The organism is Bacteroides sp. NGMCC 1.200775, assembly GCF_040798045.1.
Classification (GTDB): domain Bacteria; phylum Bacteroidota; class Bacteroidia; order Bacteroidales; family Bacteroidaceae; genus Bacteroides; species Bacteroides hominis.
Genome location: NZ_JASCQK010000002.1, coordinates 288357 through 346027 on the forward strand (window position 1 = coordinate 288357; position 57671 = coordinate 346027).

Annotated in this window: 52 protein-coding genes and 1 pseudogene (2 of these 53 cut by a window edge); 31 read left to right on the forward strand and 22 right to left on the reverse strand. The window is 43.8% G+C overall.

Going from position 1 to position 57671, the window contains the following annotated elements; all coding sequences use genetic code 11:
• Positions 1-140 carry the 3' portion of a hypothetical protein gene (locus tag QK890_RS07600; protein WP_032539594.1) on the forward strand. Its footprint begins 121 nt before the window's first position, so the window shows 140 of its 261 coding nt (coding positions 122-261); the start codon falls outside the window, past its left edge; it ends in the stop codon at positions 138-140.
• Between the two features lie 54 nt (positions 141-194).
• Here the strand turns inward: QK890_RS07600 and QK890_RS07605 are convergent, their stop codons facing one another.
• The 4 genes from QK890_RS07605 to QK890_RS07620 all read right to left on the reverse strand — a co-directional run bounded on the left by QK890_RS07605 (position 195) and on the right by QK890_RS07620 (position 7507).
• Positions 195-2861: a kelch repeat-containing protein gene (locus tag QK890_RS07605; protein WP_032539595.1), complete on the reverse strand. Its 2667-nt coding sequence runs from the start codon at positions 2859-2861 to the stop codon at positions 195-197.
• 40 nt (positions 2862-2901) lie between these two features.
• Positions 2902-5187, reverse strand: coding sequence for a GH92 family glycosyl hydrolase (locus QK890_RS07610; RefSeq protein ID WP_005810519.1), 2286 nt, complete (start codon positions 5185-5187; stop codon positions 2902-2904).
• 138 nt (positions 5188-5325) lie between these two features.
• The gene (locus QK890_RS07615) at positions 5326-6498 is read right to left on the reverse strand and encodes a hypothetical protein (RefSeq protein ID WP_032536928.1); all 1173 of its coding nucleotides are present in this window, start codon (positions 6496-6498) and stop codon (positions 5326-5328) included.
• A 7-nt stretch (positions 6499-6505) separates the two neighbouring features.
• Positions 6506-7507 carry a M28 family metallopeptidase gene (locus tag QK890_RS07620; RefSeq protein WP_005775424.1) on the reverse strand — a complete coding sequence of 334 codons (1002 nt, stop codon included), beginning with the start codon at positions 7505-7507 and terminating at the stop codon, positions 6506-6508.
• A 102-nt stretch (positions 7508-7609) separates the two neighbouring features.
• Between QK890_RS07620 and QK890_RS07625 the strand changes: the two genes are divergently transcribed.
• From QK890_RS07625 to QK890_RS07640, 4 genes are read left to right on the forward strand one after another with little or no spacing between them, the layout of a single operon-like run.
• Positions 7610-8032 (forward strand): hypothetical protein, encoded by a 423-nt coding sequence (locus QK890_RS07625; RefSeq protein ID WP_005775423.1) that lies wholly within the window; start codon positions 7610-7612, stop codon positions 8030-8032.
• Positions 8033-8070: 38 nt separating this feature from the next.
• Entirely contained in the window at positions 8071-8880 is an 810-nt protein-coding gene (locus QK890_RS07630) for a metal ABC transporter permease (RefSeq protein WP_005810522.1), read from the forward strand.
• A gap of 15 nt (positions 8881-8895) precedes the next feature.
• Positions 8896-9315, forward strand: a complete 420-nt coding sequence (gene tsaE, locus QK890_RS07635) for a tRNA (adenosine(37)-N6)-threonylcarbamoyltransferase complex ATPase subunit type 1 TsaE (protein WP_005810524.1) — start codon at positions 8896-8898, stop codon at positions 9313-9315.
• 11 nt (positions 9316-9326) lie between these two features.
• On the forward strand, positions 9327-9551 hold the full coding sequence (locus QK890_RS07640; protein ID WP_005775420.1) for an immunity 17 family protein: 225 nt from the start codon (positions 9327-9329) through the stop codon (positions 9549-9551).
• Here QK890_RS07640 and QK890_RS07645 read toward each other — a convergent pair.
• From QK890_RS07645 to QK890_RS07680, 8 genes and pseudogenes are all read right to left on the reverse strand, one after another.
• Positions 9543-10853, reverse strand: a complete 1311-nt coding sequence (locus QK890_RS07645) for a DUF58 domain-containing protein (RefSeq protein WP_005810526.1) — start codon at positions 10851-10853, stop codon at positions 9543-9545. The genes QK890_RS07640 and QK890_RS07645 overlap by 9 nt on opposite strands.
• A gap of 2 nt (positions 10854-10855) precedes the next feature.
• Positions 10856-11851: a MoxR family ATPase gene (locus tag QK890_RS07650; RefSeq protein WP_005810528.1), complete on the reverse strand. Its 996-nt coding sequence runs from the start codon at positions 11849-11851 to the stop codon at positions 10856-10858.
• A 63-nt stretch (positions 11852-11914) separates the two neighbouring features.
• Positions 11915-13162, reverse strand: a complete 1248-nt coding sequence (locus QK890_RS07655; protein ID WP_367627290.1) for a DUF4350 domain-containing protein — start codon at positions 13160-13162, stop codon at positions 11915-11917.
• Positions 13159-13782 carry a DUF4129 domain-containing protein gene (locus tag QK890_RS07660; RefSeq protein ID WP_005810531.1) on the reverse strand — a complete coding sequence of 208 codons (624 nt, stop codon included), beginning with the start codon at positions 13780-13782 and terminating at the stop codon, positions 13159-13161. The genes QK890_RS07655 and QK890_RS07660 overlap by 4 nt, the downstream gene beginning before the upstream one ends.
• 13 nt (positions 13783-13795) lie before the next feature.
• A complete protein-coding gene (locus QK890_RS07665) occupies positions 13796-14728 on the reverse strand; it encodes a hypothetical protein (protein WP_005775414.1) in 933 nt (310 codons plus the stop codon).
• The gene (locus QK890_RS07670; RefSeq protein WP_032529899.1) at positions 14709-15671 is read right to left on the reverse strand and encodes a stage II sporulation protein M; all 963 of its coding nucleotides are present in this window, start codon (positions 15669-15671) and stop codon (positions 14709-14711) included. The genes QK890_RS07665 and QK890_RS07670 overlap by 20 nt, the downstream gene beginning before the upstream one ends.
• Positions 15672-15826: 155 nt before the next feature.
• On the reverse strand, positions 15827-16534 hold the full coding sequence (locus QK890_RS07675) for a response regulator transcription factor (RefSeq protein WP_005775412.1): 708 nt from the start codon (positions 16532-16534) through the stop codon (positions 15827-15829).
• Positions 16535-16537: 3 nt separating this feature from the next.
• Positions 16538-17814 (reverse strand): annotated as a pseudogene (locus tag QK890_RS07680) (sensor histidine kinase).
• Positions 17815-18953: 1139 nt separating this feature from the next.
• Between QK890_RS07680 and QK890_RS07685 the strand changes: the two are divergent.
• The 10 genes from QK890_RS07685 (at position 18954) to QK890_RS07730 (ending at position 29153) form a co-directional block, all read left to right on the forward strand.
• Positions 18954-20702, forward strand: a complete 1749-nt coding sequence (locus QK890_RS07685; protein WP_234211965.1) for a discoidin domain-containing protein — start codon at positions 18954-18956, stop codon at positions 20700-20702.
• A 20-nt stretch (positions 20703-20722) separates the two neighbouring features.
• On the forward strand, positions 20723-21406 hold the full coding sequence (locus QK890_RS07690) for a hypothetical protein (protein ID WP_234211962.1): 684 nt from the start codon (positions 20723-20725) through the stop codon (positions 21404-21406).
• A 254-nt stretch (positions 21407-21660) separates the two neighbouring features.
• Complete coding sequence (locus QK890_RS07695) at positions 21661-23187, forward strand: O-antigen ligase family protein (protein WP_234211960.1); 1527 nt, start codon at positions 21661-21663, stop codon at positions 23185-23187.
• 355 nt (positions 23188-23542) lie between these two features.
• Positions 23543-23845, forward strand: coding sequence for a hypothetical protein (locus QK890_RS07700; protein WP_050440708.1), 303 nt, complete (start codon positions 23543-23545; stop codon positions 23843-23845).
• Between the two features lie 133 nt (positions 23846-23978).
• The gene (locus tag QK890_RS07705; protein WP_186993048.1) at positions 23979-24530 is read left to right on the forward strand and encodes a DUF5673 domain-containing protein; all 552 of its coding nucleotides are present in this window, start codon (positions 23979-23981) and stop codon (positions 24528-24530) included.
• A 297-nt stretch (positions 24531-24827) separates the two neighbouring features.
• Positions 24828-25391: a stage II sporulation protein M gene (locus tag QK890_RS07710; RefSeq protein WP_234211958.1), complete on the forward strand. Its 564-nt coding sequence runs from the start codon at positions 24828-24830 to the stop codon at positions 25389-25391.
• Between the two features lie 7 nt (positions 25392-25398).
• Entirely contained in the window at positions 25399-25956 is a 558-nt protein-coding gene (locus tag QK890_RS07715; RefSeq protein WP_234211956.1) for a hypothetical protein, read from the forward strand.
• Complete coding sequence (locus QK890_RS07720; protein ID WP_186993046.1) at positions 25956-27197, forward strand: ABC transporter permease; 1242 nt, start codon at positions 25956-25958, stop codon at positions 27195-27197. Before QK890_RS07715 ends, QK890_RS07720 begins: the two co-directional genes overlap by 1 nt.
• Positions 27197-28276 (forward strand): efflux RND transporter periplasmic adaptor subunit, encoded by a 1080-nt coding sequence (locus tag QK890_RS07725; RefSeq protein WP_269096547.1) that lies wholly within the window; start codon positions 27197-27199, stop codon positions 28274-28276. The genes QK890_RS07720 and QK890_RS07725 overlap by 1 nt, the downstream gene beginning before the upstream one ends.
• Positions 28277-28421: 145 nt before the next feature.
• Positions 28422-29153: an RDD family protein gene (locus QK890_RS07730; RefSeq protein ID WP_005775397.1), complete on the forward strand. Its 732-nt coding sequence runs from the start codon at positions 28422-28424 to the stop codon at positions 29151-29153.
• 230 nt (positions 29154-29383) lie between these two features.
• Here the strand turns inward: QK890_RS07730 and QK890_RS07735 are convergent, their stop codons facing one another.
• From QK890_RS07735 to dnaE, 3 genes are read right to left on the reverse strand one after another with little or no spacing between them, the layout of a single operon-like run.
• Positions 29384-29719 (reverse strand): hypothetical protein, encoded by a 336-nt coding sequence (locus QK890_RS07735; RefSeq protein WP_005810535.1) that lies wholly within the window; start codon positions 29717-29719, stop codon positions 29384-29386.
• A gap of 26 nt (positions 29720-29745) precedes the next feature.
• The gene (gene trxA / locus QK890_RS07740) at positions 29746-30060 is read right to left on the reverse strand and encodes a thioredoxin (RefSeq protein WP_005775395.1); all 315 of its coding nucleotides are present in this window, start codon (positions 30058-30060) and stop codon (positions 29746-29748) included.
• A 59-nt stretch (positions 30061-30119) separates the two neighbouring features.
• On the reverse strand, positions 30120-33914 hold the full coding sequence (gene dnaE, locus QK890_RS07745; protein WP_032530229.1) for a DNA polymerase III subunit alpha: 3795 nt from the start codon (positions 33912-33914) through the stop codon (positions 30120-30122).
• A 163-nt stretch (positions 33915-34077) separates the two neighbouring features.
• On the opposite strand from dnaE, the gene QK890_RS07750 reads away from it, so the two are divergent.
• The 3 genes from QK890_RS07750 to QK890_RS07760 all read left to right on the forward strand — a co-directional run bounded on the left by QK890_RS07750 (position 34078) and on the right by QK890_RS07760 (position 35838).
• The gene (locus QK890_RS07750; RefSeq protein WP_005823436.1) at positions 34078-34764 is read left to right on the forward strand and encodes a phosphatidylserine decarboxylase family protein; all 687 of its coding nucleotides are present in this window, start codon (positions 34078-34080) and stop codon (positions 34762-34764) included.
• 10 nt (positions 34765-34774) lie between these two features.
• Positions 34775-35485, forward strand: coding sequence for a CDP-diacylglycerol--serine O-phosphatidyltransferase (gene pssA / locus QK890_RS07755; protein ID WP_005775392.1), 711 nt, complete (start codon positions 34775-34777; stop codon positions 35483-35485).
• A 62-nt stretch (positions 35486-35547) separates the two neighbouring features.
• On the forward strand, positions 35548-35838 hold the full coding sequence (locus QK890_RS07760) for a DUF4834 family protein (protein ID WP_005823438.1): 291 nt from the start codon (positions 35548-35550) through the stop codon (positions 35836-35838).
• Positions 35839-35850: 12 nt separating this feature from the next.
• Here the strand turns inward: QK890_RS07760 and QK890_RS07765 are convergent, their stop codons facing one another.
• Both QK890_RS07765 and QK890_RS07770 read right to left on the reverse strand, forming a co-directional pair.
• Complete coding sequence (locus QK890_RS07765) at positions 35851-36288, reverse strand: nucleoside deaminase (protein ID WP_005775390.1); 438 nt, start codon at positions 36286-36288, stop codon at positions 35851-35853.
• 4 nt (positions 36289-36292) lie between these two features.
• Positions 36293-36526 (reverse strand): hypothetical protein, encoded by a 234-nt coding sequence (locus tag QK890_RS07770; RefSeq protein WP_005775389.1) that lies wholly within the window; start codon positions 36524-36526, stop codon positions 36293-36295.
• Positions 36527-36608: 82 nt separating this feature from the next.
• Between QK890_RS07770 and QK890_RS07775 the strand changes: the two genes are divergently transcribed.
• The 4 genes from QK890_RS07775 to QK890_RS07790 all read left to right on the forward strand — a co-directional run bounded on the left by QK890_RS07775 (position 36609) and on the right by QK890_RS07790 (position 39471).
• Entirely contained in the window at positions 36609-36974 is a 366-nt protein-coding gene (locus tag QK890_RS07775; protein WP_005775388.1) for a YraN family protein, read from the forward strand.
• A 5-nt stretch (positions 36975-36979) separates the two neighbouring features.
• Entirely contained in the window at positions 36980-37336 is a 357-nt protein-coding gene (locus tag QK890_RS07780; RefSeq protein WP_005775387.1) for an MmcQ/YjbR family DNA-binding protein, read from the forward strand.
• A complete protein-coding gene (locus QK890_RS07785) occupies positions 37320-38075 on the forward strand; it encodes a biotin--[acetyl-CoA-carboxylase] ligase (RefSeq protein WP_032530230.1) in 756 nt (251 codons plus the stop codon). The genes QK890_RS07780 and QK890_RS07785 overlap by 17 nt, the downstream gene beginning before the upstream one ends.
• 70 nt (positions 38076-38145) lie before the next feature.
• Positions 38146-39471 (forward strand): zinc-dependent metalloproteinase lipoprotein, encoded by a 1326-nt coding sequence (locus tag QK890_RS07790; protein WP_032530231.1) that lies wholly within the window; start codon positions 38146-38148, stop codon positions 39469-39471.
• A gap of 23 nt (positions 39472-39494) precedes the next feature.
• Here the strand turns inward: QK890_RS07790 and QK890_RS07795 are convergent, their stop codons facing one another.
• On the reverse strand, positions 39495-40178 hold the full coding sequence (locus QK890_RS07795) for a lipopolysaccharide assembly protein LapB (RefSeq protein WP_032530245.1): 684 nt from the start codon (positions 40176-40178) through the stop codon (positions 39495-39497).
• A 137-nt stretch (positions 40179-40315) separates the two neighbouring features.
• Between QK890_RS07795 and QK890_RS07800 the strand changes: the two genes are divergently transcribed.
• The 4 genes from QK890_RS07800 (at position 40316) to rsgA (ending at position 44183) form a co-directional block, all read left to right on the forward strand.
• A complete protein-coding gene (locus QK890_RS07800) occupies positions 40316-41635 on the forward strand; it encodes an MATE family efflux transporter (protein WP_005775382.1) in 1320 nt (439 codons plus the stop codon).
• 73 nt (positions 41636-41708) lie between these two features.
• Positions 41709-42419 (forward strand): UMP kinase, encoded by a 711-nt coding sequence (pyrH, locus tag QK890_RS07805; RefSeq protein ID WP_005775381.1) that lies wholly within the window; start codon positions 41709-41711, stop codon positions 42417-42419.
• A gap of 171 nt (positions 42420-42590) precedes the next feature.
• On the forward strand, positions 42591-43151 hold the full coding sequence (gene frr / locus QK890_RS07810) for a ribosome recycling factor (protein WP_005775374.1): 561 nt from the start codon (positions 42591-42593) through the stop codon (positions 43149-43151).
• Between the two features lie 99 nt (positions 43152-43250).
• Positions 43251-44183, forward strand: a complete 933-nt coding sequence (rsgA, locus tag QK890_RS07815; protein ID WP_367627291.1) for a ribosome small subunit-dependent GTPase A — start codon at positions 43251-43253, stop codon at positions 44181-44183.
• 33 nt (positions 44184-44216) lie between these two features.
• Here rsgA and QK890_RS07820 read toward each other — a convergent pair whose 3' ends face one another.
• Positions 44217-44405 carry a hypothetical protein gene (locus QK890_RS07820; RefSeq protein WP_032530235.1) on the reverse strand — a complete coding sequence of 63 codons (189 nt, stop codon included), beginning with the start codon at positions 44403-44405 and terminating at the stop codon, positions 44217-44219.
• A gap of 513 nt (positions 44406-44918) precedes the next feature.
• On the opposite strand from QK890_RS07820, the gene QK890_RS07825 reads away from it, so the two are divergent.
• The 4 genes from QK890_RS07825 (at position 44919) to QK890_RS07840 (ending at position 52286) form a co-directional block, all read left to right on the forward strand.
• Complete coding sequence (locus QK890_RS07825) at positions 44919-46001, forward strand: efflux RND transporter periplasmic adaptor subunit (protein ID WP_005775369.1); 1083 nt, start codon at positions 44919-44921, stop codon at positions 45999-46001.
• Positions 46002-46015: 14 nt separating this feature from the next.
• Positions 46016-49051, forward strand: a complete 3036-nt coding sequence (locus QK890_RS07830) for an efflux RND transporter permease subunit (protein ID WP_005775368.1) — start codon at positions 46016-46018, stop codon at positions 49049-49051.
• Positions 49048-50373 carry a TolC family protein gene (locus QK890_RS07835; RefSeq protein ID WP_195341397.1) on the forward strand — a complete coding sequence of 442 codons (1326 nt, stop codon included), beginning with the start codon at positions 49048-49050 and terminating at the stop codon, positions 50371-50373. Before QK890_RS07830 ends, QK890_RS07835 begins: the two co-directional genes overlap by 4 nt.
• Before the next feature lie 257 nt (positions 50374-50630).
• The gene (locus QK890_RS07840; protein WP_032536919.1) at positions 50631-52286 is read left to right on the forward strand and encodes an amino acid permease; all 1656 of its coding nucleotides are present in this window, start codon (positions 50631-50633) and stop codon (positions 52284-52286) included.
• Positions 52287-52369: 83 nt separating this feature from the next.
• On the opposite strand, the gene QK890_RS07845 is transcribed toward QK890_RS07840, so the two are convergent.
• The 3 genes from QK890_RS07845 to QK890_RS07855 form a co-directional block, all read right to left on the reverse strand.
• The gene (locus QK890_RS07845; protein ID WP_235331622.1) at positions 52370-54526 is read right to left on the reverse strand and encodes an alpha-N-acetylglucosaminidase; all 2157 of its coding nucleotides are present in this window, start codon (positions 54524-54526) and stop codon (positions 52370-52372) included.
• A gap of 24 nt (positions 54527-54550) precedes the next feature.
• Positions 54551-55696 (reverse strand): acyltransferase, encoded by a 1146-nt coding sequence (locus tag QK890_RS07850; RefSeq protein WP_227560271.1) that lies wholly within the window; start codon positions 55694-55696, stop codon positions 54551-54553.
• A 132-nt stretch (positions 55697-55828) separates the two neighbouring features.
• Positions 55829-57475, reverse strand: a complete 1647-nt coding sequence (locus tag QK890_RS07855; protein ID WP_005775362.1) for a fumarate hydratase — start codon at positions 57473-57475, stop codon at positions 55829-55831.
• Between the two features lie 170 nt (positions 57476-57645).
• On the opposite strand from QK890_RS07855, the gene QK890_RS07860 reads away from it, so the two are divergent.
• On the forward strand, positions 57646-57671 hold the 5' portion of the coding sequence (locus QK890_RS07860; RefSeq protein ID WP_032541263.1) for a hypothetical protein. 172 nt of this gene lie beyond the right edge of the window; only the first 26 of its 198 coding nucleotides appear in the window; it begins with the start codon at positions 57646-57648; its stop codon lies beyond the right edge, outside the window.

Below are 57671 nucleotides of genomic sequence, written 5' to 3' on the forward strand. Positions count from 1 at the left end.
TAAGCGGACAGGAGGCACGGGAGGGCATCGCTTACGTTTCTCTACTGATTGAAAACAGGCAGAATTACTGCCGGAAAGATAAACAGATAAACGAAATGGCGGCGTTTTTTCGCCCCCGCCTTGTCCAATGGCCGAAATAACGAAAACCGGGAGGCTTTCGTTAGCATTTTGAAAAATTGGCAACGGGACAATACTTAAACTTTGATGTCGGCGAAAGCAATGCTGTATTCCTCGTTCATCATCCGCTTATAATCCTTTGTAAACGCGGCATAACGCCTGATGGCCTCTTCCGGATTATTCTGTTTCCGAAGGGCGCAAACCGTGTAGGCAAGTGCCATATCCGACAAAGGATCGGCTATGAAAAGGATGTTACAAAGACGGATGACGATACTGAACCGGGCATCTTTGTAAGCAAGTTCCAGCTGTTCGGGCAGCAGAGAATGAATCAGAGATTCCACCTTCTGTTTATAATAATCGAAGAGATCGGATTCGACAGTAGATATGAACTTGCCCCGCAGAAGTATTTCCAACCATTCGGCACGGATGGCACCGGGACTCTCCTTCTTTTTCTTTTCGGGAGAAGTAAGAGCAATCAGACGGATATAATCGCAATAGAACTCTTCGCCAAACACCAGGCAGAAGTATCCGTTGCGGAATACAAGCTCGATACCGTCTACATCCTGCAATATCTTTCTCAGATGATTCATGGCTACTCCCTTCAGGTTCTTCACGTTACTATCGGGTTTGTCCGGCCAGAATATCTTATTCATATCCGATGAAAGCACCCCTCTCTTCCCCACACTGTTCAACAGAATATATAAAAAGAGAACACGCAGCTTAGGACTGAGCATATAAGTTATATCACGCCCGGCATTGTCGAGTATGGTAAACATACCAAAAAGAAAAATCGCATTCTTATCGGGCGGCAATACAGCCGGCAACTCATCCCACTCAGAAGGTTCTTTTCCAAGTTCGGATTCCTCGATCTCAGGCAGCTCCATAACCGAAAGTTTCGGGGCACTCTGCCCTCTTTCGGGAAGAACCCCGGCAGATGTTTCCTCCGGGGATGCCGCATTCCGTTTCCGCCTGTAACGTACGATTCCCCATACACAGGCCATCAAGAGCAATACCCCGCCAACGATTCCCCCGGTCAGCCTGTTGTTCAGAGTGGTCCGCATCCGGCTGTAATATTCCACATCGGCCAGAGTCACCGGCGGAGCAGCCAGAGAATAGAGGCGGGTAGTCACCTGACCGTGCTTCTCGAACTCCTGAACAGAGCAGTAGAACTCGCCGAGTTCTTCATTGAAATAAAGATTGGCATTGGTGGCAATCTCTTCCGAAACAATGGGAATGCTGTCTCCCACCACTTCACACTCTCCGTCACGGACGGACAAACGGTATAGTTGCAAAGTGGAATTGGGCAGATATTCCGGATACCCCAACAGGAACAGGTATTTTTCATCGGCAGAGAGTATCATATTGCGGGGGACCACCCGGTTGACCGCCGGTGCTTTCACTTCCCAGAGTTTCCGTACCGAACGGGTGTCCATATCCACCCGGTACAGATCGTACAGATAGTTGCGTCCCACATTCTGATCACCGGCTTCATTGCCCATGCCTCCATAAAGGTAAACCCGTTTGTAATCGCGGCTGACGGCCATACCGGAAAAATAGCGGGGAGTTACCCGGTCGCCCGAGAAAGTCAGTGTATCCCAGCGGCAAGTTTTCAGGTCGTATGCAAGAAACGTATTGCTATACCTGCGGCTTCCGTAACCGCCAAACAGAAAGAATTTCTTTTCGGCCGGATGAAAGAATCCGCTATGATGATGGAGTTGCTGACAAAGATAATCGGTACTGGCTGAACGCCACTCGTTGGTGGAAAGATCGAGTGCCGCCACCATGGCATCACCGTGCGAGTCGGCTACTTCGTAGGTATACAGTTCGCGGGAAGCCTCATCCAGGAAGTTCATACCCAGACGAAGCTGAACCGGCAAAGGATTCTTATAAGGCACCTGCAACAATTCGTGGGTATAGAGGTTGAACGTAGACAGAGAGTCCTGATTAAAGAAAAGAATCTCCTGATGTGTTTTGTCAAAGTTCAGACCGGAGGGTGTGGAAGAGTAATCCGTAAAAAGCTCTTTCCAATAGTAGGACTGATTGATAAGCCACATGGGGTTGGTAACCCGTCCCACAACATGTCCCCGGCTGTCGTGTACATCTTCTCCGCTACTCTCGTTCAAAGGGAATATCATGATCTCTTCTCCGTCGGTAAGCGACAGGTTACGGATGGCATACGAAGCCACGTCCAGAATGTATTCACATTTACCGAAATAAATATGCGGAGAGAAGCCGCCTTTCTCCAATCCCAGATTAGAGATCTCTTTGCTTTGGCTGCCAACGGTTATCCGGGCCTGGTCTTTGTGTATGTCCAGCGCAATGGAGACGGGCAACCAACGATGGTCATAATCTTCTTTATTCAGTTCAAAAGTACAAAAGATACGTTTGCCGTCTTCGTTAAAAGAAAAAGAACAGCGGTCACCGGGTTTATGAAGATAGGTGAAGCTATAGGTCTTTCCGGCATCCCGGTCTTCCAGATAAAGGATATAACCGGGACTCTCCACATTCCGTACCAGATAGTCAAAAGAGATGCAGAAGGTGTTGGTAAAGGTACGCTGATGTTCCTCGCGCAGGACAGAATAAGTGGCACGCTCACTGATCCGCTTCTCATTTCCATAGAAAAGAAGTCCCTGCGGGAAACAATCGGCTATACAAAGCCATATCATTCCGATAGCAAACAAACATCTCAACCTTCTCATATACTGTTCTTCGATAAATGCGTCATCCGTTCCATAGTGCAACAAAAATACGAAAAATAATAGAAATGGCAAACGTATACCGGGATTAGTGCCCCCGGGAGTAAGAGTAAGGCAGATCCGTCTTCAGGGTGCCACGGCGGAGATCGGGCACACTATCCATGGATAATACCAGTTCTCCTCCGGAAATAAGTTCACGGTGAGTCAGGAAATTACGGGTAAACTCGCTGCCATTGAGCAAGGCTTTTCCGATATAGCAGTTTGCGGGACTGTTTCCCTCTGCCTTCACAATGAAATTTTTTCCATGGGGCAAGTGCAGCGTCAGTTTCGGGAAAAGCGGACTCCCCATCGCATATTCCGGCACACCGGGACAAACAGGATAGAATCCCATGGCCGAGAAGACATACCAGGCAGAAGTCTGTCCGTTATCCTCATCACCACAGTAGCCTTTGCTGCCGGAGTTATAGAGTTTCCCCATCACTTCTCGAACATGTTGCTGGGTCTTCCAGGGCCTGCCGATATAATCGTATAAATAGATGGCATGTTGCACCGGCTGGTTGCCATGTGCATATTGTCCCATATCAAGGGCTACCATCTCGGCTATCTCGTGGATAACAAAACCATAGGTGCCGTAATTGTAGGTGTTGGGAGCTGTAAACATGGAATCGAGACGGGCTGCCATCGATGCGTGCCCTCCCATCAGTTGCGACAGCCCTTCGGGATCGTGAAGAACGCTCCAGGTCCAGTGCCAGGAACTTCCTTCTGTGAAGGGACCTCCCCATTCTGTTGCATCAAAGCGGTCCCTCCACCGCCCTTGGGCATCTTTCGCCCACATAAAGCCATGTTCGGGATAATAAAGATTCCGGTAATTCAAGGACTTGCGATAATAACTGTCGGCAATCTCCTTCTTCCCGATGGAAGCGGCAAAGCGCGCTACACACCAGTCGGCATACGCATATTCAAGGGTTTTAGCGGTAGCCTCATGCACTTCGGGATAAGGAACATAGCCTAAACGATCATAATATTCAAATCCGTCACGGCCCACCGAACTGATCTCCGGATGCACGGCTCCAGTCTGATGGATCATCGCTTCAAGAGCTTTCTCCGGATTAATGGTACGAATCCCTTTTGCCCAAGCGTCTGTCAACAAAGAGATGGAGTTATTGCCAATCATACATCCACGGTGGCCGGGACTTGCCCACTCGGGCATAAAGCCACTTTCATCGTAAGCATTGAGAATGGACTGGGTAACCCTTTCGGAAACCTCCGGATATAATAAGGTGAACAAGGGATGGACTGCACGGAACGTATCCCAAAAGCCATTGTCGGTATACATGTAGCCATCGTGTATTTTTCCGTTATAAGGACTGTAATAAACCGGTTTCCCCTGAGCATCGAACTCATAGAACTCACGGGGGAAGAGCAATGTCCGGTAAAGACAGGAATAGAAGGTGCGTAGCTGCTCTTCACTGCCGCCTTCCGCTTCAATTCGTCCCAGATAGCTGTTCCACTGTTTTCGTGCTTCTTCCTTCACCTGGGCAAGGCTCTTTCCTCCCACTTCCCGGCTGAAGTTGATAAGTGCCTGTGAGGGACTTATAAAAGAAGATGCCGTACGGACGGTCAGCCTTTCCCCCGCCGGAACGTTAAACTTGAGGTAAGCACAGGTATAATCACCCTCTACCGTCTGTTGGTGATGCATCAGCGTATCCCCGTCGTATACTCCTTCTTCTGTAATGGGATGGCTGAACTCTATCCGGAAATAGTTGGCAAAATTATCGGGTACTCCGCCATTATGATTACGTGCCACACCGGTTACACACCGATTCTCCTTGTCAATCGCCAGAGCACTTCCACCATCATAAGCATCTACCACAATATATTGGTCGGACTTCTCCGGGAAAGAAACTTCAAATACCGCTCCGCGCGAAGTCGCGGAAAGTTCCGTCCGGGTACCATCCGCAAACGTGACACCATAACTATAAGGAGTCGCTTTCTCCTGAGTGTGTGAGAAAGGCACGGCCCGTTCTTTATGATTCAGCTTCAGTTCGCCGGACAACGGCATGATAGAGAAAGTTCCGTAATCGTTTATCCACGGACTGGGTTGGTGGGTCTGGCGGAATCCCCGTATCAGGCTGTCGGTGTACATATACATCCAGCCACTTCGATTCTCCCCGGTTTGCGGACTCCAGAAATTCATTCCCCAGGGAACTGCTACGGCAGGATAGGTGTTCCCATGCGAAAAGGCATAAGTAGACTCTGTCCCCATCAGGGGATTTACATAATCGACAGGGCTGAAAGGTACTTTTTGTTGTGTACACGAAGCCAGCAAAAGGGCTGCACTAACGATAAGGGTAATCGAAATATTCTTCCTCATAGCTCAGAAATTGAATTTTAAACAGGGTAAAGGCTTATTTACCCTTTGCATTTAATTTATGCTGCGAAGCTAATGAGGAAGGGTTAGAAGGAGGGTTAATTCCCGGTTAACCCTCCGGAGAAAAGTCATTAACCGGGATTATTTTCTTCTTACAACCTGCAAATTGGATTGCCGTGCATAACCGATCCGGAAATTCAGGGGCTTGGGATCGCCCAACTGATAGGCATCTCGCAACTCCGGCTGAGAATATTGCGAGAAAGCTGAGATAGGTTTATAAAAGGTACCGTACAAAGTAACCGTCCACATCTCCGGGTCGAAACAGGACAACGGGATGGAAGAGTCGTCTTGTATTACGGCAGATGATTTCCTGAGAATCGTTTCACGTATACGGGAAAAAGAAGGCTCATGCATCAGGTACGAAGCCGACTTGACGAATGTTGCGGTAGCCTCCGTATCAAAACGGTCCATAAATGCCTGTAAAGGCTTATTGGCTTGCAACCCCTCGTTACTGATATCGGTACAGAAATAATAAAGAGTCTGTAACCGGGAAGTGCCCGGACGGAAAAAACAAACTTCCATTCCCGTACAATCTCCATTCCGGATGGTATCTCCTTTCCCGACTTCAATAAGATCTCCGGCTTCTGATAACCGGACCTCCTTAATACTGACTATCTTCCTGTTTCCCCTGGCCATCAACAACGAATAGATGGGAACTACCCCGTCAATGGTATCATTGGCCAACTCTTTGTCCATATCATTAAAAAAACTCAGGTTGAGTACATCCGACACAGCGTTTTGATACAAACGGTAGGTTTCGGCAGAAGGGTGTTTCACCTTCGGCGCACTACCGGCGGGTTCCAACCCGATCAGCACATAAGTATCCATTTCAGGAAAGAATGCATTGGCAAACAGAAAGTCAGGCCCCCCAAACGGATAGAACAGTGTATGGCAACGGGCGTTGATATCTTCCAGTTCCGTCTGTGAGAAAGCTACCACGCGGGGAGCCGTCTGCTGAAAAACGTTCCATATCTGATCCATGTAACGGGCATGGTTCTTCCATTCTTTCGTCTGGGTCAGGGCATAAAGCTTCCCGCTTTCTTTATCAACCGGCAAGCCGGCAAGCACACAAGACGCGTCATTCAAGACTTTATCGGGAATCAACTTCACTGAGTCATTGGACGCAATAGCCGTTCTGGAAGTTTTTTTACCTGTATTGCCGGAAGGAGCCGTTCCTTGGCAACAAGTAAGCAAACACCCCAACATAAAAGAGAGCAATCCGATTCTTACACAATTAGTTAGTTTAGTTTTCATTTCATTCTTAATAATCCTTTTCGTTTGCCAGATTCCAGACATTAAGGAAAGAGGCTTTAGATATTTCAACCACTTTATCCCAATTCAAGCGGTCGGCATGATCGGAAGGTTGATGGTAATCGGGATGTCCATCCGTATGATACCAGATGATGGGAATACCGACTTTGGCAAACGATCCGTTGTCACTTCCTCCCACCGGTTTGTCCCAAGGACGATAATTGGGTTCCAATTGTAAACCGTACTTTTTAATGTCTTCCTTCAACCAGCGGCCGAAAGAAGGATTGGCCTCGGTATAGAAATAAACCACATGCTTAGGCTGTTGGGGATTATTGTTACGACCAATCATATCAAAATTCAGATATCCTTTTATCTGCTTGATGAACGGACACTCCTGCACAAAGTATTTCGATCCGAGGAGTCCCTTCTCCTCTCCGTCCCAAAAGGCAAAGATCACATTCCGTTCCGGCTGCTGGCCACTTGCCACAAAAGCCTTGGCTATTTGCAGTACGGCCGATACTCCGGAAGCGTTATCATCGGCACCATTGTAAATCTGGTCACCGTCCAGGGCAGGATCAATACCCAAATGGTCAAAATGCGCACCGACAATCACATACTCATCCGTCTTCTTTCCGGGAATCATACCCAATACATTATTCATTGACAGTTTCTGATGTACCACTTGTTTCAGTTTGGCTATCGAGTCCGGATGCACTTCCAGACGTCCCTTCTGCTGGCGTTCCTTGCGATAAGCATCGAACGGCTGATAGTAGCTTTCACCCAACGGGCGGACTCCCATCTCTTTCAGTAGGGAAACGATGTACCGGGCAGCCACACGCGAACCGTGGAATCCGGCTTCACGTCCCTGTAATTCATCATCGGCCAAAAAGCCGATATAAGCCTCGGCAGCCTGACGGTTAATACTTTTCAGCCCCTTTTCGACCGGGGTCTGGGCACACAAAGTAGTGGCGACACACCACATAAAGACAGTAATCAGGTGTTTTCTTTTCATGATCGGGATGTTTCTGTTTTAGTTCATTTAGCACATTGCAAGGACAAATATACGGAATAATACAAATTAATAAGTACCTTTGCGAAAATTTGATTCGTAATTATGTGGATACTTATAGTTGGTCTGGTGTTGCTCGCCATCGTGGCAATGATTGCCGGGTATATCCGCAACAAAAGGCTGCAAAAGAAAATAGATAACGGAGAACTGGACAGCTTCCCGGAAGTAAAGGAAGTCGACGTAGAGTGTTGCGGACAGCATGAAGTTTGTGAACGGGACAGTTTGCTGGCTGCCGTCAGTAAGCAAATAGAGTATTACGACGACGAAGAACTGGATACATTTATCGGCAGGGCCCCCGAAGAATATACACCGGAAGAAGCTGATAAATTCCGTGATGTCTTTTATACCATGCAAGACACCGATGTAGCCGGATGGGTACGCAGCCTGCAACTGAGAGGAATCAGCCTTCCCGATGAAATAAAAGATGAAGTCTTTCTGGTAGTAGGCGAACGGAGGATACATCCTTAACCCGCCCGTCTGCCTCACGTTCCTAACAGCTGAACCGTATGGATTTACTACAATATACCTTTTTTCAACACGCTCTCCTGGGAAGTCTTCTGGCAAGCATTGCCTGTGGCATTATCGGTACGTATATCGTCACTCGCCGCCTGGTATTTATCAGCGGAGGTATCACCCATGCCTCATTCGGCGGCATTGGACTGGGACTGTATACCGGCCTCTCTCCCATTCTTTCGGCAGCCGTCTTTTCCGTCTTATCGGCTTTCGGAGTAGAGTGGCTCAGCAAACGAAAAGACATGCGTGAAGATTCGGCCATTGCCATGTTCTGGACACTGGGTATGGCATTGGGAATCATGTTTAGTTTTCTGTCCCCGGGTTTCGCTCCCGATCTTTCGGCCTACCTGTTTGGCAATATCCTCACCATTACACAGACCGACTTGCTGATGCTGGGTATTCTTGCCATCCTGCTAATCCTGTTCTTCACCTTGTTCATCCACCCGATTATATACATCGCTTTCGACCGTGAGTTTGCCCGTTCACAAGGAATCCCGGTAGTAGTATTGGAATATATCCTGATGATGTTCATCGCCCTTACCATCGTTTCCTGTCTGCGCATGGTGGGGATTGTACTGGCTATTTCGTTGCTGACCATCCCACAGATGACGGCCAATCTGTTTACCAACAAGTTTAAACGCATCATCTGGCTGTCGATTGCCATCGGTTACCTGAGTTGCCTGGGAGGTCTGCTGATCTCTTACCGCCTGAATGTGCCTTCGGGAGCATCCATCATTTTCTTCTCTATTCTTATCTACATTGCATGTAAAATAGGAAAGAGCCTTTTCAGAAAGAAACAATAAAAACAACATATAAGTATGGAAATCAAGATTCAATCACTGGAACAGATTCACGAAGCTGCCCGCAAGTTCATCTCTGCCATGGGCGATAACACAGTCTTTGCACTCTATGGAAAGATGGGGGCAGGTAAAACGACTTTCGTCAAGGCACTTTGCGAAGAGCTTGGAGTGTCGGATGTTATCACTTCCCCAACTTTTGCCATTGTTAACGAATACCGTTCGGACGAAGGCGGAGAACTGATTTATCACTTCGACTTCTATCGGATCAAAAAGTTGAGCGAAGTATATGACATGGGGTATGAAGATTACTTCTACAGTGGTGCACTTTGTTTCATCGAATGGCCGGAACTGGTAGAAGAACTGTTGCCGGGAGACGCCGTAAAGGTTACCATCGAGGAACTTGAGGATGGAACAAGAAAAATAGTGATTAACGACTAATCATCCGAGCAATGGCCCCTCAATATTTTGTTCAGGGAATATTTGCCATCGCAGGGCTTACCGCCCTGCTGGCATCTATACTCAACTGGAACTGGTTTTTCACTGCCCAAAATGCACAACTGATTGTACGGAATGTAGGCAGAAAACGCGCCCGGCTGTTTTACGGACTGCTGGGAATCATCATGATAGGTATGGCTGTCTTCTTCTTCCTCAATACGCAACCTGTATCAGAGTAACTGACGGGATTTCATTTCCAGATATTTGTTGATCACATCAATTGACAGTTTATCAGGAGTTGTAAGCAGCGAATAAATGCCATGCTGCTTCAAAGTAGACACAATCAGTCTTTTCTCAAACGCAAACTTCTCTGCGATAACATGTTGGTAATATCCTTCGGTTGTCTCCGGTTTCCCGGCAATATATTCTTTCAGGTCGGCATCCTCAAAGAATACGACCAACACTCTGTGTTGTCTGGCCAGTTGTTGCAGGTAAACCAGTTGCCGGTTCAGGCTGGTCATGTTACTGAAATTGGTATAGAGCATCAGAAAGCTGCGTTTATTCACATGCTTCCCTAAATGCACACAAAGGGCGGAAAAGTCCGTTTCACCAAACGTTGTTTCCTGTTTATAGAGATTCTCAAGAAGAGTCTGCATTTGTCCGACTTGCTTGGAAGCAGGGACGAACGTATCAAAATGCTCGTTGAACGTCACCAACCCGGCTTTATCGTCTTTTCGCATGGCTACATACGAAAGCACCAAAGAGGCGTTGATGGCATAGTCCAGCAACGTCATACCACGAAAAGCCTGCTGCATCACACGCCCTTTATCAATCACGCTGTATATCTGCTGACTGCGCTCGTCCTGATAAACATTGACCATCAACTGATGGCGGCGTGCACTGGCCTTCCAGTTTATAGTACGGTAATCATCTCCTTTTACGTATTCTTTGATCTGTTCGAATTCCGTCTGATGTCCTGCCCGACGAATACGCTTGATGCCTAATTCGGTCAGATTATCACTTATCGCCAGCAATTCATATTGATGAAGCATCAGGTAAGAGGGGTATACTTTGACGGTTTCGGACTTACCACACGTAAACCTTCGGGATATTAATCCGATCCGGGTGGTTGAGAAGACACGAATAGATCCGAAACCGTATTCTCCCCTATGGGTCGGACGTAGTTGATATGTCACTGTCTTCCCTTCGTTAGGCTGAAGAGACAGTTCAAAATGAACGTCTCTCTGTTGAAAAATGACGGGCACTTCATCGATCACTACCAGATTCACGGGATAGGGATAACGGCTTTCGATACGTAAACTGACATCATTATCATCTCCGTTAGAGAAACGCCCGGCGCATTGACGGAAGGCCCGGATACCGTTGGTACGATACAACAGATACCCGTCGAAGGCCAGGGCGAGCAATAGCGCAACCAACCCTAACTGCCCGATGATGAACATAGAGCCGAACAGATATCCGCCACCTGACAACAGGATGACGACAAGGACGAATATGTAAAAACGTTTGGTCAGGAACATAATTATTTAGGTACTTCCACTTTATCAATCAAGCGCTGGGTTACCTTGACTGGCGAATATCCTTCCATTTCGGCTTCTGCCGTCAGAATCAAGCGATGCTGCAAAACGTAGGGAGCCACAAACTTAATGTCTTCCGGAGTCACAAAATCACGTCCCTGCAAAAGTGCATAAGCTTTGGCAGACTGCAACATAGCTACTGAAGCACGGGGAGAGGCTCCCAAATAAACAGCTTTACTGGTACGGGTCTGTTGGGCAATCAAAGCAATGTACTGAAGCAGAGTCTGATCCACGAATACCTTTCCCATCAGCCGGCGAAGAGAAAGCAGCTCCTCACTGGTAATCACCGGCTTTATCTCCTCTAATTTCACCAATGCAGCATTGGTATGGTGGCGTTCCAGAATGCTGACTTCTTCTTCAAGCGACGGATAATCCATGGTAATCTTCATCAGGAAACGGTCCAGCTGGGCCTCGGGTAACTTATAGGTTCCTTCCTGCTCCACAGGATTCTGTGTAGCCAGAATGGTATAAAGTTCTCCCATCCGGTAAGTCGTTCCGTCAATGCTGGCTTGACGTTCTTCCATTACTTCAAAAAGGGCAGACTGGGTTTTGGCAGGAGCACGATTGATTTCATCCACTAATATAACATTAGCAAAGACAGGTCCCCGATGAAAATCAAATTCATTGGTTTTCATATTGAAGACGGTCGTACCCAGAACATCACTCGGCATCAGGTCGGGAGTAAACTGTACACGGCTGAAATCAGCATCTATCAGGCGCGCAGTAAGACGGGCAAGTAAGGTCTTGGCTACTCCCGGCACTCCTTCTATCAAAACGTGACCGTTAGCAAGAATAGCCGTCAACACCAGGTCGACAGTACGTTCCTGCCCCACAATAACGGAAGCAATCTGACTTTTCAATTCCTGTATCTTCTCTGAAAAAAGAGTCAAATCGGTACGCAGAGCTTCTTCTCCATGCATATCATTCATATTTTCTTCCATATTCTTTTTATTTATCAAATTCATATTTCTTTTCTTTCCAGCTATTTTTCCTCCGCCAAAGGATCAAGATCGAGGCTTTTCTATCTCATTCATTCCATCAATCAGGTCTTTCATCAATGTCTCTCCGGCCTCCTGTTCCCCACGTACCACAGGACGAAGTTTACGGAAAAGATTTCGGACTTTCACTTCTTCATTTCCCGTCTTCCGCGCAATCCGACTGCACAAGACATCATCATTACTGTCATCTTCTACATCCACCTGTATGTTCCGCCGCAAGCTCTCGGCAAAATAAGTGAACTTTTTACGTACAAGATCTGCATGATTCTTTTTTTGATAATAAAGTATGCCAATCAACTCCGTAAACTCAAGGTTACGGTTGGCCGGCTCACGAATCACCGGAATAGCCCTTTGCCTCCTACGGGCAGTAAACACCATGAACAGCACCAATACCGACATTGTCAGATAGAGTGCCCACTTCAGAGGACGTTGGGAAAGAAAGTAGCGGAAAGGAGATTCTTCAATCTGCGCACCGGCACCATAAGCCTCGGTACGAATTACGGGCAACCCTTTCAGATGTGAAAGCAAACGGAAAAGATAGGCTGCATTATCGCCATCGAGCATCCCATAGTTAGTGAACAGCAAAGGCGTAGTGACCAAGACAATCTCTCCCCTCCCGAACGGACGGCTGATAGCCACAGGTGGAAAGCAATCCGGTAAACTGTCATTGAACATCTGCATGGAATCGATCTGGCTCGTAGCCAACGGCAGAGACAACGAATCATACTTCGTGAAATAAATACCGCATAAATGTGGATAAAAACGGAAAGTACGCTTATCATATACCGCCGAATCACCAATCCAGAACACACTGTCATGTTCCAACAGATCGGCTGCATATTCTTTTAACCGCCTCGGATTGAAATAAGCATACGAATTATTGAATCCCAATGTATCAGCCAGTAACGGACTAAAAGAGGAACTGGCTATCAATATCTTGTTCCCCCTACGGGCCAGATCGAGTAAAGCACTGACATCCGCCTTCACCAAATCCAGATGCTGGGTAACGACAAGAATACTTTTCCGGGGGCTGCTGTCAGCAGCAAACTGATAGAATGTCTTGCGCGAAAGTGAATATCCATCCGGAAGCGAAGACTTTAAAACATCATCAAATACAGCCCCTCCCAATGGCTGGTGATCATGTTGCCCGAAAGTCGGGTTCCAGACAAATTTCTTCGGCAGGTGATACTCAACCACAAACATGATCAGCAAAAAGAGAACTATCCCAATGATAAACCAGCGGCTACCTCTCATTCGATACCTCCTTTCCGTATCTCGGTTTGCAAGGACAACAATTCCTCAAACAATGGCTCGGATGCAGCAAAATTGCCATAACGCACCCTCAGGAAACCATTTGTCAAACGCCTGAAAGAGCTGCGAAGTGCTTCCTGTTTTACCTCATAAATATATTCTGTAGGAGTTTTATAGGGCTGCCAGTCTATCCGCCCCTCATCACTCAATAGTTTCAAGGTTTGCAAATAAAGCAAACGAATGGATTCCCGGTAATCTTTACGTTCCATGGCACGCTTTATCTCAGAGTCAAAATCAACCCCGTAAATAGTATCTTCATGGACACTGTAGTTCACAGGCCCCCTGCGTGAACGCATAAAAAGCTCGGGACGTTTTTTATAAACAAACCAAAGGATCAACAACAAGATCAGAATGGCAATGACAACCAGAATAATACCGGAATATTCCTCCGCAAAACGACTTCCGAAAATGGCGCGCAGTAACTTAGAAAGCTGCATACTGAGCCAGCCGAAGACATCGATCTCAGGTGTTATCAGTTCCCGGTTGTAGTCATAAGCCGGATTGGACTGCCAAAAGGCAACTCTTACGGTATCACAGACCAGAGTATCAGCTTGCAAAGTCATCCAAAGAGTTTAATCAAAGTTGCTCAAATTTATCTATCTCGCTTTCTACCGAAATACTGTCTACCACTTCACTGGCATGCCCATATTGATATACTATACCAATTAAAGAAAATATCATAGAAAGATAGGCTCCAAAAGTTTGGATAATGGCCAGCAGATAGACCATAAAACTATATCCGGCGGAAATAGTTAACTCATTCTGTGTATCGCTCAACATAAAGAAGTATTTCACAATAGTAGCAATGTACCACGGAGTCGTAGTAACGCCCTGCAATACACTGGAGATCAATCCCATGACTAAGGAAACGCCAAAAACACCTCCCCATGTGGCAAACCCCAGACGGAAAGTTTTCTGGAAAGCAGCAAAGATGCCGATCTCCTCAAATAAGTAAATTGGAGTAAACAAGGCCAAAGGCACTGCACAGGCAATCAGCAGCGGAATAGTAAGCAAAAGTGTAAATGGAGAAGCTGCAACCAGAATCCCTATAACAATACTCACTGCTATAATCAGAACTATATAAAACAGTACCATAACCAGCAGACGTTTTATATTCTTGAACAGAAAAGGCTTCAGATCGGCAAAAGTGACACCTGCCAAACGTTCTTCACGCTGATTATAAATCTGCATCAATCCGTAAACAATGGAAGTCAGTAAAATAGATCCTACCAAATAACAAAGAAACATCAATCCGTAATTGACCCAAAATTGTGCACCTATCGCTTCCAGAGGATTGGCTCCGGTCTCTTTGGCAGCTGCAAAGCCCATTGTTCCCCCCATGATTCCATTCATGCTGATAGCCTGAATCAGACATAATGGCAGAATCAAATAGGTACTGAACTTCAACATCGGCTTCCAGTTCTCTTTTATAAAGTCCATGGTGGCATTGAGTTTGTCACCAAAAGGACGCTTCACATATAAAGCAATTTTAGGTTTTTGTGATTCCATGATTTTTTCTATTTGGTAAATAAATATAGTAATAGATAATAAATGCCAGTGATAAAAGAATAATGCTCAACCGCAGAAAGTCAGGCAATTCAGTATGGCGTGTGATAAACCCCTCAATGAATCCGGCCATAACAAAGACAGGAACCGTACCCACTATAATCTTTAGTCCTTTCTTGGCTCCGCGCATAAAAGACTCTTTGCGGGAGTAAGTCCCGGGAAACAGCCATCCGTTTCCCAATGCCAATCCCGCGGCACCGGCTACGATAATAGCCCAGATTTCCAAAGTTCCATGCAGCCAGACAGCAAGCATCGATTCTCCCAACAGGCCATGCTTAAAAAAGAAGGTCTGAAAGGCCCCGAGCATTACTCCGTTATTAAAAAGTAACCATCCTGTCCCAAAGCTGGTGAGCAACCCCATTGCAAAGACATTGAAAGAAACCATGATATTATTCAAAGTAATGCCCAAAAACATAGGAACTTCATCCGAACCGTTGTATACAGCCATCGGTTCACCACGCGCTATGTTATCGAGCGTCATATCCACATAACCATTCCCCAGAATCAGACGGACGAAGTTATCATCATTCGCTGCTGAAACAATACCCACCAATACACTGGCCAAAAAGATCAGAGCCGAAATCAACAGCTCTTTACGAGCATGGTACATCGTTTGTGGAACCTCTTGTGTCCAGAAAGTAAAAATACGGGTCCATTTCTCCTTCTTATTGCGATAAAGCACATTATGGAGGGCCGAAGCCAGGTTATTCAGATAAATAGTAATGCGGGAAGACGGATAATGAGTTTGCGCAAATGCCAGATCGGCAGTAAGTTCCGTATAAGCATCGGCAAGACGGTCGGGAGTCAGTTTATCTGCCTGCTCCACCACCTTCTCTGTCTCTTTCCATTTTTCAATGTTCCGACGTATAAACGTTACCTCTTTCATTTAACTCGTTGAATTCCGGATAAGTTTTGTCCGAAACCGGAAGCAAAAGTAAGAGAATTATGATATATTTGCAACCGAAACTAAAAAATGTTTAACCAGAAATGGCAGAATCGACTATGATTGTCACACTTTAGAAGAAATCAGATTAACTCTGCTTAAAAACAGTCACTCACTCTTCTCTTCTGTTTTTCTAATTTCACAGAAAGCCTATATCCGCTCCTCGGTATCGTTTCAAGTGCGATGTCGGGATCAGCAACAAGGTATTTTCGTATCTTGGATATTAAATTATTAGTACTCTGTTCATTTCCTTCAGTATTTCCCCATAACTCCATTTCTATTTGCCTTCTGCCCACTATGTGGTTTTTATAAACAAGTAAAAGCCTTACTAACTTATATTCGGATTCACTCAATTGTTTAATAACTGTCGAGTCATCAGCAAATAAAATCCTGGTTTCGGCGTCAAGCGACAAGGAACCTATCCGAAGTTGGGACGGACGTTGTACAGCAAACCTTTCAACATACGCAATTAATTCTTCAGCGTGAAAGGGCTTTTTAAGATAAGCCATCGCACCCGCTTCCAAAGCCTGTACAACCCAATGGCTCTCCGTATGAGAAGAGATAAACAGAACAGGAACATTCGGTGCTATCACTTTTATTTCCGGAGCGACTTCAATGCCATTCTGATTTCCGATCTCCACATCAAGTACAATGATATCCGGATGAGCTTCCGTTATGCAAGCTTTGGCTCCGTTTAAAGTAGTCTGATAAAAGACTTCGTAGCCTTTTTCCTGTAAGATGATGGTACAAATACGTCCAAACGTAATATCATCATCAATAAAAAGAATTTTAATTTTCTCCTCCATACTTTATTTTTCCGGAATATAAAACGTAAATACACTTCCTTCATTCTCACGGCTCTTGAATTGGATTTTGCCACCATGCGCCCGGATAATATGCCGGACATATGCCAATCCGATACCATATCCTTTCTGCATTCGCAATGCTTCCCGGGGGACCTGATAATACTGATTGAATAGCTTTTTTGATACTTCGGGGCAATTCCCCAACCATTATCTATCACTTTAATCTGTATTCCTTGTGAGATTTTTGTTATTTCAATCTGTATTTTCACTCCATCATCGGCATATTTCAACGCATTTTCTATCAAGTTCTTCATCACGTTTTCTAAATAACCTCTGTCTGCCGGACACGTCAATCCGGGTGCTTCGTTTATAACCTCAATACTATGTGGCTTAGCTTTCAATTCAACACAGATGTCATCAATTGCCGCTTGTACTATTTCTTCCGGATTTATTTCGGTTTTGTTCAGAACAATGGGTTGCGCCGTTCCTCTGGCACAGACCAATATAGACTCGATTTGCGCCGCTTGGTGTCCGGCACGCTTTATAACTTCAGCCATCAATTCTTTCTTCCGAAGATCTGATTCCGTTTCCATAAGCCAGCCGGTTAAAGTGACAAGTGCATTCAATGGTGATTTGAGGTCATGAACAATCCCGTTCACACTCACTTCACGCCTCTCTAACAGTTCATCTTTTTGACTAATAACTCTTAACTGATGGATAAGGCATCCCACAACGACTACTATAATCAGTGTAAAAACGACAAGGGAATAAAACATCCGGGACAGGATAGCGTCATAGGGTAGTTTGAACTCTATTTGCATATAAAACAACCCTTTCGTCCCGATAACTTCCCGTATTTTGATAACTTGGCTCTTTCCCCGCAAAGAAGTATTCCCCAAAGAATCGACTATTTTTCCCTCCTTATCATATAAGGACAGGTAATGGTTGATTTTCAAACCCGATAAATCTTCCCGAAGAAGACTGTCTATAACAGGTAACTCAGGAAGCCTCCGATTGGAAAGCGACTCATCTTGTTCCAGTTGTGAAAGAAGCTCAGAAACATTGTGCACTATGCCTTTCTGTTTTAAAAGCGCAAAATCGATGGTATCACCTTTGTATCCGCCCCGATCCGCCTCCTTCTCAATGGCATGTAGAAAAGCTTCATTTATCTGTGCCGTATATTGTTCCTCATATCTTTGGTACATGCGGACTATCCAGAAAGCCTGAAGAAAGACAAAAGCGATAGAAACTAAGATTGTAAATAGAAGTTCTTTTCTCATGGGATTAAGCCTCCTTCTTTCTTTTTTGACAAATGTAAGAGAAGTTTTTAATATAACAAAGCATTCGTAATTTAAAAACCGATGAAATCTTCCTGCCCCCTTAAAGTTATCTCAGGGGTATTTTTCGTTTTTACGAATCAAGAAGAAATATAACGGCAATCATCACCGATGGAGAATATTACATTCTGATAGTTTGTATTCCGTAATGACATTTTGTATCTTTGGACGGGGCTGTATGCGTCTATTTCCGATCCATGGTTGCGGGTAGTACGAAAAAAGCCCTTATTTTACCGTCAGGCAAAACCGGAATGACAGCTATTCCATATTAATTCGATCACACAATACAGAAATTGCCACATTACATCGACATTCTGCTTGAACATTTCTCCAACCTGTATATAAAAAGACACAATATCCACATTCATCCCAAAGCACCAAATAGCATTGAAAGGTATAACTTTCCCCTCCCTTTTTTACGAAATTAGCTTCCTCCTGATAAAACAATAACTTCTTACGGACAAAAGATTAACTTCTTATGAAGAAAACATTAACTTCTTTCGGGAAAAGAAGTTAATGTTTTGATGATAAAACCGGAATACTTATCCGAAAAGGTAAGAAAATCCGTATACAAATACCCTATTTATACGTTCTGTCTCTCTATCAGAAAGATTTCGAAAACAGAGCCTGTCATTAAAAAAGGAATAAAAATATCTTTTTCACACAAAAACGCAAATAAACAGATCTATTTGCACAACTCTTTCTCTCCGCACGCCCGTGATGAGTCTTATCCATATAACCCAAAAACATGGATTTGATTATAAAAATATTAGGTCCTGATTATAAATCGTTTAAGAATCCCACACTATTTTTGCAATATCAATAAACCTGATGAAACCGATATGAAAAATATACTGAAAAAATCACAATGTATAAAGTCGCTCATACGGGGCTTATTCCTTTTGAGTACTCTTGCCCTATCCGGTTGTGCAAACCCAAACAACGGCAAGTACCCACCCAAGATTCGCGAAGTCCTCAAGTTATCTCATGACAACAGGAGAGAGATAGAGAAAGCTCTGGATTTTTTTATTAATCAAAAAGATTCATTGAAGATCAGATCCATATTCTTTTTGGTTGGGAACATGGCAGATAAATACAGCCTCATTCCGACCAATGAACAAGATCCTTTTCATTCCATTATCTTAAATAAACACATTAAAGAAACAGAAGACGCGAGGCTGCCGGGCAAATCCCGGATAGGAATGGCATTGGATTCTCTATACAAAAGCGGTGTAAACGCCCCGAAGCCCCAAAGCATAAGGGATATAGAAGTCGTAACCGGAGATTTTCTGATCAAAAATGTAGAGGCGGCATTTACCATCTGGCAGCGCTCTAAAAAGTTAACGAAATGTTCTTTTGATGATTTCTGCGAGTACATTTTGCCCTATCGCATCGAAAACGAGCCACTCAGCGACTGGAGAGAACAGGCATATCATAAATATTCATGTCTGTTGGATTCAATAGATGATCCGATAGAATTGGCAAAGGCTGTCATCCGTGTATCCGGGCTCAAGTATAACGACGGAATGAATAAATACCCCTTTCTACCGACATTTAGTGAATTAGACCATTTACATTGGGGAAGTTGCAAGCATTTAGCAACATATCTGGCTTTGTCCCTCAGGTCCATTGGCATCCCTTCCACAGTCGACGTAATACCAGCATGGGCAAATAGGAGCGGCGGGCATTCATGGAATGCCACAATGAACAAGGACGGACTATTTGAAGATGTCGGATTTAATAAAGAAGGAGACAACATCGTATTGCATAAAATAGCCAAGATATACAGGACCGTCTATTCAACCGATAAAAGCGATGCACGCCACTTGAATCCCCTTTGGAAGGACATCACAAAAGAATATGCAATGCCTGTGTCAAACCTCGTCCTATCCGAACCGGAGTCTCTCTCGAAAGATGAAATGCAGTCCTTGTGTATATTCAATAATAAGGACTGGCAACCGATAGCCATCTCAACGGAGATAAATAAAAAAAAGATTACTTTCCGAAACGTAGGAAGAGGCATTCTGTTCGGAGATAATAAAATAGCCGGATATGACAATGAAGGTAAAGGCATCATTTATCTTCCCGCATCCATACATAACGGCACATTAAACGCTTTTACAGCCCCTGTCATCTTACAGGAGAATGGCGACATCCACTCTTTGTCTCCCAATCATTCTACCCTCCGAAGCATCTCTTTAGACCGGAAGTATCCAAACTACCGACGCATGGCCATTTATACCGAAAAAATGGAAGGAAGTTGTTTTGAAGTATCTAAACGGAGTAATTTCTCCATCAAAAAAAGAATTTATACCATTACAGAAACGCCTAAGCACTCCATCTCGGAAATCAAGCTGCAGCCTCCCATCACCTGCCGCTACATCCGATATATGCCGACAGAGCATTCATCGGTAAATATAAGTGAATTGCAATGCTATTCACATGACGGGAAGCTGTCCGGAGTACCTTTTGCATCCGATAAGAACAGGTCTCTGGAAGAACTTGCCAATATATGCGATGGAAATATTGATACTTTCTATAACGATGAGCACCCGAACGCTTATATAGGAATAGATTTCGGGAAAGAGGTTGAAATTGACCGAATCATATATTCTCCGCGAACAGACGGGAATGATGTTATCCCGGGAGAAGAGTACGAACTGTTTTATTGGGAAAACCGGTGGGTTTCTTTGGGACGCAAAAAAGCGGACGGCTTCCGTCTGCAGTATGACAGTGTTCCGGACAATAGCCTTTTATGGCTGCATAACCGGACAAAAGGAGTTGAAGAACGTATTTTTACTTATATGAATAACGAACAGATATGGTGGTGACAAAGATAAAAATAACAGCGATGATTTTGACGTGCATGTTGTATAATGCCCTGAACACATGCGCACGAAGCGTAGACATTTCCCATAAAGGGTGTAAGTATAGCATAGATCTCCCTTCCGGATGGGATACCATTCCTCATGACACTCTCAAAAAGATATTTCCACGGCTTGATCTCGACATGGGACTATATCCGGTATCTCAAAAGGAATATTTTACCGGAAATTACGCTTTGGTTGGTTTTATGCCTGTTTTGCAGTCCCTCCATTCATATTCTTTCGACCGGATCGTTTCGGACATGAAGGAGATGAATGACCGGACAAAGAATACGTGGAACAACGATTCGATATCCACACGCCTTGACAGCATCGTTCCGGTAAACTCCTCCCCGAACTACCGGATAAACAATTATCTCACAATCCGGAGAGATGCCATACTATTGAAAGGATGTCAGTCTTTATATGTATCGAAATTCGGATACATCACACTGATGCTTTATCAAAAGGGAAATGACGCTCTCCCGATAGACTCACTTCTTGGCGAGTTCAGCGATCCGGGCTGCATAAAAGTGGACCAAGAGTACAAATATATCCCTCCACAAAAAGAGGGGCTTTCATTCACGCATTTCTTATATGCCTTGGGTATAGGTGGAATTGTCTATCTGCTCATCGCATTTTTCTCAAAACGTAAAACAAATCGGCAATGAAAAATAAAGTCTTAAAAATAACGGCTGCGCTATTATTCCTATTACCACATACAGGCCTGGATAATAACAGATTTCCGGTAATGCTCTTTTTGTTCTATATATGCTCTTTTGTCTTTTTCGCAACGACATGGAGCGGGATAAAAGAAGATTGGAGCAGAAACAGCCGCGCCTGTTTTATTGTCTCCGGCATTGTCCTAAGCCTTTTTTTACGGTATGTCTCAGGAAATATATATGGGACCTATCGTTTATATACGATGGCGGTACTATGGACATTGTTCTTCTCTTTTTTTGCCACACAGTCCCTGCCCGGGAAAAACAGACGCTTCTTTGCTTGGGTAGTCATAGCAACCGTCGCGGTGGAGACCGTTTTTGGAATCGCCCAGTCCATCGGTCTATTGGAGAATAGCGACCCGCAGTTTATCATAGGCGGGTCTATGGCCAACCCGGGAGCCTACGCCGGTTATCTTGGGGTGACGGCCCCGTTGATTCTTTCACTATTAGTATCTTATAGAAAAAACAAACGGTTCGAGAATATTTGCTACATCTTGGGCGGCCTTTTTATCTTGGTATGCTATCTGTTAATACTCAGTCGCTCACGCGGAGCATGGATCGCATGTGGCACAGGCTGTCTTTGTGTACTTTGCTACCGGTACGCCCGATTGCTACGCGGTACCAACTATTGGAGTAAAAAAGCGACTCGGACTCCGGCAATCATTCTGTCAGCCGTTTTAATCATCGCAAGCGGATTCTTCGTATTCAAAATGAAAGAAGATTCCGCTTTGGGCCGTATATTGGTATGGAAAGTAACCCTATCCACTCCTCATCCCCATGCGAGCTTGTTATGGGGAAACGGAATCGGTTATTTTGAATCTCAATATGGAAAGTGGCAAGCCGACTACTTCCGGGAAAAAGAAGGTACCGAGAAAGAACGTCACATCGCAGGATATGTAACCACCGCATACAACGAGTTCCTTGAACTTGGCCTTGAACAAGGGATTATCGTGACAGCATGCATCGCGGCCCTTTTGGTTATAGCAACGGGCACCGGTTGGAAAAACCTATCGACCATTGAACTCGGCGCCAAAGCATCCATCGTTTCCATAACCATATTGATGTTCTGTTCCTATCCTCTGAAAGTACTCCCCACCACCCTCTATCTGATGTTTTGCCTGTCGGTGGCTCTTTATGGAAAAAAGCGGTTGCTTTCCACCGGGCATCGCATGATAAGCAACGGCGTAAGATCCCTTACAGGTCCCCTGATCTGCGTATTCGCACTTGCCGGTATGATAAACGCGCGAGGATACTATTTCTTTCATCGGGGACAACAACGAGTAATGCGCCATGACCTGAAAGGAGGCATAGAGATGTATAAAAAAGTGCAAGGCTTTCTCAGGAACGACGGCATCTTCCATTTTTATCTTGGATCAGCCTATTTTTTATCGGCTGAATATCAAAAGGCGATTGAAGAGCTGTCAGTTTCCTGCACCCAATGTTCCAACCCTAACAGTTTCATCCTCTTAGGAAACGCATACCGGGAAAACGGAGATACGGCTAAAGCCGTCGATGCATATACAACCGCTGTCTATATGCAGCCATCCAAGTTATACCCCAAGTATTTGTTGGCTAAGCTATACGAAGCTACAGGCGATTACGGGAGCGCCGGAGAATGGGCTTCTAAAATACTGGCTACCGACGAGAAAGTACCAACCACGGCAGCGAAAGAGATAAAAGAAGAGATGAGACTATTGTTGAGACAAGTACGTAATAAAAACAAAAAATAGATGATTATAAATGAGAAATACCGTAAATGGTTACCAATACCAATAATTGTAGGAATAGTTATAATACAAACTGTAACTATCCTGTCTATATTAGGATACCATTGGCTTATAGAAAAAGGGATGATACCTCAAGGCAGAGATACTGCTATTACAGGGACGTGCATTATAATATTTATTGTTTTATGCATAGCAATATTGTTACGATTCCTCCAAAAGAAATAAAAATGTCAAACTTAAAATCAAATGAATATGGACGGATAGAAAAAAGTTAGAATTGAAAATCGGACTATCAAGTAGTAGACTATTTTCGCGAGAATTAAAAAAAGAGTTTTAAACATTTAAATTTCAAAAGAAGATGAAAACAAATAAAAAAGCGGTTTTAGGGATGCTTATTGCTATCGTTATATCAATAAGTTTCTTTCATGCTGTTAGTGAAAACACACACAGCGAAAACACTAATTTACAACAACTTACCTATGGTGCAGCTTACATGGCTGCTGGAGGAAGTGAAGGGGGGCCCGCCACACAAGCAGCTTGGGGAATAACAAGTGCCTATGGATATACTGTAACTGAAGGATTAGTGGATGCAGCTGTTTTAAACGGATGGAATCCTGCAGGTTGGGTTTGCGGAGCAGCAGCTTGTGTTACAGGTCTTTAAATCAAAAGTATAGGCTAACCCAAAGAATTAAGTTATTTTTTAATCTATACTATAGAAGATATATTAATAACATAAATCTTTGGGTATAGTTTTCGTTATACAATTTCTTTGTTCAACACTAAAAAAGATAGAAATGGGGAAAAAAATAAAAATACTGCCAATTCTTTGTTTTGCAGGAGTAATTTTATTACTATGTGCAGCATTACTGTTCATAGAAAACATCTATTATCAATTAAGTATTATAGTATTTGTTTTTATATTAGCGAATTCATTAATATATTTTTCAAAAAGAAATTATAAAGGAGTTGTTATTTATACTGCAAATAAATTTTCCTCTCTTAATAGAAATTTCTTCTCTTATACAATACTGTTTTTATCAATATTCTTAATTCCAAAGGACTACTTCGTTATTACGGCTATTATTATTTCTATTTTATTTGTGATAAATATTTGGATACCCAAATGGTTTATTATCAATAATGATGGCATACGTTACTTTCATTGGAATCTAAAATGGGAAAATATCCAGTCTTATTATTTGGATAAAAAAAATGGTACATTAAGCATATCCATTAAGAACACAAATAAAAAAAGGCACATAAATGGTATTAAAAAAAACGACTATACTCTTATATCAAGAACTATCGACAAATATTTTAATAAAAATGCCTATAATAGCAATTGAAGATAAGTACAATATTGTAAAATTAAACAACGACACTAAAGCATAATATCAGTGACACTCTTAGTAAATTAACTAATTAAAAGAAATAAATTACATCAGAAATAATCTGATTTTTTATCGGATTAAGTATACTAACAAGTTGTTTGAAGCTTCTAACAACAAGGCAATATTCATTGATTTGAGATATAGAATGGAATCAAACAAACCAATATTGTTATTTGTGCCTAGAATGAAGAAGGCAAGTCTCCAAAAACGTTCTACTCATATGTTATTACATTAACTAAATACCTATTCATAATGAAGATTTTAATTTATTGTTTAATGTTCTCTATTCTTTTGTGGTTAATTCCATTTTCCATAAGATTTTTTTTGGTCGATCCACAAAATTATCAAAATAGCAATTCATATTCTACCCCTCTGTTAAAAAAGGAATCTATTGTGGAACAAATATCTCAAGAGGTACAAAAAGGAGAAAGAAAGTATGTCTTCCTGCTAATATTAAAAAATAACATAAAAGGATGTTTACTGAATATTGCGGGAGGAACACTTTGTGCATTAGGAACAATTATGAATTTAGCAATTAACGGATTTTACTCAGCTGATGTATTGGTCGCATCTTATAGGGCAGGAAATACAATATCTAGTATACTTAGTGTAACTTTGCCTCATAGTTTTGAACTAGTTGGCTTTTGGCTCTCAGGAGCTATTGGACTTTACATTGCATGGAACTTTGTCCTCTTTTTGCGGCATGTAAGCTTTCCCACAATTTACTTTTGTAAAATAATATTCTTCTCAACAACTATAGTCTTTTTTATCATTTTGCTTGCTGCCTATGTAGAAGCTTACATTTCAATAAATTAATAAGAAAATGAAGAAACTGATTGTAATTTTAGAACAAATTCCCCAATGGTATGGTTGTGGAATAATACTCTTGTATAGTCTACTGTTGGCAGAATTCTTTTCTGCATTACATGACCTTACCCCTTATAATAATGATTTAGGAGGATTCTTAGATGTGTATTATAAGATTAACTATATTTCAACTATAGTTTCAAGCATTATAATATGGATAATAATGTCACTATTGTTTCATTTAACGACTTTATTATTTAATGGCTGTGCATTATTTGCTCGTTTTTTATATATTTCTTCCTATTTCTATTTAATACCAACCACTTTCATAATAATTGCTATTATCGTAATAGGACAGATAGATATTTCTTCTTCAGATTTAACAGTGTTACAAAACCATCCCTCTTTCAAGTTGGCAATGATCTTGGTTAACTATTCTTATATACCCTATTATTTGTTGTGCATGATATTAATCCATCATTTATATAAGGTACGGCTGCGGTATGCCATTGCCTCCGTTGTAATTCCCATTCTGTCTGTTTGGGCTATTACGAAACTCTTTACTCTGCTATAATGGAAGTTCTATACGAGATTTATCTTTCAATCAGGCAGAATAAAATCCGCACTTTTCTTTCCGGATTCGGCATCTCGTGGGGAATCCTGATATTGGTTGTGCTATTGGGTACAGGAAAAGGATTTCAAAACTCTGTAATGGATATATTCAGCATCTTTGCCCAGAAAAGCATGTATGTATATGGAGGAACCACTTCTATGAAGTATAAGAATATTAGGGAAGGGGAACAGTTGCATTTCGATTTGCATTTTCTTAACCGCGTGAAGAAACAGTTCCCGGGGATAAAAGCTATTTCGCCTGAAATAACAGGACCTTATTCGCAAGTGATGAATAAAGCTAAAAGCGGACTTTTTAAGATTATAGGAATCAATGAAAACTATATGGGAATTAAGATACTTAAAATCAACGAAGATGGACGATATTTTAATAAAGGAGATGACGAGAATACGCGTAATGTTGCCATTATCGGCGAAAATGTCAGTACGACCTTATTTAATAACCAAAAAGCGTTGGGTAAGTCGATCAACATTGCCGGTATTGATTTTAAGGTGATAGGCGTACTGAAGAATGATGATATTTTCAGCGCTTCGGAAATCAATTCGGTATATGTGCCCTTCTCAAGTTACATAAACTGCATTGACAATAAGACTCCATTGCGCGCTTTCTGTTTATATCTGAACAAAGAAGTTGATTCCAAGCGATTTGAGAATGAGCTGAGAGCCTTCATCGCTAATAAATACCAATTTGCTTATTCTGATAAGCAAGCTTTGCAGATAATCAATTTTGAGACACAAACGTCTGCTTTTGAGGGGCTCTTTGATGGATTGAAGATGTTCATCTGGATCGTAGGAATTTGTTTTCTGATAAGTGGTATTGTTGGAGTAAGCAACATCATGTTTGTTGTGATCAAAGAAAGGAGTAGCGAAATAGGCATCCGTAAGGCTGTAGGGGCAACCCCTAAATCCATTCTTGTGTTAATGCTGACGGAATCTGTCATCATAACTGTGATTTCCGGTATCATCGGATTGATATCAGGTGCAGGTATTCTTGAGATTATAAATTGGTTGCTCGAAAGCGCCCGTCACGCAACGATGATAAAGCATGTAGAAATAGATATAAATGTAGCTGTTCTCGCTTTGGTTGTCTTGATTCTGTCCGGTGTCATTGCCGGAGCATTTCCGGCAATGAAAGCATCTGTTATACAACCCATTGACGCTATTAGAAACGAAAATATAGGATAATGAAGATATTTAAGATTATATTGATTTGCATCTTTTCCGCCACACTGGCATTTGTTGCTTTTCGCTCTTCGCTAAGAGGTACAAAGGCAATTTACGAAACTACGCAGCCGCAATATCGCGATATCAAAGAGGAAATAAACATATCCGGCAATGTTTTTCCGATGAAGGAGATCGAAATAAAATCGCAGATATCGGGAGTCCTGGACAAGATTAATGTTTCGGTAGGAGATAAAGTGCGCATAGGAGATCCTGTCGCTTCTATCATGCTGGTTCCGAACGCATCGGATATGGAACGGCTGGAATATAACTTGAACACTGCCCAAATTGAGTATAAAGCCCGACTGGAAGATTATAAACGGGAACAAAAATTGTACTCAAAGAACCTTGTGGCACAGGCAGAGATGGACTCTTACACACAGGCATACGAATTATCTAAGGAGAAACTCGCCTCTGCCCAAAATCAATTGAACATCTTGAAAGAAGGGCGTATCTCTCCTGAAACGGCATCAAATATTGTAAGATCGAGTATTAGCGGCGTTATTATTGATACCCCTCTGGAAACGGGGGCCTCTGTAATAGAGCGCAATAATTTTAATCCGGGAACAACGATTGCCGTTGTGGCGGAAATGTCCCGGTTTCGTTTTAAAGCTCTTGTCCCTGAAAAATATCTGAAAGATATCGCTTTACAAGACACGATTTCACTCTTATTCAATGCCTATGATGATCTACAAACCCAGGCAGTAGTAACAAAAGTTTCATCCAAAGGAAATGCGGAGAACGGAATTATGAAATACATGCTTGAGGCAGAGTTTCCCGTCTCGGAAAATATGCCTGTTATAAGATCGGGATATTCCGCAACAGCTACTATGGTGATAAAACAGAAAAAGCACACTTTATCCATTGATGAAAAATATGTCTTATACGAGAATGACTCTACATACCTCTATCTGCTGGATACTATGACACAACAGAAAACAAAACAAATCATCAACATCGGTATTTCAGATGGAAATTATGTGGAAGTGATAAAAGGGATTTCATTAAAGGATAAAATAGTAACTAACTCAACCGATAAATAAAATTAGAATCCACATTACGACCTATAAGCGTTACCTCTTTTATCCAACAGGTTCTAGTTACGGATAAGTTTTGTCCGAAACCGGAAGCAAAAGTAAGAGAATTATGATATATTTGCAACCGGAACCCAAATGTGTTTAATCAGAAATGGCAGAATCGACTATTATCACCGGACAATTCGTACGCATCAGCCAAGTACCCGCCAGCCTTGGCGAACGGATATTGGCTCGTATCATCGATTATTTCCTGCTGTTTATTTACATTCTTGCCACTTCTTATGTATTGGGGAAACTCAATATACACGCTTTTTCCGGAAGTACTTTTTTCTTGTTGTTCCTGTTTATCTATCTGCCCGTACTATGTTACTCGTTACTTTGCGAAGTTTTTAACCAAGGACAAAGTATCGGAAAAAAAGTCATGAATATCCGTGTGGTAAAAGCAGACGGTACGACACCCAGCCTGAGTGCATATCTGCTAAGGTGGTTGCTCTATGGGATAGACGTAACTATTACCGGAGGATTGGGGGTACTGGTCATACTATTAACCAAAAACAGCCAACGTTTAGGTGATCTTGCGGCAGGAACAATGGTAATTAAAGAGAAAAATTACCGCAAAATACAAGTAAGCCTTGATGAGTTCGATTATCTGACCAAAGGATATCACCCCAGTTTTCCATTAGCCGCCGATCTGTCCTTGGAGCAAATAAATGTGATCAGTAAGGCGTTAGAACTGCATCATAAGGACCGGGCAAGGCATATCTCACAACTGGCACCCAAAGTTCGTGCACTGCTTTCTGTAGACCAAACAGACGTAAATGATGAAAAGTTTCTTCAAACCGTTGTAAGAGACTACCAATACTATGCGTTAGAAGAAATTTAGTAGATCTTATTTCGTAAAAACAGAGTAAGCCGGACTTTTATTCATCCTATTTTCAGGCAGATATCCGGACTCCTATACACATCCGATACTTCCGAGGGCCGAAAAACAAAATGTATTTTCAGCAGGAGGAGAGGAATCAAGACAAAGTAAACTATCATACATATATGCAACAAAAGAGCGTGCAGAAGTGTTTCTGCACGCTCTTTATCTTTTGGTTTACGAAGACTGGCTTATTCCACCTGTCCCAGAGAATTTCCGTATTCCATTTCTCCCTGCACCACAAACAAGATTTCTTCCGGGTCGTATTCACCCACTTCATCTTTCTTGGCTTCTTGCACGATATATTCCACTACCTGCTCCAGATCGATGTCTACATAACCGTCAGCATCGGGCTGAGCATCAAGGATTCCGCTTTCAGAGTAATACTCATCGATCAGATCGAGGAAATAATATAACTCGTCTTCTGAGAATTTATCCTTCAACTCCTGAGGCAAATAGTTCCGGATGAACTCGATGGTCTTTTCATCATCGGCATCACTTAACAAAAAATCGTCTTCCAGTCCCATAAACAAATATTTTTAATGAAAGTATATTATAATAATTTCTCAACTTTCTCTACGAATGCAGGTTTAGCTACGGCACCGACTTGTTTATCCACTAATGCTCCGTCTTTGAAGAAAAGAACCGTAGGAATGTTACGAATACCGAATTCTGCAGGAAGATCAGAGTTTTCATCTACATCACACTTACCCATAATCACTCTTCCTTCATATTCTTTAGCTAACTCGTCGATGATAGGACCTACCATCTTACAAGGCCCGCACCAGGGAGCCCAAAAGTCAATAACAACCGGTGTTCCTTTTGCAAGGATTTCCTTAAAGTTGTTGTCAGTAATCTCTAAAGCCATTTCTTTAATTATTAATTGTTAGTTATTAAGTATCCATCACTGTTATGGGGCAAAGATAATCAATTTATATGAAACGCAAGTTCGGGACGTTCCTTTAAATAGGAAATTAATTCTCTACCTACCGAAAGTTTAACGGGACGAGAAATCAAGTCTACATACATCTTTCCATCCGTATCTGTTACCTTAAAATAAAGTTCTGTATTTCCCGGAGACTCTTTCGTCAAAGTGGCAAGTTCCGTAACCAAGTTCGAATTAAGTTCGGCAAGCGGAATCAGAATTGTGATCTTCTCTACCAGTTGTTCCTTGACGTCGGGCAGCAATTCCATCGAAGTAATCTTAATATCAAGTTCATCGGGACGCCATTGTTTAGGCTGGCAACGAGCTTTGATAAACAGAAAAGTCCCTTCACCTAAATAGCCTTGAAAAGTAACCCAATCGTTTCCGAAGAAAGGTATCTCGGCAGAACCGGAGTAATCTTCTATTTTGGCTATGCCATAAGGATTACCATTCTTACTTATACCTCGACGCACGCTGGTAACAATACCTCCCATCGTTATTTCTCTTCCTGCCAAAGCAGCTTTATCATCAAGTTCGATCATACGGGTATTGCATACATGTTCCAACACAATGGCATATTCATCAAGCGGATGAGCCGACAAGTAGATACCGACCAATTCTCTTTCTTTATTTAACCTCTCCAAATCATTCCAACGTTCTGCCGGAAGAATTTCGGGAGTCGCTATGTCAATCACATTGTCTCCTCCGAATAATGAATTAACGGCAGCAGCTTTATCCGCCTGATAACGGTTACCATAACGCATCAATGTTTCAAGAAAAGTTTCGCCTTTGGCATTCACCGCAAAATACTGTTCACGTTTCAGCTCAGGAAAACTATCGAATCCGCCCGCAAGAGCCAGACACTCCATGTTCTTCTTATTACAAGCATTCAAATTGACACGCTGAACGAAGTCGAAAATACCTTTAAAAGGACCATTTTCCCTTCGTTCCTCCATGATGCTTTGCACAGCAGCTTCACCGACTCCCTTTACAGCCCCCAGCCCGAAGCGGATATTTCCATTCCGGTTTGCCGTAAACTTCAGGTTACTTTCGTTCACATCCGGACCAAGCGTCTGCACTCCCATTGCTTTGCACTCGTCCATCAGTTTGGTGATATCAGTAATATTCGACAAACTTCGGCTCATGACAGCTGCCATATATTCAGCCGGATAGTTAGCCTTCAGGTATGCTGTCTGGTATGCAACCCAGGAATAACAGGTAGCATGTGATTTATTGAACGCATACGAAGCAAACTTCTCCCAGTCCGCCCAGATTTTCTCAAGTACCTTCGGATCATGGCCGTTTTTCCTTCCACCTTCAACAAACTTAGGTTTCATGTGATCCAGCTTATCACGCAGTTTCTTACCCATCGCTTTACGGAGGGCATCCGACTCCCCACGGGTAAAATCGGCTAAAAGGCGTGACAGAAGCATGACCTGTTCCTGATAAACCGTAATTCCATACGTATCCTTCAGGTATTTCTCCATGACAGGAATATCATATTCAATAGGCTTACGTCCATGTTTACGGTCGATAAAGTCAGGAATATAATCCATTGGACCCGGACGATAAAGGGCATTCATCGCGATCAGATCCTCAAAAGTAGACGGCTGCAACTCACGTAAGTATTTCTGCATACCGGCAGATTCAAACTGGAATGTACCGATAGTCCGTCCATCACTATAAAGTTTATAAGTTGCAGGATCCTCAATTGAAATAGAATCAATATCCAGTTCCATGCCTTTACTCAGACGGATGTTTTCGACGGCTTCTTTGATAATAGACAAAGTCTTCAGCCCCAGAAAGTCCATCTTAATCAGTCCGGTATCTTCAATCACCGAACCTTCATATTGGGTAACCAGCATCTTTTCGCCGGTCTCCTTATCATCAGCCGTACTGACCGGCACCCAGTCCGTAATATCATCACGGCAAATAATGGTACCACAGGCATGTACACCGGTTCCCCGCACGTTTCCCTCAAGCATTTTGGCATATTTCATCGTATCCCTTACCAATGGATCAGGTGACGCTTCGGCAGCCTGCAATTCGGGCACATATTCTATGGCATTCTTTAAGTTCAGTTTTTTATCAGGAATTTTATCAGGAACCAGTTTGGCCAAACGATCCGATTCGGCAAGCGGAAGCTTTTGTACACGTGCAACATCTTTGATAGCCAGCTTTGTTGCCATAGTACCATATGTAATGATATGTGCTACCTTCTCCTGCCCATACTTCTCCGTCACCCAACGAAGCACTTCGCCACGACCATCGTCATCGAAGTCAATATCAATATCCGGCAATGAAATACGGTCGGGATTCAGAAAACGCTCAAACAGCAAATCGTATTTAATAGGGTCTATTTTGGTGATCTGCAAACAATAGGCCACGGCTGACCCAGCAGCCGAACCACGTCCCGGTCCAATGGATACCCCCATATTACGTCCGGCAGCAATGAAGTCCTGCACAATGAGGAAGTAGCCAGGAAAACCCATCGTCTTCATAATATGTAACTCAAAGACCAAGCGTTCCTTTACTTCCGGTGACAACGGATCGCCATAAAACTTCTTGGCTCCGTCGAAAGTCAACTTCTTCAGGTAATCGGCCTCCAGCTTGATACGATACAGTTTATCATATCCTCCCAAACGTTTTATTTTATCTTTAGCTGCTTCTTCACTCAACACCACATTGCCATTTTCGTCTTGGGTGAATTCATCAAAAAGATCCTTTTCCGTATATTTTTGCCGATACCCTTCTTCTGTTCCGAAATCCTCCGGAATAGCAAAAGTAGGCATAATCGGTGCATGATCGATCGAATAATATTCTACCTTATCCAGAATTTCTAAAGTATTACTTAATGCTTCAGGCACGTCGGCAAAGAGCTCGTTCATCTCTGCTTTCGTTTTCATCCATTCCTGCTTAGTGTAATACATCCGGTTGGGATCATCAAGGTCTTTTCCCGTACTCAGACAGATTAGCCGGTCATGGGCTTCAGCATGCTCTTCGTTGACAAAATGAACGTCATTTGTACAAATCAACTTGACATTATACTTTTTGGCGTATTCTATCAAATGCTTATTCACATTCACCTGCAATGGATATGCTTCATGATTAGCTTTCGGCACCGTTGCTTTATGACGCTGCATTTCCAGATAATAATCGTCCCCAAACAGATTCTTATACCATTGAATAGCTTCCTCTGCCTCCGCCAACAATCCCTGAGTTATCTTTTTGGGAACTTCACCACCCAAACATGCCGAACAGATAATCAAGCCCTCATGATATTTCTCCAATTCATTCCTGTCTGTACGGGGGCGCATATAATAGCCTTTGGTCCATGCACGTGAAACCAATTTGATCAGGTTATGATACCCCTTCTCGTTTTTGGCGAGCACAATCAGGTGGTACCCGCTTTGATCGGGTTTTCCTTCCTTTTTATCCATAGTCCGGCGTGCCACGTACATTTCGCAACCGATAATGGGCTTGAACAACCGCCCCTCCGCCTCCACTATTTTAGCTTTACAATCAGCAATCTCAGCCTCTTTATCCGCACAGTCCACTTCACCGGCCTCAATGGCTGCAATCCGTTTCTTCAGGTCCTTGATTTCTCCTTTCGGACCCCCGTTTTTCTTATTCACATAGTTCGTAAACTCTTTGATGGCGAACATGTTTCCATGGTCCGTAACGGCAATACCTTTCATTCCATCCTTTATGGCCTTATCGACAAGCGCACTGACACTGGCTTGGCCATCCAGAAGAGAATATTGCGTATGGACGTGTAAATGAACGAAATCCTGCATAGTTATAGGTTGATAATTTGAAGCCATAAAATTACAATGTCTGTAGCTACTAACAAAGATAAACTCCAAAAAGTTATCAACATAAGTCATTTCTATCTGCAAATGCTTGCTGGATTTTTAAAATAAGTATACTTTTGCGGATAATTATCATTAAATAGCGCAAATGGGTCGACTTAAAAAATTAAAAAAGATAAGAATTCACCGTGAAGGAACACATATTTTATGGGGTAGCTTTTTTCTGCTACTAATTATAAATGCAGCCCTTTACTGGGGAATTGATTGTAAAATACCATTCTACCTGATGGCTCTGGTCAGTGTTATAGTCTATCTGTTGATGGTTAACTTTTTCCGTTGCCCGATCCGCCTGTTCGGACAAGATACTGAAAGGATCGTAGTTGCACCGGCCGATGGGAAAATCGTAGTTATTGAAGAGGTAGACGAACATGAATACTTTCATGACCGCCGGATCATGGTATCCATTTTCATGAGCATTCTAAACGTACATGCCAATTGGTACCCGGTGGATGGAGTTGTCAAAAAAGTCTCTCACGAAAACGGCAAGTTCATGAAAGCATGGCTTCCGAAAGCCAGCACAGAGAACGAGCGCTCAATGGTTGTTATTGAAACTCCCGAGGGTGTAGAGGTCATGGCACGGCAAATAGCCGGTGCAATGGCACGCCGCATCGTAACATATGCCGAGCCGGGTGAGGAATGTTATATTGACGAACATCTGGGCTTTATTAAATTTGGTTCCCGTGTAGATGTATATCTGCCATTGGGCACTGAGATTTGTGTTAGTATGGGACAATTGACAACCGGTAACCAAACCGTTATCGCCAAATTAAAATAAAAAACGAACAATGGCAAATGCTATTATCCGCCATATACCCAACACAGTGACCTGCCTGAATCTCTTTTCAGGATGCATTGCTTGTGTTATGGCCTTTGAAGCCAAATACGAATTGGCTGTCACTTTTATCATCTTGAGTGCTGTCTTCGATTTTTTCGATGGTATGTTGGCACGTTTGCTTCATGCCTACTCTCCTATTGGTAAAGAATTGGACTCTTTGGCCGATGATGTCAGCTTCGGCGTAGCTCCGGCTATACTTGTTTTTTCATTCATGAAAGAACCCGGACTTGTGTATCCCGACTTTCTGGCAGGCGTAAAAGAGTATATTCCTTATCTGGCTTTTCTTATTTCGATATTCTCAGCTCTCCGTTTGGCCAACTTTAATGTAGACGAACGCCAAACGAGTTCCTTTATCGGTCTTCCTGTACCTGCCAACGCTTTATATTGGGGTGCACTTATTGTAGGAGGCAAAGAATTCTTACTTGCTCACTGCAATGTTATATACCTTATTATAATGGTAATGCTTTTTTCATGGTTGCTGGTAGCTGAGATCCCCATGTTCTCCCTGAAATTTAAAAATCTTTCTTGGAAAGACAATAAGATTAGTTTCATATTCCTGATAGTCTGCATTCCACTGTTGCTGTTCTTGGGTATCAGCGGATTCTCAGCGGTTATTGTATGGTATATCATTCTTTCACTTTTAACAAGAAAAAATAAATAAACAATCCTTCTGGCACGTTTGTTGTACTACAAATTTTAAACAATGCATAAAACAAATAGCCTATGTTTCACATTTTAGGATTTTTATTCATTATCGTTATCGCCGTTATCATTATCGGACTGGCCCTTGTAGGAAGTGTGTTAAGAGCCATCTTCGGACTGGGGAAACGCTCATCTGCCTCCGGTTCCGGAAGCCAGAATTCGACACACAGTAATTCGGGGCAAAGATACTATCGTCCGACACAAGCTAACGATAAAGAGGAAATCATTACTGAAACCGGAGCTAACAAGCACAAAAAACTTTTTGATGACAATGAAGGAGAATATGTGGATTATGAAGAGATAAAAGATTGATAATATAAAAATTCACCTTCTTTTAGACGCAAAAAAATTTTTCATCAGATTGGCACATTCATCGGCGAGTATCCCTTTGACAACTACAGTTTTGGGATGAAGGGACTTTGGAGCATATCTCTGGTACCCCCTTTTTTCGTCTTCAGCACCAAAAACCAATTTACCAGTTTGTGCCCAGGCAATGGCACCGGCACACATCACACAAGGTTCTACAGTAACATACAACGTACATTCATTCAGATATTTCCCTCCAAGGACATTGGCTGCCGCAGTAATAGCCTGCATTTCGGCATGGGCTGTCACGTCATTCAATGTTTCAGTCAGATTGTGTGCACGGGCAATGATCCGTTCTTTGCAAACGACAACTGCTCCCACTGGGACTTCTCCACGTTCGCCTGCCTTAGCAGCCTCAACCAGAGCTTGTTTCATAAAATAAGAATCGTCCAACATAATCTTAACGCCGCATATCGTGTTCACCAAAAAGAGTCGGATAATCCTCCTCCATATTTTTATGTATAAACATGAGAATCGTTTCACGAAGCCAACGCGATTTATTCGTTATCTTATACTTATCCAGATAACGATCTACAATCTGCTGCTCATCTTCGCTTAGCAATATACTCATCCTGCGTTCCCGTTTAGGTTCGTCAAGAGTTGCCTTATTACACTTTTTATCTCTCTTTCTCATATTCTTTGCAAATTTACTTTTACTTCTGTAATTTCAAAGAAGAAAAAGAGTAAATTTGCAGAAAATAGTATGCTAAAATTATATGGCAGAACATAATCTGTTAGGAAAGGCCGGAGAAGATGCTGCTGTTCAATATCTGGAGCAGCACGAATATACCATTCGTCATCGGAATTGGCGTAAGGGACATCTGGAACTGGACATTGTGGCAGCCCAAAACGGTGAACTGATAATTGTGGAAGTAAAGACACGTACCGACACGGACTTTGCATTACCTCAGGATGCTGTTACTCCACAGAAAATCAGGCGAACCGTAATCGCAGCCGATACATATATTAAGCTTTTCCAAATAGACGCATCTGTAAGATTTGATATTATTACTGTCGTAGGTAAAGTAGGAAATTTCAGAATTGAACATATAAAAGAGGCGTTTTACCCGCCATTATTTTAAATAGTATGAATATAGAATCAGCCAGAGAATACTGTCTTCAGAAAAAAGCAGTCACCGAATGCCTCCCATTCGATGAATACTCACTTGTACTGAAAGTGATGGATAAAATGTTCGCACTAATCGATTTGGAAGGAGCCAATATGATTGCTTTGAAATGTAATCCTGATTATGCCATCGAACTACGTGAACATTATTCAGCCATCGAAGGTGCTTATCATTTCAACAAAAAATATTGGAATCAGATTTTCTTTGACCGGGATGCCGACGATAAATTGATAAAACAGCTGATTGACCATTCTTACGAAGAAGTATTGAAGAAATTCACTAAAAAACTACGTGCCGAATATGATGCCCTTCCCTGAGTCTTTTCCTGTACCTTTGATTTATATCGAAGAGACAGACTCCACCAATCATTATTTAAACGATCTGTGCAATAAGCAAGATGTCAGTGAACTAACCACGGTAGTAGCTAACTACCAAACCTTGGGCAGAGGACAGCGAGGAAACAGTTGGGAATCGGAGAAAGGTAAGAATCTGATATTCAGCTTCGTACTTTATCCCACTTCTTTAGAAATCCGCAGACAATTTCTTCTATCTCAAATCATCTCTTTATCCATTAAGGAAGAACTCGACACATACGTTAAAGATATCTCTATTAAATGGCCGAACGATATCTACTGGAAAGAAAGAAAAATCTGCGGAATATTGATTGAAAATGATTTGATGGGAGTACATATCAGCCAAAGCATTGCAGGGATTGGTATCAATATTAACCAGGAAGAGTTTTTTAGCCCCGCCCCCAATCCTGTATCACTTAAACAAATCACCGGTCAAACTTACGAACTCTCCGGAATATTGGCAGGAGTTATGCAACGAATTATAGAATATTACAGCCTGCTTCAAAAAGGGGAGCACACTTATATAACCCACCGGTATCAGAAGGCGCTTTTCCGAAAAAAGGGTATGCATAAGTATTCCGATGCGAACGGAGAGTTTATAGCCAGAACCATAGAAGTTGAAGCCGACGGTCATCTTGTTTTGCAAGACGATACAGGCAAAATACGCCGATACGTATTTAAAGAGGTACAGCACATTTTATAATACTTCTTCTTTTTTTAGTTTAAAACATTACCTTTGCAATATTGTTTTTAAATATAAAAACGTTTAATTTATGAAAATCAGATGCCTACTGTTAATATCCATATTAACACTACTGTTTGTCAGTTGCGAAGACTCCAATACCGAAAATAATTCAAAACTTGAGTTGTCGGAGTCATCTTTTCAAGATATTGACAGCGATGGAGTTACTCTAACCGTAAATATCACCAGCAGCGATTCGTGGGTAGCAGCAAGTTCTTCAACCTGGTGCAAGCTCGTACCCAATAAGGGAGCAAGTAATCAGCCACTCGGCATTGTTGTAGAAGCTAACCTTGAAACGACTGAAAGAAATGCAACGATTGCGGTAACTTCCAGTGGAATAAAAAAGGTCATAACCGTCACACAATTGGCAGCCGGACATTCAACCGATCCCGAATCGTACCACTATGAACTTCCCATAATCTTCCACGTGCTATATAAGAATAGTTCCGACCCCAAACAGTACATTAGCCCAAACCGTTTAACTGACATATTAAAAACGGTCAACAAACTATATAAAGATAAGACCCAAAGTGTAGATATGAACCTAACCTTTACACTGGCATCTACAGATCCCAATGGGAAAACATTAACTTCTCCGGGAATAGAATATATACAATGGAAAGACGACTACCCCATTGACTGTGATAAATTCATGGAAGATGACACAACAAAAGGTGGAGTGGGATATGTAAATTATCTATGGGACCCCAACCGATACATTAACGTGATGATTTATAACTTTGCAAATGACCCGCAGTCAAATACTACCACCTTAGGAATCTCTCATTTGGCATTCACAACTACAGGCAGCAACTCTCTGGAGGGGCTTAATGAAACAAAATATTCTTACTTGGAATTAAAGAATCTGAGTTTTCCGTATTGTGTCTCCATTAATAGTCTCTTCATTGACCAGCAATCTACTTCCACAGCCTACAACACTACTGACATTACAGTGACACTGGCGCATGAGTTGGGTCATTATTTAGGACTACACCACGTTTTTTCAGAAGATCCGGAAAGTAGTTGTAAAGATACAGACTATTGCAAGGATACACCCAGTTATGATAAGGATGCTTATGATATGACATATCAGTGGGCAATGGCAGGTAACATACCTGAGAAAGAGCTTTTTGCTTATCTTGTCAAACGCGAAAGTTGTGACGGTGCCCAGTTCATCTCCCATAACATTATGGATTACTCCGTCAGTTACTCCGACCAATTCACACAAGACCAATGCAACCGCATTCGTCATGTATTGACATATAGTCCGCTGATACCCGGACCTAAAAAAGAGCAAGCAAATACCCGAGCAGCTATCGAAGAAGTTCTTAAACTACCTATACGCACAATCAAATAATAGAAAAAGAGGTGAACAGATAGTTATCTGTTCACCTCTTTTTCTATCAACTGTATCTTATCAAGCGTCTTCCTTGCTTCTGTCGAAGGAAACCGGCTCACAACTTTCAGCAGATACTCTCTTGCTTTTCCGTATCCGTTACTCATCACCCGGCTTAAACCATCACGATAACGGGCATACTGCATACGTGTCGGAGCAGCTATCTTCTTATATTCATTCTCTATCCGTTGCTTCTCACGTTCCGCTTTCAAATATAAGTAGTTACCTATAAAAATATTGGCAGCAAGGTTATCAGCATCCAGCATCAACACTTTCTGATAAGTCTTCAAAGCCTCTGCTTCCTTACCCCGGCAAACTTCCATTTCGGCACAAGAGACAAGACAGTTTACATCGTTCGGTGATTTTTGCAGCAATTCTTTATAAAACAGATACGCCTTATCATAGCTGCGTGACTTCTTATAGAATGAAGCCAGCTCATTAGCAAACTTCGAGGCTACATCTGTATTCTTATCCACCCCGGTCCAGTAAAACATCTCGGCCTTTTCCACATTCGTATTCACGGCCTGACGGAACAGACTAATAGCTTGTTCCCACTGTTTATTATCAATGGCGGCTGATACTCTCTGCAGCATTTCTCCTGCCGATTGTGCTGAAAGCGAAAACGGAAGCGAAAACAACATGGAAAGAAATAAAGTCAGAGCTTTCATCTTATTCATACTTATTTAGTTAGGTTCCTACAAAGATAGAAATTATTCCGACTCACCGGTCGCTAAAAACCAATTAAATAACGTTATTGTTCTCTTCATTTTCAGATTCACCTTTTTTCGTGTAACTTTGCCCGTCCATGGATAAAATCTTTCATCTCAGCAGTGGTAACAGACGGATTCTGCAAATAGCCGTCCCTTCCATCATCTCCAATATAACCGTTCCGTTATTGGGGCTGATCGATGTTACCATTGTAGGTCATCTGGGGTCAGCAGCCTACATTGGTGCCATTGCCGTGGGAGGTATGCTGTTTAATATCATTTATTGGATATTCGGTTTTCTGCGGATGGGTACCAGTGGAATGACTTCTCAGGCATACGGCAAGCGCGATCTTGACGAAGTGACCCGACTCCTATTACGGTCGGTCGGTGTAGGACTGTTCATTGCTCTCTGCCTGATGCTTCTGCAATATCCCATACTAAAAGCGGCATTTACTTTTATCCAAACCTCCGATGAAGTGAAACGCCTTGCTACACTTTATTTCTATATCTGCATTTGGGGTGCTCCCGCCATGTTAGGGCTTTATGGCTTTGCCGGATGGTTTATCGGTATGCAAAACTCCCGTTTCCCGATGTACATCGCCATCACTCAAAATATAGTCAACATCGCAGCCAGCCTATGCTTTGTCTATCTGTTGGGTATGAAAGTAGAAGGCGTTGCGCTGGGTACTCTGATTGCCCAATATGCAGGCTTTTTCATGGCATTCCTGTTATGGCACCGATATTATGGGCAACTGCGAAAACGCATCCAGTGGAAAGGCCTGTTGCAAAGACAGGCCATGTATCGTTTCTTCCAGGTAAATCGTGATATCTTTCTACGTACTTTATGCCTGGTGGCGGTAACGATGTATTTTACCTCTGCCGGAGCAGCACAGGGAGAAGTTGTCCTGGCCGTAAACACACTACTTATGCAACTTTTTACTCTGTTCTCATATATCATGGATGGTTTTGCTTACGCAGGCGAAGCATTGGCAGGACGCTATATAGGCGCCGATAACCGAACGGAACTTCACCGCACTGTCCGCAGATTATTTGCCTGGGGTACCGGTCTTTCAATCGCTTTCACCCTACTTTATGGCATAGGAGGACAATCATTTCTCGGCTTACTCACCAACGAAGCGTCTGTTATCAATGAAGCAGAAACCTATTTCTATTGGGTATTGGCTATTCCTCTTGCCGGATTCTCGGCATTCCTTTGGGACGGCATCTTCATTGGTGCGACTGCAACACGCCAAATGCTCTATTCCATGTTTATAGCTTCGGCCAGTTTCTTCATTATCTATTACACATTTCATAACTCAATGGGTAACCACGCTCTATGGATGGCATTTATCGTCTATCTCTCTTCACGGGGATTCATACAAGCACTGCTCGCCAGAAAGATAATGCAACAAAAATAACTCTCAAAAGAATCTCGCTTTAAAACTATTCGTTTATCTTTGCAAAAAAAGAAATCATTAACAACCAACTCGTATGGCAAAATACAAAAGAATCCTGTTGAAGCTCAGCGGTGAGAGCCTGATGGGAGAAAAGCAATATGGCATCGATGAAAAACGATTGGCCGAATATGCCGCACAAATCAAAGAGATTCACGAACAAGGCGTACAAATAGGTATCGTCATCGGTGGTGGCAACATCTTCCGCGGACTGAGCGGAGCCAATAAAGGTTTCGATCGGGTGAAAGGCGACCAAATGGGAATGCTGGCCACTGTTATCAACAGCCTTGCACTCAGCTCGGCATTGGTTGCTGCCGGGGTGAAAGCACGCGTACTGACCGCAGTACGTATGGAACCCATCGGTGAGTTTTACAGCAAATGGAAAGCCATCGAATGTATGGAAAACGGCGAAATCGTGATCATGTCGGCAGGAACAGGAAATCCATTCTTCACTACCGATACCGGCTCTTCCCTCCGCGGCATTGAGATAGAAGCAGACGTAATGCTGAAAGGCACCCGTGTAGACGGTATCTACACTGCTGACCCGGAAAAAGACCCGACTGCTACAAAATTCGACACCATCACTTACGACGAAGTGTTGAAACGCGGATTGAAAGTGATGGATCTCACAGCTACATGTATGTGCAAGGAAAACAATCTGCCCATCGTGGTATTCGATATGGATACGGTAGGTAACCTGAAAAAAGTAATCACAGGAGAAGAGATTGGCACATTGGTACACAATTAGTCAATTCTCTAATCTGAAGAAATACGAATGGGTTAATAAGTGGACAGGATACGTTCAGTTATTAACCCATTCTTCACTTATTCTTATAGGGATAGTTGCAGATAACCAAAAAATAATCTACTTTTGTTTTCAAAATTAATCAAAGTGCCAATTTTATAAAGACTTAATAAGATGGTAGACGTAAAAACGATTATCGAAGAATCACAAGAGAAGATGGATATGGCAGTGATGTATCTGGAAGAAGCACTGGCACACATCCGCGCCGGAAAAGCAAGCACACGCTTGCTGGATGGTATCCGTGTAGACTCTTACGGAAGCATGGTGCCCATCAGCAACGTAGCTGCCGTAACCACTCCCGATGCACGCAGCATCACGATTAAACCTTGGGATAAAAGCATGTTCCGGGTTATTGAAAAAGCCATTATCGACTCCGATCTCGGTATCATGCCGGAGAATAACGGTGAAATTATCCGCATCGGCATCCCCCCTCTTACCGAGGAACGCCGTAAACAACTTGCCAAACAGTGTAAAGCTGAAGGCGAGACAGCTAAAGTAAGTATCCGCAACGCGCGCCGCGACGGTATAGATGCACTGAAAAAAGCTGTAAAAGACGGTTTGGCTGAAGATGAACAAAAGAATGCAGAAGCTAAACTGCAGAAGGTTCATGATAAGTACATCGCCAAGATTGAAGAAATGCTGGCTGAAAAGGACAAAGAAATTATGACCGTATAATTCTAAATTACAAGTTACGAGCTACGAGTGCAGTGCACAAGCACAGCCTCTCCAATCATTTCTTATAGCTCGTAACTTGTAATTTGCAGTTTATAAAACATGAAGGGATTAGTAATAAAGAATACAGGTAGCTGGTATCAGGTAAAAACCGATGACGGGCAGTTGGTTGAATGCAAGATCAAAGGTAATTTTCGGCTGAAAGGCATACGGAGTACAAATCCCGTTGCCGTAGGTGACCGTGTACAAATCATACTCAACCAAGAAGGAACGGCCTTTATCAATGAGATAGAAGACCGGAAAAATTACATCATCCGCCGTTCATCGAACCTCTCCAAACAATCGCATATTCTTGCAGCCAACCTCGACCAATGTATGCTGGTGGTGACTATTAACTATCCCGAAACTTCAACCACCTTCATCGACCGTTTTTTGGCGTCGGCAGAAGCCTACCGTGTACCGGTGAAGATTCTTTTCAACAAAGTGGATGCTTATGATGAAGACGAACTGCATTATCTGGACAGCCTCATCACCCTCTATACCCAAATAGGTTACCCTTGTTTTAAAATATCCGCACTGACCGGTGAAGGAGTCGATGCCATACGCGAGGAACTGAAAGGCCGGGTAACCCTCTTCTCCGGACATTCGGGAGTGGGCAAATCAACCCTCATCAATGCTCTTGTCCCAGGGCTGGAAGTCAAGACCGCAGAGATATCAGCTTATCACAACAAAGGAATGCACACCACCACTTTCTCCGAAATGTTCCCCGTCCCCGGCAACGGATATATCATCGACACACCCGGTATCAAAGGTTTCGGCACTTTTGATATGGAAGAGGAAGAGATAGGCCATTACTTCCCCGAAATATTCAAGACTTCGGCAAACTGCAAATATGGAAACTGCACACACCGTCAAGAACCCGGTTGTGCTGTTCGGAAAGCGGTAGAAGAGCACTACATCAGCGAATCACGCTATACTTCCTATCTGAGTATGCTTGAGGATAAGGAGGAAGGAAAATACCGTGCGGCATACTGAATCTCTGCTATTTTTCAGAGAATATTCTTTATTCTATTTTAATGCTTCACTTGGCAAAGCAACTGCTTCTCCTACAAAAAATACGTTTCGATCTTCCATCTTCCACCTTTTTCCACTTACTCCATTAATAATCAATGCAATGACATGGTGGAAGATCGCATTTTCAGCCTGTTTATCTTCCACCCGCATCTTCCATCTTCCACCCGTTAACTTGAGCGCCATCCAATCGTTAAGACACTGATAAGCAACACTAAGGAACGTATTTATTAACTGAATACATTGTTTAAAGCATTGTGCTTTCCTTTACTGTTTAGTCGAAAATGATCCGTTCTTCATCCCATCCCCGCTACCCGGGCTCATGAGCCCGTATACTCGGGCTTATAAGCCCGCATACCAAGGCCCATGAGCCCGCATACCAGGGCCGGAATAAACAAACAGAGATTCATTATAATAATTTTGGATACAAGCCTTTAAGACCAAAAACAAATACCGTTGGTTAGTTCGTAATCCGCGAAGAAGAAAAGAACCGTCGCACTTTATCAGGAGGATGATTCGATGACTGTTACAATAAGTCCTCACCCTTTTACTGAAAGGATATTGGGGCTTTCATATACTGAAAACATAATCAATAAGACACCTTAACACAAAAAATAAATCTATATTTTAATTTCCCGATTAAACCTTTTCCCACCCTCTTAGTCTAACCTTAGAACGGACATATACTAATACTAAGACATGGATAAAAAGGTTAAATGGGGCATCATCACATTGATTGGTGCCGGACTGATAGGCTGGGGTATCTACTCTCAGCTTCCTAAAGCAAATGAAGAGTTGGCGGCAGCCGACAAAGTGATGGCTGGCAAGCAGATCAACAAAAGAGTTCTGAATGTAAATGCCAAGATCATAAAGCCACAATTGCTGACAGATCAGATTCAAATTAGCGGCAGCTTGATGCCTGATGAAGAAGTGGATCTTTCTTTCGAGACTTCGGGAAAGATCGTTGAAATCAACTTTGACGAAGGCAGTGCCGTAAAAAAAGGACAGCTATTGGCGAAAGTAAACGACCGTCAGTTGCAGGCTCAGTTGCAACGCCTCGTAGCTCAGTTAAAGCTTGCCGAAGATCGTGTATTCCGTCAGAACGCTCTGCTTGAACGGGACGCTGTCAGTAAAGAAGCCTACGAACAAGTAAAAACGGAACTGGCTACCCTCAATGCGGACATCGACCTGGTGAAAGCTAACATTGCCATGACCGAACTTCGCGCTCCTTTTGACGGAGTAATCGGGCTCCGGCAAGTCAGTGTCGGTTCATATGCCTCACCAACCACTATCGTAGCCAAACTGACGAAAATTATTCCTTTGAAAATAGAATTTTCCGTACCAGAACGTTATGCAAGCCAGGTAAAGAAAGGCACCAACCTCAACTTCGAGCTGGAAGGTAAATTAAGTTCTTTTCCGGCAAAAGTATACGCAACCGAGTCAAGAATCGACCAGTCTACCCGTACGCTGACCGTTCGTGCCCTATATGCCAACAGTAACGGCGCACTGCTCCCGGGACGCTACGCCAGCATTCAGCTGAAAAAAGAAGAAATCCCGAATGCCATTGCCATCCCATCCGAAGCGATTGTACCGGAAATGGGTAAGGATAAAGTATTCCTCTATAAATCGGGCAAGGCTGAACCGGTAGAAATAACCGCAGGCATTCGTACCGAAGCTGAAGTGCAGGTGATAAAAGGTCTGCAGATGGGTGATACCATCATCACTTCGGGAACCCTTCAACTCCGTACAGGATTACCTGTCACACTGGATAATATCAATTAACTCCCGACCGCCTTATGAATATATCCGAATTAAGCATACGACGGCCGGTACTCTCAACGGTATTGACCATCATCATTTTACTCTTTGGACTGATCGGGTACAACTATCTGGGTGTCCGGGAGTATCCGTCTGTAGATAATCCTATAATCTCAGTATCCTGCTCCTATCCGGGTGCTAATGCCGATGTAATCGAGAATCAGATTACCGAGCCCCTGGAACAGAACATCAATGGTATTCCGGGTATCCGTTCGCTGTCCAGCGTCAGCCAGCAGGGACAAAGCCGTATCACGGTAGAGTTCGAGCTGTCCGTCGATCTGGAAACAGCAGCCAATGACGTACGCGACAAAGTATCCCGTGCCCAGCGCTACCTGCCGCGCGACTGTGACCCTCCTACTGTTTCGAAGGCAGATGCCGATGCTACTCCTATCCTGATGGTAGCTCTGCAAAGTGACAAACGCTCCTTGCTGGAACTCAGTGAAATTGCCGACCTGACCGTAAAAGAACAATTACAAACCATCTCCGACGTAAGTAGCGTTTCCATTTGGGGAGAAAAGCGCTACTCCATGCGCTTATGGCTCGATCCTATCAAGATGTCGGGTTATGGGATCACCCCTATCGACGTAAAGAATGCAGTAGACAAAGAAAATGTCGAACTTCCTTCGGGCAGTATCGAAGGAAATACGACAGAGCTCACCATCCGTACCTTGGGGTTGATGCACACCGCAGAAGAATTCAACAACCTGATCATCAAAGAAGAGAACGACCGTATTATCCGTTTCAGTGACATAGGCCGCGCCGAACTGGGGCCGGCCGATATCAAAAGTTATATGAAGATGAACGGAGTACCGATGGTAGGTATCGTCGTAATCCCACAACCCGGTGCCAATCATATCAAGATAGCCGACGCAGTGTACGAACGCATGGAGAAGATGCAGAAAGACCTTCCCGAAGACGTGAAGTATTCTTACGGATTCGATAACACCAAGTTTATCCGTGCATCCATCTATGAGGTAAAAGAGACGGTTTATGTAGCCTTCATCTTGGTTATCATCATTATTTTCCTTTTCCTGCGCGACTGGCGGGTGACGCTGGTTCCCTGTATCGTAATCCCGGTATCACTGATCGGTGCCTTCTTCGTCATGTATCTGGCGGACTTCTCCATCAATGTACTCTCCATGCTGGCGGTCGTGTTGGCGGTAGGTCTGGTGGTAGACGACGCTATTGTGATGACCGAAAACATCTATGTACGCATAGAGAAAGGTATGCCTCCGAAAGAAGCCGGCATCGAAGGAGCAAAAGAGATTTTCTTTGCCGTCATCTCCACCACCATTACGCTGGTGGCCGTGTTCTTCCCCATTGTCTTTATGGAGGGTATGACAGGACGCCTGTTCCGTGAATTCAGTATTGTAGTTTCCGGATCGGTGATTATCTCTTCATTCGCAGCCCTGACCTTTACTCCGATGCTTGCCACCAAACTGTTGGTAAAACGGGAAAAACAAAACTGGTTCTATATGAAAACAGAACCCTTCTTCGAAGGAATGAACCGTCTGTACAGTCGTTCACTGGCTGCTTTCCTCAACAAGCGCTGGATTTCCTTACCTTTTGTAGCCATCACAATCGGTATCATCGCTTTCTTATGGAACCACATTCCTGCAGAAATGGCTCCGCTGGAAGACCGCTCACAAATAAGTATCAACACCCGTGGTGCTGAAGGTGTGACATACGAGTACATTCGTGACTATACGGAAGACATAAACGATCTGGTAGACTCGATCGTACCGGATGCAGAGTCGGTAACAGCCCGTGTATCGAGTGGTAGCGGTAATGTACGCATCACGCTGAAAGATATGAAGGATCGTGACTATACACAGATGGACATTGCCGAAAAGCTATCGGCGGCAGTACAGAAAAAGACGATGGCGCGCTCGTTCGTCCAGCAATCGTCTTCTTTTGGCGGACGGCGTGGCGGCATGCCCGTACAATATGTGTTGCAGGCTACCAATATCGAGAAACTACAGGAAGTACTGCCTAAGTTCATGGCCAAGGTATACGAAAATCCGGTATTCCAGATGGCGGACGTAGACCTGAAATTCAGCAAACCGGAGGCACGTATCAATATCAACCGCGATAAAGCCAGTATAATGGGGGTAAGTACCCGCAACATTGCCCAAACCCTGCAATACGGATTGAGCGGACAGCGTATGGGATACTTCTATATGAACGGTAAGCAATATGAAATCTTAGGAGAAATCAACCGTCAACAACGCAATACGCCTGCCAACCTGAAAGCAATCTACATCCGCAGTGACAAAGGAGACATGGTACAGCTTGACAATCTGATCGAGTTGACCGACGGCATCGCACCTCCCAAGCTGTATCGTTACAACCGTTTCGTGTCGGCTACTGTTTCCGCCGGACTGGCGGAGGGCAAGACCATCGGACAGGGACTGGACGAGATGGACAAGATAGCCAAAGAGACTTTGGACGACACGTTCCGTACGGCACTGACCGGTGATTCGAAGGAGTACCGTGAAAGTTCTTCAAGCCTGATGTTTGCCTTTATCCTGGCCATTGTGCTGATTTACCTGATCCTGGCGGCACAGTTCGAAAGTTTCAAGGATCCGCTGATCATCATGTTGACTGTACCTCTGGCCATCGCCGGTGCACTGGTATTCATGTACTTCGGCGGTATCACGATGAACATCTTCAGTCAGATCGGTATTATTATGCTGATCGGCCTGGTAGCCAAGAACGGTATCCTGATCGTGGAGTTTGCCAATCAGAAACAGGAAACAGGTGAAGACAAACTGACAGCTATCAAGGATGCGGCATTGCAACGTCTGCGTCCCATCCTGATGACAAGTGCTTCTACCATCTTAGGATTGATCCCGCTGGCGTTCGCCTCAGGTGAAGGTTGTAACCAGCGCATTGCAATGGGTACGGCTGTTGTGGGAGGTATGTTGGTATCTACCTTGCTGACTATGTACATCGTACCCGCTATTTACAGTTATATTTCGACGAACCGAAGTAATAAATTAAAGAGAGAATGAAACAGATTGCCCTATTTATCATAGCATTGTGCTGCACCCCTTTGGGTCTGCAAGCACAACAGCCACAAATTTATACTCTAAAATCCTGTCTGGAGTACGGCCTCCAGAATAATTATTCCCTGCAAATAGTCCGTAACGAAGAGCAAGTAAGCAAAAATAACGCTACGCCGGGTAATGCCGGCTACCTGCCTACCCTCGACCTAACGGCCGGTTATACAGGAACTGTGGACAATACCAACACCAAGGTCCGGGCTACCGGGGAGTCGGTAAAAGAAAACGGTGTCTTCGACCAGACCGTTAACGTGGGGCTGAACCTGAACTGGACTATCTTCGACGGCTTCAACATCACTGCCAATTATCAAAAGCTGAAAGAGTTGGAACGACAGGGAGAAACCAATACCCGTATTGCCATCGAAGACCTGATAGCTAACCTTGCAGCCGAATACTACAATTACGTTCAACAGAAAATCCGCCTTCAGAACTTCCGCTACGCCGTATCCTTGTCAAAAGAACGCCTGCGAATCGTGGAAGAACGTTATCACATCGGTAACTTCTCCCGCCTGGACTATCAACAGGCCAAAGTAGACTTCAATGCTGACAGTGCCAAGTATATGAAGCAACAGGAATTGCTGCATACGTCGCGCATCCAGCTGAACGAACTGATGGCCAATGAAGATGTGGACCAGCCGATTGTGATAGAAGACAGTATCATTAAAGTTAACGCAGGACTCCGGTTCGAAGAATTATGGAACGCCACTCTACTGACCAACGCTTCATTGCTGAAAGCTGAACAGAACAATACACTCGCCATGCTGGACTATAAAAAGGTAAACTCTCGTAACTACCCATACCTCAAAATGAATACCGGATATGGCTATACTTTTAATAAATACGACATTGCCTCTAATAGCCAAAGAGGCAATCTGGGTACCAACTTCGGGGTAACAATCGGATTCAATATCTTCGACGGAAACCGCCGTCGCGAAAAGAACAACGCACGTATCGCCATCAAAAACGCCCGTCTGCAACGGGAGCAGCTGGAACAAGGACTGAAAGCGGACCTTAGCAATCTGTGGCAAGCCTACCAGAATAATCTGCAAATGCTGAAACTGGAACGGCAAAACCTGGTGGCTGCCAAAGAGAATCACGAGATAGCCATGGAACGATATATGTTAGGAAACCTTTCGGGTATCGAAATGCGTGAAGCACAGAAGAGTCTGCTGGATGCGGAAGAGCGAATTCTATCTGCCGAATATGACACTAAGTTATGCGAAATCTCCCTGCTACAGATCAGTGGGAAAATAACAAAATATCTGGACTAAACGTACACTTTGCCCTTCTCCTTACAACATTCGGGGGTGTGTCAAAACTTACCACAGAGGGAAAGACTTTTGACACACCCCCACCTTTTAAACCGACGGAACTGTTTGTTTTAATACAAAAGAAGCCTTGTATCGCCCGTTCAGATTGCTTATCTTTGCAGCCAATCCAATCACAAGAGTACGGCGGGCAAACCAAGCGATATTCCCCACGACTCTTTGTGTACCACGTACAACTAAGTAAAAAAAGAAACAGAAAGATGGGATTATTCATAAAGAAACCCTTTGAAGCCCTGTTGGCAGAGGCCAATGCGTCAGGAAGTAAATCATTGAAACGAGTATTAGGTCCCTGGAGTCTGGTAGCACTGGGTGTCGGTGTCATTATCGGAGCAGGACTCTTCTCAATCACCGGAACCGTAGCAGCAGGCTATACAGGACCGGCCATTACACTTTCATTTGCCATTGCCGCACTGGGATGCTGTTTTGCAGGACTCTGCTATGCGGAATTTGCTTCCATGATTCCGGTTGCCGGAAGTGCCTATACCTACTCATATGCCACCATGGGCGAACTGATTGCCTGGATCATCGGTTGGGACCTTGTCCTTGAATATACAGTAGCGGCTACCACTGTCAGTATCAGTTGGAGCAGATACCTCGTGGTCTTCCTTGAAGGGCTCAACATACATCTTCCGCAAGCACTAACCGCCTGCCCGTGGGATGGAGGAATCGTCAATATCCCTGCATTCCTGATTGTGGTACTGATGAGTATCTTCCTGATTCGCGGTACGGAAGGCAGCTCCATCTTTAACGGTATCGTAGTATTCCTCAAAGTATCGGTGATCGCTTTTTTTGTCGTATTGGGCTGGAAATATATCAATGCGGATAATTATACTCCATACATTCCCGCCAATACAGGCACACTTGGAGAGTATGGGATTTCGGGTGTCTTACGCGGGGCAGCCATTGTCTTTTTTGCTTTTTTAGGATTCGATGCCGTCAGTACGGCCGCCCAGGAAACAAAGAACCCGAAACGAAATATGCCGATCGGTATCCTGGTATCACTCCTTGTTTGTACTGTGCTCTATATGTTGTTTGCCCACGTAATGACGGGAGTTGCCCACTACACCGAGTTTAGCGGACAGCAGGGCATTGCACCGGTAGCTATTGCCATCGAACACATGGGGCATACCGATGCGGCAGGCCTCATCCATCCGGACTATCCCTGGTTGAACCGTGCTATCGTTCTTGCCATCCTGTTCGGTTACTGTTCTGTAATTATGGTCACTTTATTGGGACAAAGCCGCGTCTTCCTGAGTATGAGCCATGACGGACTGCTCCCTCCATTCTTCTCGCACATCAATGAAAAGTTTCGCACACCGGCACGCAGCAATCTCCTGTTTATGCTGATAGTAGGTTTATTGGCTGCATTCGTCCCGGCACGCCTTGCAGGAGAGATGACCAGCATCGGCACACTGATGGCTTTCACACTGGTATGTGCCGCCGTATTGGTAGTACGAAAGACCATGCCGGATATCCCCCGTTCTTTTAAAACTCCGTTTGTGCCACTCGTCCCGATTTTAGGAATACTCACCTGCCTGTGCATGATGCTTTTCCTTCCCGCCGATACTTGGATACGTCTGGTATTGTGGATGCTCATCGGGTTGGATATTTACGTTGGCTATGGTATGAAGCACAGCAAACTGGAACAAGGCGTGAAAAATCGCCGGGGACAATCGGCACTGAACATGATCGGTATCGCACTGTCTGTGCTTTGTGTCATCACCGGGCTATGGCACCAGCAGACGGTGGGTTGGGACGAAAGTAAAGTATTGCTGATAATCTCGTTTGTTTTCGCATTTACGCATTGTGCATATTATATGATGCGTATCTGGAAAGGGACAGCGAAGCAAAAATAGTCTAAAAACGAGTTCACCACAGATTACACAGATTATTTATTACGTAGATAATCTGTGTAATCTGTGGTGAACTTTGCGATATACTATTCCACCGCTTGCATCACCCGCTTCGCTGTTTCAATGCAATCTCCTTCAGCCTCCGCCGAATAGGGATTAGTGGCTTTGGTCCAAGGTTCTTCCACTGCATAAAAATCAATTTTCTCCGGGGTTTTACCTTCCAGTTTCTGAGAGAGAGAATCGAAATAAAGCTTCCAACGCATATAATAGAAATCCTTCAGCAATCCGTTCCACTCTTTGTGAGCATAATCACGAAGTCCGCCATAATCGGCTGCATTCCGGTTGCCCCAAGTCGTAATCTGCACACGGGCATTCCACTCATACAAAGCCTTTTCTTCGGATGTACCACCCAACGCCCGCGCCTCTTCAATCCACTTTCCTACGCGAAACTCCGGGCGGGTACCCAACAACTGATCCTGCAACAGAATCAGGTTCAGGAACTTCTGAGAAGCCATTCCGAAGAGTTCTTTATCACCACTCCGGTAAGCAGCGGTAACCGCCTTCTGCATCAGCCTGCCCTTCTCTGCGAGTGCCTGCCGAACGATATCCACCAGATCGTACTCAAAATTATTGTTTCCTTTATAACGATCGGCCACAGATACCATCAGGCGTGCAGCCTCAATCACATCTTGCGGACGGTAGTAATCTTTCATTTCCGACCAGCTGGATACCTGGTACACATCTTCCGCCGGACGTGCACAGAATACGGATTCGTGTGTACCTTGCTGCGTCAGGTTCTTCGGTGAGTTATAAATGGAGTTCGCCAGTTTGGTCCAGGCAGCCTGTACCACCGGATCATCTGCACCGTAACGTGCTTTCACATACTCCTTCAACCATTCCTCTTTCGTAAACCGCTCTGCACGCCAAGGCAGTTCCATCACCAGTTCGTACATCACAGGATTATTCTCTATCCCCTCAGGGGTCATCCCCACACCTTTAAGTGTAGAACCTGCGTGCGGATCGGCTTTAGCGAGATAAAAATTATCGATCACATTATCCATCTTTCCGTGCAGTCCGACATTACCACCGTAGTTCAGCAACATACAGTATACCCAGTCGTGCTGTCCATATCCGTTTTTGCGATACCATTCGGAAGTGGAATCTCCCCACTGCGGACGGCATTCACTGGTCAGGTCGAGTATAAGCAAGTCACCGGCCCCCAGATTCTCAATCATCTTCGGACGTGGATTTGCCTGCCATGCCTGCGCCACCCAAACCGCTTTCGGATTGGCCTTCTTCATGGCTTTCATCACAGCCTTACCTGCCGCATCGAGATCCACGCCTGCCGTATTGCCTCCTTCATGGAAGGGGTCCATGGAGTAAAAGTCAGCTTTCCCGTATAGTTTCTCAAGCTCTTTATAGTAGAGAGAAGAGATTTCCTCAAAACGCGGGTCGCTTGGTTGCAGAAATGCCGGACGGCGATAGCCACACCATGTTCCCGGATCGGATACGTTCAATCCGAGTTTCTCTTTCGCATTATGGGGCACCATGCCGCAATAACCCGGAAGGACCGGTTCGATGCCGTATTCACGCATACGCTTCAGGATTTTCTTCTGTAAAGCAATCTGCTGTGTATACCAGCTATCCGGATTAGGTCCGCCCCAGCCTTCAAGGTTATTCATCAGCCACCAGGCAAAAAAGCCCGGACCGGATATGAACTCATTTATTTCGGTTTTGGTATATCCCAACTTATCAAGCACGTTATACCACACAGCCTCTGCCCCGGTCACAGCCAAAGGGATATTAATGCCGTGCAAAGCCATCCAGTCTATTTCTTTCTCCCATCGGTCCCAATCCCAGAAAGCCATGGAATAAGAAAAAGTACAATAGTTCAAATCATAACGGTAAGGCAGGGTCGTTTCTCTCCGTTCTTTTTTTGTCACCGGAGGAAGCACAGCCGGCAGTTTTGCCTGCATTCCGTTCCAGGAAAGGTGGATACCGGCATAATACTTCAGATACCAATTCAACCCGGTAGCGATGCTCACGTAATTGTTTCCACGGATAACGACTTTATCACCCTTCTGATCGAGTTCAAAAAAGTCGGTACCGGACTTCACTTGCTCGATAATAAACTTCTTCGAAGCTCCTTTGTCTATGCGCTCCAACAAGCCGGTCACCGGAGCAGCCATTGTCAAAGAAGTAACACAAAGTAAGATTGTTAATAGTATTGATTTACGATTCATAAATAATATGCTTTAATTACTGTTTTATCCCATAATCCATTTCGCCTTCTTGCCCAGCACACGATAGACAGCCCACACAATCAGCCACGAAACACCAAATGCCATGACAGACGCCACCGGTATCTGAATGCCCAGAGGCACACCCAACGTACGTACCAACAGTACGGAAGGACCGGTAAAGAAATAGTGTATCATATAGATACCGAAACCACACAAAGTGAGATTGGCAAGCGCTTTCTTGATTCCCTCCGAACGGAAATTTACTTTTTTGCAAAGCATAAACACCGGGATGGTCATCATCACTACATTCAGCGAACAGTAAGTGAAGAAGAGCTCAAGCATCTCGTCACTGTATTCCGGCAAAGCCGTGATGTAACGGAAGCCAAAGAAGGTAACGGCATATCCTATCACAAACATTGGCAGACCGATTGCCAGAATCTTACCCAACGACCAGTCAAGGTTACGCAGATAGTGTCCTAATAACAGATAGCCATTGAAACCGGCAAAGTAATAAAACATGCCGAACGCATTCCACGAACAGGTTCCCCAAAGATATTGCGCCACAAACTGATTGTAGTACGGCAATAACAGAGTGACAGCCCATGCACCGAGAAACCACAGCTTCGCCTTATCCGATGCTTTCTCCACCCAGGCAGAGAAGACGGGAAGATAAAGATATAAACCGATCAACAGGTAAATATACCACATGTGTACATCTACAATGGAGAAATTAAAAGGAATCTGAGCAATGTAATCCAAAGAGATGGACAGCGACTGGCGCATCACTTCCTCACCCGAGTAAGGGAAAAAGTCGAGAATAATTTCGGGCTTGATGCCCAACAGACCGGTAATCCAGGGAAAAAGGTTGTAGATGACCGACCAGATGAGGAATGGCCATAAAACACGGGGAATACGTTTCTTATAAAAGACAGAGACTTCGCCGCGCACCGGCAGAAGCAGGGCTCCGGTAATCATCACGAACAGCGGTACGCAAGGACGAAGCAATGCTCCGTAGATGGCACCCCAAAGTTTGATTTCGTCAATATTAGGGGCAGTGCCCGGATAAAAGTTGAAAGGGTCCGTGCAGTGGCAACAGACAACGGTAAACATGGCAACGAAACGGACAACGTCCAGCCAGACAATGTGTTGAGGATTTTTCTGTAGTTCCATCGGGGAATTGTTTTACTGATAATGATTAAGGTGTTTATAATAAGAAAGGCATCTGTATAACACAGCATACAGACGCCTCTCACTCGAGTTAACATGATAAATAACCAATATTAATGACCACTCACCATATTCTTATTTGTTGCTGCAAGAGCCGCAACGGGGTTTAATTTGCTTGAAGAAGTCGTTGCCCTTGTCATCTACAAGAATAAATGCGGGGAAGTCTTCTACTTCGATCTTCCAGATAGCCTCCATACCCAATTCCGGATATTCCACACATTCGATGCTCTTGATATTGTTCTGGGCGAGGATAGCAGCCGGACCACCGATTGAACCGAGGTAGAAGCCGCCATGTTTCTGGCAAGCATCAGTCACCTGCTGGCTACGGTTACCTTTCGCCAACATCACCATACTGCCTCCATGTTCCTGGAACAGATTCACATAAGAGTCCATACGTCCGGCAGTAGTCGGCCCCATAGAACCGCAAGCCATACCGGCAGGAGTTTTGGCCGGGCCCGCGTAGTAAATCGGATGATCTTTGATGTACTGAGGCAGATCTTCACCACGATCCAGACGTTCTTTCAGTTTGGCATGAGCGATGTCGCGACCTACGATAATCGTACCGTTCAGCGACAGGCGTGTAGCCACCGGATATTTAGTCAGCTCCTTCAGGATATCTGCCATCGGCTGGTTCAGGTTGATCTTTACAACATCACCTTCGCCTGCGTTACGCAGTTCTGCCGGAATCAGGCTACCCGGATTAGAATCGAGTTTCTCGATCCAGATACCGTCTTTATTGATCTTACATTTGATGTTACGGTCGGCAGAACAAGACACTCCTAAGCCCACCGGACAAGATGCACCGTGACGGGGCAGACGGATGATGCGTACATCGTGTGCCAGATACTTACCGCCGAACTGTGCACCCAAACCGATTTTTTGAGCTTCTGCAAGTACTTCTTTTTCCAGTTCTACATCGCGGAATGCACGACCATATTCGTTACCGGTAGTAGGCAACTCATCATAATAGTGAGTAGAGGCCAGCTTCACGGTCAACAGGTTCTTCTCTGCCGAAGTACCTCCGATTACGAATGCAATATGATAAGGAGGACAAGCCGCCGTACCCAGTGTCTTCATCTTTTCAACCAGGAACGGAACCAGAGTACCCGGATTCAAGATCGCTTTTGTCTCCTGATACAGATATGTTTTGTTGGCAGAACCACCACCTTTGGTCACACACAGGAATTTGTACTCCATGCCTTCTGTAGCCTCGATATCGATCTGGGCAGGCAAGTTACACTTCGTGTTCACTTCGTCATACATATTGAGCGGAGCGTTCTGTGAGTAACGCAGGTTTTCTTCCGTATAGGTTTTGTAAACACCCAGTGAAAGAGCTTCTTCATCGCAATAGCCGGTCCAGACCTGCTGTCCTTTTTCACCATGAATGATGGCCGTACCGGTATCCTGACAGAAAGGAAGCACGCCTTTGGCAGCCACTTCAGCGTTGCGCAAGAAAGTCAATGCCACGTACTTGTCGTTATCACTTGCTTCCGGATCACTCAGAATCTTTGCCACCTGCTCGTTGTGTGAGCGGCGAAGCATGAAAGATACGTCACGGAAAGCGGTATTGGCCATAGCTGTCAGACCTTCTTTCTGTACCTTCAGCACAGGTGTTCCTTCGAACTCGCTTACTGACACATAGTCTTTGGTAAGCAGATAATACTCGGTTTTATCTTCCCCATGTTCGAACATAGGTTGATACTTAAACGGAGGTGTTGCCATATCTCTTTATTTTATTACGTAATGTTAGTTAGTGAGGCAAAGGTAAGAATAGTTTTCCAAAGTATGAATAAAGTGGTGAATTTTGTCAAGAGCGGATTTACTTATTATTAACGTTCGGAGAGCGTTTCTACGAAGAAGAAGAGACCGCTCCGGAAGAAAGGCTCATTTCTGTGGAATGCAACCGTCTGTCCGGACA

Coding starts and splice junctions, on each gene's coding strand:
- QK890_RS07610 (WP_005810519.1), bottom strand. CDS start 5,187: ATGAGGAAGAATATTTCGATTACCCTTATCGTTAGTGCAGCCCTTTTG.
- QK890_RS07615 (WP_032536928.1), bottom strand. CDS start 6,498: ATGAAAACTAAACTAACTAATTGTGTAAGAATCGGATTGCTCTCTTTT.
- QK890_RS07620 (WP_005775424.1), bottom strand. CDS start 7,507: ATGAAAAGAAAACACCTGATTACTGTCTTTATGTGGTGTGTCGCCACT.
- QK890_RS07625 (WP_005775423.1), top strand. CDS start 7,610: ATGTGGATACTTATAGTTGGTCTGGTGTTGCTCGCCATCGTGGCAATG.
- QK890_RS07630 (WP_005810522.1), top strand. CDS start 8,071: ATGGATTTACTACAATATACCTTTTTTCAACACGCTCTCCTGGGAAGT.
- tsaE (WP_005810524.1), top strand. CDS start 8,896: ATGGAAATCAAGATTCAATCACTGGAACAGATTCACGAAGCTGCCCGC.
- QK890_RS07640 (WP_005775420.1), top strand. CDS start 9,327: ATGGCCCCTCAATATTTTGTTCAGGGAATATTTGCCATCGCAGGGCTT.
- QK890_RS07645 (WP_005810526.1), bottom strand. CDS start 10,853: ATGTTCCTGACCAAACGTTTTTACATATTCGTCCTTGTCGTCATCCTG.
- QK890_RS07650 (WP_005810528.1), bottom strand. CDS start 11,851: ATGGAAGAAAATATGAATGATATGCATGGAGAAGAAGCTCTGCGTACC.
- QK890_RS07655 (WP_367627290.1), bottom strand. CDS start 13,162: ATGAGAGGTAGCCGCTGGTTTATCATTGGGATAGTTCTCTTTTTGCTG.
- QK890_RS07660 (WP_005810531.1), bottom strand. CDS start 13,782: ATGACTTTGCAAGCTGATACTCTGGTCTGTGATACCGTAAGAGTTGCC.
- QK890_RS07665 (WP_005775414.1), bottom strand. CDS start 14,728: ATGGAATCACAAAAACCTAAAATTGCTTTATATGTGAAGCGTCCTTTT.
- QK890_RS07670 (WP_032529899.1), bottom strand. CDS start 15,671: ATGAAAGAGGTAACGTTTATACGTCGGAACATTGAAAAATGGAAAGAG.
- QK890_RS07675 (WP_005775412.1), bottom strand. CDS start 16,534: ATGGAGGAGAAAATTAAAATTCTTTTTATTGATGATGATATTACGTTT.
- QK890_RS07685 (WP_234211965.1), top strand. CDS start 18,954: ATGGCAGATAAATACAGCCTCATTCCGACCAATGAACAAGATCCTTTT.
- QK890_RS07690 (WP_234211962.1), top strand. CDS start 20,723: ATGATTTTGACGTGCATGTTGTATAATGCCCTGAACACATGCGCACGA.
- QK890_RS07695 (WP_234211960.1), top strand. CDS start 21,661: ATGGCGGTACTATGGACATTGTTCTTCTCTTTTTTTGCCACACAGTCC.
- QK890_RS07700 (WP_050440708.1), top strand. CDS start 23,543: ATGAAAACAAATAAAAAAGCGGTTTTAGGGATGCTTATTGCTATCGTT.
- QK890_RS07705 (WP_186993048.1), top strand. CDS start 23,979: ATGGGGAAAAAAATAAAAATACTGCCAATTCTTTGTTTTGCAGGAGTA.
- QK890_RS07710 (WP_234211958.1), top strand. CDS start 24,828: ATGAAGATTTTAATTTATTGTTTAATGTTCTCTATTCTTTTGTGGTTA.
- QK890_RS07715 (WP_234211956.1), top strand. CDS start 25,399: ATGAAGAAACTGATTGTAATTTTAGAACAAATTCCCCAATGGTATGGT.
- QK890_RS07720 (WP_186993046.1), top strand. CDS start 25,956: ATGGAAGTTCTATACGAGATTTATCTTTCAATCAGGCAGAATAAAATC.
- QK890_RS07725 (WP_269096547.1), top strand. CDS start 27,197: ATGAAGATATTTAAGATTATATTGATTTGCATCTTTTCCGCCACACTG.
- QK890_RS07730 (WP_005775397.1), top strand. CDS start 28,422: ATGGCAGAATCGACTATTATCACCGGACAATTCGTACGCATCAGCCAA.
- QK890_RS07735 (WP_005810535.1), bottom strand. CDS start 29,719: ATGGGACTGGAAGACGATTTTTTGTTAAGTGATGCCGATGATGAAAAG.
- trxA (WP_005775395.1), bottom strand. CDS start 30,060: ATGGCTTTAGAGATTACTGACAACAACTTTAAGGAAATCCTTGCAAAA.
- dnaE (WP_032530229.1), bottom strand. CDS start 33,914: ATGCAGGATTTCGTTCATTTACACGTCCATACGCAATATTCTCTTCTG.
- QK890_RS07750 (WP_005823436.1), top strand. CDS start 34,078: ATGGGTCGACTTAAAAAATTAAAAAAGATAAGAATTCACCGTGAAGGA.
- pssA (WP_005775392.1), top strand. CDS start 34,775: ATGGCAAATGCTATTATCCGCCATATACCCAACACAGTGACCTGCCTG.
- QK890_RS07760 (WP_005823438.1), top strand. CDS start 35,548: ATGTTTCACATTTTAGGATTTTTATTCATTATCGTTATCGCCGTTATC.
- QK890_RS07765 (WP_005775390.1), bottom strand. CDS start 36,288: ATGTTGGACGATTCTTATTTTATGAAACAAGCTCTGGTTGAGGCTGCT.
- QK890_RS07770 (WP_005775389.1), bottom strand. CDS start 36,526: ATGAGAAAGAGAGATAAAAAGTGTAATAAGGCAACTCTTGACGAACCT.
- QK890_RS07775 (WP_005775388.1), top strand. CDS start 36,609: ATGGCAGAACATAATCTGTTAGGAAAGGCCGGAGAAGATGCTGCTGTT.
- QK890_RS07780 (WP_005775387.1), top strand. CDS start 36,980: ATGAATATAGAATCAGCCAGAGAATACTGTCTTCAGAAAAAAGCAGTC.
- QK890_RS07785 (WP_032530230.1), top strand. CDS start 37,320: ATGATGCCCTTCCCTGAGTCTTTTCCTGTACCTTTGATTTATATCGAA.
- QK890_RS07790 (WP_032530231.1), top strand. CDS start 38,146: ATGAAAATCAGATGCCTACTGTTAATATCCATATTAACACTACTGTTT.
- QK890_RS07795 (WP_032530245.1), bottom strand. CDS start 40,178: ATGAAAGCTCTGACTTTATTTCTTTCCATGTTGTTTTCGCTTCCGTTT.
- QK890_RS07800 (WP_005775382.1), top strand. CDS start 40,316: ATGGATAAAATCTTTCATCTCAGCAGTGGTAACAGACGGATTCTGCAA.
- pyrH (WP_005775381.1), top strand. CDS start 41,709: ATGGCAAAATACAAAAGAATCCTGTTGAAGCTCAGCGGTGAGAGCCTG.
- frr (WP_005775374.1), top strand. CDS start 42,591: ATGGTAGACGTAAAAACGATTATCGAAGAATCACAAGAGAAGATGGAT.
- rsgA (WP_367627291.1), top strand. CDS start 43,251: ATGAAGGGATTAGTAATAAAGAATACAGGTAGCTGGTATCAGGTAAAA.
- QK890_RS07820 (WP_032530235.1), bottom strand. CDS start 44,405: ATGGCGCTCAAGTTAACGGGTGGAAGATGGAAGATGCGGGTGGAAGAT.
- QK890_RS07825 (WP_005775369.1), top strand. CDS start 44,919: ATGGATAAAAAGGTTAAATGGGGCATCATCACATTGATTGGTGCCGGA.
- QK890_RS07830 (WP_005775368.1), top strand. CDS start 46,016: ATGAATATATCCGAATTAAGCATACGACGGCCGGTACTCTCAACGGTA.
- QK890_RS07835 (WP_195341397.1), top strand. CDS start 49,048: ATGAAACAGATTGCCCTATTTATCATAGCATTGTGCTGCACCCCTTTG.
- QK890_RS07840 (WP_032536919.1), top strand. CDS start 50,631: ATGGGATTATTCATAAAGAAACCCTTTGAAGCCCTGTTGGCAGAGGCC.
- QK890_RS07845 (WP_235331622.1), bottom strand. CDS start 54,526: ATGAATCGTAAATCAATACTATTAACAATCTTACTTTGTGTTACTTCT.
- QK890_RS07850 (WP_227560271.1), bottom strand. CDS start 55,696: ATGGAACTACAGAAAAATCCTCAACACATTGTCTGGCTGGACGTTGTC.
- QK890_RS07855 (WP_005775362.1), bottom strand. CDS start 57,475: ATGGCAACACCTCCGTTTAAGTATCAACCTATGTTCGAACATGGGGAA.